The sequence below is a fragment of the Clostridium sartagoforme genome (genome assembly GCF_039521405.1).
Taxonomy (GTDB): Bacteria; Bacillota; Clostridia; order Clostridiales; family Clostridiaceae; genus Clostridium; species Clostridium sartagoforme.
The window spans coordinates 1-57,671 of the sequence record NZ_BAAACH010000033.1 but is presented as its reverse complement, the minus strand read 5'-3'; the positions used below and the strand labels follow the sequence as shown (position 1 = coordinate 57,671).

The window sequence follows — 57,671 nt, the reverse complement described above, 5'->3', positions numbered from 1 at the left end:
AACACCTACTTTAGATGATGTTAGATATAAATTAGAATCTATAATAGGGGTTAAGCAATTAAAAGAATTTTTATTAAATATAGAAAATAATTATAAGGTGCAAAAGATAAGAGAAAAGCTAGGGTTAAGGACATCAAGAATATCTTTAAATATGATATTTGCAGGAAATGCTGGTACAGGAAAAACAAACGCAGCTAGAATAACGTATGAGTATTTAAATGCTTTAGGTTTATTATCAACTGGAGTATTTATTGAAGTTAGTAAAGCCGATTTTATAACAGAAAATGTTAATGAAACCGCTAAAAGAACGAATGATATAATAAATTCAGCAATAGGTGGTGTATTATTTATTGATGAAGCATATGCCTTATGTGAAAGTGAAGATGATAAAGTCGGAAAAGAAATAGTAGATGCTTTGTTAAAAGGAATTGAAGATAATAGAAATAATTTAACTGTTATATTAGCTGGATATGAGAAGGATATGGAAGAGTTTTTAAGCTTTAACCAAGGACTTAAATCTAGATTCCCTAATATAATTCATTTTGAAGATTATAAACCTGAAGAAATGTATGAAATAGCCATGCAAATTGCTAAAGCCAAGGGATATAGAATTGCGAAAAATGTGAAGAACGATTTGATAGATCTATTTGCTAGAAATCAACTTACAGGTAAAAATGATTTAGGTAATGCAAGATTTGTTAGAAATATAATAGAAAATGCTATTATATATTCTTCAAGAAAATATTTAACCAATAATAAAAGCGAAATAGATCTTTTAGAGGGAGAAGATTTTAATTTTAAAGCTAGTGCTAAATTTGATTTAGAAGAAAAGTTAAAAGGCATAATAGGATTAGAAGATGTTAAAAATCTTTTAAGAAGTCAATATAAACTTTTAGTTGCACAAGAAAAAAGGAAATCAGTTGGAGTAAATACAGAAATAGAGCAAAATTTAAATATGGTATTTGCGGGTAATCCAGGCACAGGAAAAACTAGTATAGCCAGATTAGTTGCTCAAATGCTAAATAGCATGGGATTATTAAAAGTGGGTCAACTAGTAGAAACTGATAGATCTAGTTTTGTTGCTAATATTCCAGGAGAAACAGCTAAAAAAACAGAGGAAAAATTTAAAGAAGCTTTAGGTGGAGTATTATTTATAGATGAAGCATATACTCTTGCAAATGATAGTCTAGGAAGAGAAGCAATAGAAACACTTCTTAAATTAATTGAGGATTATTCAAGAGAAGTAATAGTTATTCTAGCTGGGTATGAGCAAGATATGGAAGAGTTTTTTGATGTAAATATAGGTCTTCGATCAAGATTTCCATTATGGACTAATTTTGAAGATTATAATCCAAATGAACTTTTAGAAATGGCTATAAGGTTAGTTGAATCAAAGGGATTTAAGTTATCAAAGAACGGCTATATAGCGTTAAAAAAGAGCTTTGTTGATATATATGAAAATTCTGATGCACAATCAGGAAATGGCAGAATGGTTAGAAATTATGTTGAGAACTTAATAAGATTTCAAAGTATAAGAATTGCAGAAGAGGACATAAGTGTCTATGAAATGAATTTAATAACATCCAAGGATATAGAAAAACTTAATACTTCTCAATATGATAATGAGTTTGACTTAGAAGAAAGATTAAAAGATTTAATTGGAAATGAGGAAGCTAAAGAGTTTTTAAGAAATCAGTATAAATTAATGAGGGTTAAAGAAAAACGCAAAAAACTAGGATTATCGACTGATATAACTAGATATATGAACATAATTTTTACTGGAGAAATTGGAACTGGAAAAAAGACAGTATTAAATATATTGTCAGAAACATTATATAGCATGGGTGTTGTAAAAGCTAAAAATATAGTAGAAATAAATAAAGAAGAGATTATAGACAATATGAAAAATGGAGTATCTTTTGAAGACATTTTAAACAAGCAAATTGGTAAAGTTGTATATATAGATTCAGCAGAATTTTTATTACAAGATACATCAAATAGGATAATTAAGGACTTAATTAAATTTATAGATAAAAATAGTAATAAAATAGTCTTAACTTTATCAGGGAAAAGTAAGAATATTAAAAAGCTTATGAAGTCAAATCCAGAGTTAAACTATAGATTCCCATCAATGTTAAACTTTGAAGATTATAAAAAAGATGATTTATTTAATATGGCATTGAGTATTTTGGAGAGCAAAAGATATATTTTAGATAACGAATCTAAAGAAACTTTAAATAAAGCTATAGTTGAGTTATATGATAATAGAAATTTAAGTTTAAGAAATGGTTTAATGATAAAACAATACCTAGATATTCTTATTAGAGAGCAAAGCATTAGGATTTGTGATCCAAAAATAAATCCTAAAGAAATGAGTATAATAATTTCAAGTGATATTATTAAAAGTAAAAATCAATTTTTATCAAAGAATATTTTTGAATAATATTTTTATAAGAAATTATAAAAAACAAAAAGCAGCAAGTATATAATTTTTATATATTGCTGCTTTTAATTTACTTAGTAGCACTTTTAATTTGAAAGTAAAAGTGACATATAATTATAATTAAAGATGATATTATATTAGATATTTAAAGGCTTAATGTTATTTAGATTTATATTAATGCATTCATTTGCTTCTAAACTTATATGACTGCCAGAATAAGGTTTTCCGTTTACCAATATTATAACCTTATCAATTCCATAATTATATGCATAAGTTAATGCTAAAGTTTTCAAAGCAGCAGATTCACTACCAGAACCAACTTTAGTTAAAATATTATAATAAGACTTTGATAAATCTACGGTTAATGTATTATTAACTTTATCTAACTTAGCTGTACGAACAGACAAATTATCACCAAAATTAAAAGAATCTTCATCAGGAGTATTTTTCAATTCATTTGTTAATGCAGTTACTAAAGCACCATCTATAACTTCAATAGGTCTATCGATATAATAAAAAACATCATCAGAGCAATTATAGTAGTAAACTCTACAATTTAATGTTTTTTTGTTTTTTGAAGAAGACTTATTGTTAGTATCGTATGAAGTTTTAGAATATGCAATTGCAGAATTATAATCTACTTTAAAATAGCCCTCAGGAAGTTCGCCTCTTAATGATGTATACAATTCATCACCAAAGTAAATAGCTACTTTATCAACACCTAAATTATATCCATAAGTTGAAAGTAATGAAGCTAACAATCCACTTTCAGTTGAAGTACCAAGAACCATTTTATTAACATATGAAGATGAAAAAACTACAGTTAGAAGTTTTTTTTCTTTATCAATTTTAGCAGAGGTAATTTCTACTTCATTAGTAAGGGTCATAAAATTCTTATTAGGAGAATAATTTTGTAATTCTTTAGTTAAAGCTTTTACTATTGCTTTATCTGTGACTTCAATTTCTTTATCAATATAATATAACTGAAGTTTTGAAGAGTCAAAATAAAATAATCTAACTTTATTATTAGTTATTGATTTATTTTCTGGAGAACCATTATTTGATTTTTCATTTTCACCAGGAGTATCTTTAGATTCTTCTTCATCCACACTATTTTGTGAATTTGGAGCTTTTGGAGGTTGATTATTATTTTTTTTACAACCAATTAATGTGAGTGAAAATATTAATGAGAATATCAATAAAAATATTCTTTTTTTCATTTAATCACTTCCTAAATTTATAATTGTTAATATATTTTATTATAATATACAATAATTATTGACAAAATAAAAAATAAATATTTATTATACAGAATAAAGATATAATAATATTCTTTAATAAATTTAATAAAAGTTTAATTTATTGTATAAATATTTCAAATATAATATAAATTAAATAATAAGTATCCTTTGAATTTTAATATTTAAATAAAAAATATATATAATTTAATAAGCTTTTTATATAATGAAGAAAGGAGATAAGATGAGAAAATTTTTCAAAATTTTAGGAATGATATTAATAGCAATAGTTTTATTAGCAGGCATATTTATATATTCTATAAGAGATAGGATATCTTTATATACTAATATATTAAAAAAATATAGTGAATTTGTTGAGGATGGAGAGAGTTTAACACAAGATACTTCTTTAAAAGCAATAGATTATATAGATTATAATAATGTTGAATATAAAAATACTAATGGAGTTCCTTTAAATTTAGATATATATTCACCAAAGAAAGATGTAAAAGGAGGATCACCTGTAATTCTTTATGTTCATGGAGGAAGCTGGGTTTATGGTGGAAAAGAAATACCACAGGCTATATCTCCATTATTAGATTCCTTTAGAGAAGAAGGGTTTACTATAATAAGCACTAGTTATGAGCTTATGAGGAACGAAGAAAATTTCAGTAAACAAATAAGTGATGTTAAGGATACGATAAGATGGATTTATAAAAATAAAGATAAGTTCGATTTTAACACAGACAGAATAGGAGTTATAGGAGCTTCTTCAGGAGCACATTTAGCTTTAATGGCAGCATATAGTGATAATAATGAATTTATTGACTCACCAGAATTAAAAGATTATCCCTGTGATATAAAATATATAATAGATTTTTTTGGACCAACAGATTTATCTACTTTAGATATTAACAATGTTCAATGGGATTTAGAGCAGATTATAAATTCTGTGGGAGAAAATAAAGATGAAATATTAAATAAATATAGTCCAATAAATTACGTGGATAAAGAAGAACCAACAACGCTTATAGTTCATAGCAAACAAGATAAAATAGTTCCATACGAAAATGCAGAATTATTATATAATAAATTAAAGTCGAATGGAAATAAGTCAGAGTTGATAACATTAGAAGGAACTAGTCATGATTTCTCTCAAATAGATATAGATGAACTTGTAGGTGTGGGAATTAAAATGTTAGAATTTATAGCTAAGAATATGTAGAAAATTAATAAAAGTATCAAATTTAATTTATACTTTTCTATATAAATGTGAAATTATATTTTCTAGATAAAACAATGCTTATCAATTTGATAAAAAACTATTTAAAGCCTCTAAAAGTCAAGAAAACTGTAGAATTAACCAAAGTGATAAAGGGTTATCAAAATGATAACCCTTTATTTTTTATACAAAAAAATATGAATAAATATGGTGAATAGCGAATAAAATCAAACAAAATCACATATAAAATTTAAAAAACACCGCTAAGATTTGGCATGGATTTTGCTTGATATATAAATGAGATTTAGAATAAAAATATTTAAAATTAAATACATTTGTAAAGATAAGGGGGAAAAGAATATGGATTTTAAAAATATCAAACTACAAGCAGAGGGATATGAAGCTCAAATGACTAAATTCTTAAGAGATTTAGTTGCTATTCCTGGAGAAAGTTGTGAAGAAAAAGGTGTTGTTGAACGTATAGCTGAAGAAATGAGAGCAGTAGGTTTTGACAAAGTGGAAATAGACCCACAAGGTAATGTATTAGGATATATGGGTACAGGGGAAACATTAATAGGTTTTGATGCTCATATTGACACAGTTGGTATAGGAAATAGAACTAATTGGAATTTTGATCCATATGAAGGCTATGAAACAGAAACTGAAATAGGTGGACGTGGTACTTCTGATCAATTAGGTGGAATTGTTTCATCTGTTTATGGTGCAAAAATAATGAAAGATTTAGGACTGTTAAATAAAAAATATACAGCATTAGTTGTTGGATCAGTTCAAGAAGAAGACTGCGATGGACTTTGCTGGGAATATATAATTAAGGAAGATAAAGTTAGACCTGAATTTGTAGTGTCTACAGAGCCAACAGATGGTGGTATATATAGAGGACAAAGAGGACGTATGGAAATACGTGTTGATGTTCAAGGAGTTTCATGTCATGGTTCTGCTCCAGAAAGAGGAGATAACGCAATTTATAAAATGGCTGAAATATTGACTAATGTTCGTGATCTTAACGAAAATGATGCAGCTGATGATAAAGAAATTAAAGGTTTAGTAAAAATGTTAGATGAAAAATATAATCCAGAATATAGAGAAGCTAACTTTTTAGGTAGAGGTACTGTTACAACTTCTGAAATTTTCTTTACTTCACCAAGCCGTTGTGCAGTTGCCGATTCATGTTCAATTTCATTAGATCGTCGTATGACTGCAGGTGAAACTTGGGAGAGCTGCTTAGAAGAAATTCGCGAACTTCCAGCTGTTAAAAAGTATAATGCAACTGTAAGTATGTATAACTATGATAGACCAAGTTATACAGGATTAGTGTATCCAATTGAATGTTATTTCCCAACTTGGGTAATTCCAGAGGATCATGTTGTAACAAAGGCAATGGAAGAAGCATATAAGGGTCTTTATGGAACAACAAGAAGTGGTGATGCTGTAACTAATGAAATGAGAAAAGCACGCCCTCTTACTGATAAATGGACATTCTCAACAAATGGTGTTTCAATAATGGGACGTAATGGAATTCCTGTAATAGGGTTTGGACCTGGTGCAGAAGCACAAGCACATGCTCCAAATGAAAAAACTTGGAAAGAAGATTTAGTAAAATGTGCTGCTGTTTATGCTGCATTACCAACAATTTATTGTGCTAATAAAGATAAATAAAAATATAATATTAAGTTAAATTTAAAAATTAAAATAAAATTAAGATAATGAAGGGTAGGAATATTAAGATGGCTTTAATGGACAAATATATTAATAAACTTAACGAATTAGATTTTTCAAAGATGCATAATGACGATTTTATGTTAACTTGGGAAAAGAGTGATGATGAATTACAAGCTGTATTTACAGTTGCAGAAGCATTAAGAACTTTAAGGGAAAACAATATTTCATCAAAGATATTTGATAGTGGTCTTGGAATATCCTTATTTAGAGATAACTCTACAAGAACAAGATTTAGCTTTGCATCAGCTTGTAACCTTTTAGGATTAGAAGTACAAGATTTAGATGAAGGAAAATCTCAAGTAGCTCATGGAGAAACAGTTAGAGAAACTGCTAACATGGTCTCATTTATGGCAGATGTTATAGGTATTAGAGATGATATGTATATCGGCAAAGGAAATACTTACATGAGAGAAGTATCAAAGGCTGTAAGAGAAGGTCATGAAGAAGGAACATTAGAACAAATTCCTACACTTGTTAATTTACAATGTGATATAGATCACCCAACTCAAGCTATGGCAGATGCTCTTCATTTAATAAACGAATTTGGTGGAGTAGAGAACTTAAAAGGAAAGAAAGTTGCTATGTCTTGGGCATATTCTCCATCATACGGTAAACCATTATCAGTTCCTCAAGGAATAATTGGATTACTAACAAGATTCGGAATGGATGTTGTTTTAGCTCATCCAGAAGGATATGAAGTAATGCCAGAAGTTGAAGAAGTAGCTAAAAAGAATGCTGAACTTTCAGGTGGATCATTTACTAAAACTAATTCAATGGAAGAAGCATTTAAAGATGCTGATATAGTGTATCCAAAGAGCTGGGCTCCATTTGTTGCTATGGAAAAAAGAACAGAATTATACGGTAATGGAGATTTTGATGGAATAAAAGCTTTAGAAAAAGAATTATTAGCACATAATGCTGAACATAAAGATTGGCAATGTACTGAAGAGTTAATGAAGACAACTAAGGATGGAAAAGCTTTATATTTACATTGCTTACCAGCAGATATTACAGGTGTTAGTTGTGAAGTTGGAGAAGTTGATGCTTCAGTGTTTGATAGATACAGAAAGCCACTATATAAAGAAGCTAGCTATAAGCCATATGCTATAGCAGCTATGATATTCTTAAGCAAAGTAAAAAATCCACAAGAAGTTTTAGCTAAGTTAGAAGCTGAAACTAAGGAAAGACAAGTTAAATAGTATAATTTAGATATTATATTTAGCATAAACACACTAATGGGCTTTTATTCAGTTTATTGAATAAGGGCCCATGCAATATAAAAATAAATCCAAATTAATAGGGAGAGAAATTATGAAAAAGAAAATAGTAATAGCATTAGGTGGGAATGCATTAGGAAATAATTTAGAAGAACAAATGGGTGCTGTTAAATCAACAGCAAGAGCTATTGTGGATTTAATTGAAGAAGGACATGATGTAGTAATATCTCATGGAAATGGGCCGCAAGTAGGAATGATAAATCTTGCTATGGATGCATTAACAAAATCAAATTATAAATACTCATCAATTCCAATGTCTGTATGTGTGGCTATGAGTCAAGGATATGTAGGATATGACTTGCAAAATGCTCTTAGAGAAGAATTATTAAATAGGAATATAGACAAATCAGTAGCAACAATTGTTACTCAAGTTGAAGTCGATAAAAATGATGAAGCCTTTAGTAATCCAACTAAGCCAATTGGAAGTTTCATGACTAAAGATGAAGCGGAGGCTCTAATTGCAAAGGGTGAAAATGTAGTTGAAGATTCAGGAAGAGGCTATAGAAGGGTTGTTGCATCACCAAGACCAAAAAGTATTATAGAAATTGATACAATTAGAAGTTTAGTAGAGTCTGGACAAGTTGTTATAGCATGTGGTGGTGGTGGAATTCCAGTAATGAAAGAAGGAAACCATTTAAGAGGTGCTAGCGCAGTTATAGATAAAGATTTTGCTAGTGCTACATTAGCTAAAGAATTAGATGCTGATTTTCTAATTATATTAACAGCTGTAGAAAAAGCAGCTATAAATTATGGAAAAGAGAATGAAAAATGGCTTGATGATGTTACAGTTGAAGAAATGACTAATTATGTAGAAGAGGGACATTTTGCTCCTGGATCAATGAAACCTAAAGTAGAGGCAGGAATAGAATTTGCATCTTCTAAAGCAGGAAGATATGCACTTATTACTTTACTTGAAAAAGCTAAAGATGGAATTTTAGGTAAGACAGGAACAAGAATAAAATAAGCTCAAGGGGGAGAAGTAATGTCTGAAAAAATTCAATGGAAAGAAAATACCATGCCAAAGAATAAAAAGGATGGTGACTTAGACTTTTTAAATATAGATGAAATAAATAAAGCAAGAAACTTTCATAAAAGTTTCCCAGAATATAGTGTGACACCATTAGTTAATTTAGAAAATTTAAGTAAGAGATTAGGGTTAAAAGGAATATATTTAAAAGATGAATCTTATAGATTTGGATTAAATGCATTTAAAGTTTTAGGTGGTTCTTATTCAATGGGAAAATATTTAGCACAAAGATTGAATAAGGATATTGCTGAGTTACCATATGAAAAACTAACATCAGAAGAAGTTAAAAATGAATTGGGAGAAATAACATTTGTAACTGCGACTGATGGAAATCACGGAAGAGGAGTTGCCTGGACTGCTAATAGATTAAAACAAAAATCAGTAGTATATATGCCAAAGGGATCTTCATTAATAAGATTAGAAAATATAAGAAAAGAAGGAGCAGAAGCTTCAATTACTGATATGAATTATGATGATGCTGTAAGACTTGCAGCAAAATATGCAGAAGAACATAACGGAGTGGTAGTCCAAGATACAGCTTGGGAAGGTTATGAAGAAATACCAGCATGGATAATGCAAGGCTATGGAACCATGGGACTTGAAGCATTAGAACAATTAAGAAATGATTATAATGTAGAAAGACCAACTCATATATTTTTACAAGCAGGAGTAGGCTCCCTTGCAGGAGGAATTCAAGGATTTTTTGCATCGGTATTTGGTGAAGATTGTCCAACAACGGTTGTAGTAGAAGCAAAAGAAGCAGCATGCTACTATGAATCAGCAATTGCAAACGATGGAAAGCCAAGAGCTGTTGGTGGAGATATGCCAACAATAATGGCTGGACTTGCATGTGGAGAAGTTAATATAACTGGATTTGAAGTTCTAAAGAATTACTCAAAAGCATTCGTTTCAGCACCAAACTATGTTGCTGCAAATGGAATGAGAGTTCTTGGCAACCCATTAAGTGGAGATAATAAAGTAATATCTGGTGAATCAGGTGCAGTTACTTTAGGGCTTGTATATGAACTAATGACAAATCCAGAATATAAGGATCTAAAGAAAACTATTGGATTAGATGAAAATTCTAGAGTACTTTTATTTAGCACTGAAGGTGATACAGATCCAGATAAGTATAGGGAAATAGTTTGGCAAGGAACATATAATAGATAAGTGCCAATATCAATACTCCTTTTCCAACCCTTAATTATAGGAAATGAAGTTATAATAAATTAATCATCATTAGATTTAAATATTAAATCTATAAAGAGTAATTCTTGTAATAAAGGAATTACTCTTTTTTATTTTATAAATATTAGATAAAAGAAATAATATTTTGAAAATACTTGAAACCTATACTTTACATAGTTATAATTAAATTGAATATATGTAAATATTTACAAATTAATATTATTATTATAGGGAAAACAATAAAATATTTAATTTGTTAGGAGGATATAAAAATGAAAATCGATAAAAGGTTTAAAAAGCTAATATCACTAAGTATTTTTTTAGCTATGCTTTTATCTTTTATGCCAGGAAAAGTTTCAATGGCTGCTGCTACAGGACTTCCAGGGAAACCAATACTCTCATCGGATCAATATGGAATTGATTATGATGGAGATTACAACATTACAATAAGCATGTATTATGGAAATAATGCAACAAAGTACAAGCTCTATGAGAGGCTTGGAATTAGTGGAGAGTACAAGGTTGTAGCCGAAGGTGAATTAACTGATAGCACTCCAGCAGTTCAATCTACAGTGGTAGAAATAAGAGGAAGAAAAGGAATTGGAATTTATAATTACTATGTAGAGTTTATAAATAGCTATGGTAGTGCACGTAGTGATAATTTAGAAGTTAGAGTTGGAAAAGATGGAAATACTAAAATAATTATTGATAACGTTGATAACGAAAGCATTAAATATCAAACTACAATGCCGCAAGGGAAAGCTAGTTATAAACTAACAAATAGAACTAATGGTAATTCGAGTTTTAGTGTTATTTCAAGTAATACATCGGTTGCTAAAGCTTCAATTGAAAATGGAAATATGTTAAATATAGAAGGTTTAACAGCAGGAAGAACAGGATTAAAAATTGTTGATAATACTACAGGAGATATAAGACAAATTGGGTTAAGGATTAAAAAGATAGATGGCTCTCTACCTGATATGCCGGATTATTTGTCTATAGGACAAGTATCAGAGGATACAGACAATGATTTAAATTTCTGGAAAGAAACAAGCAATGATGATACAAATAAGCGTACTGATATAAGATACATTTACGTTAATGGTGGACCATTTGGTGGATGGAGAAGTTGGACAACAGAAGATGGAGATAGAGTTAAGAGCTATATTAGAGAAAGCTTAAAGCTTGGAATGATTCCATTTTTTGTTTATTATAACGTACCAGATAATGGGGAAAGTTATGAGTTAGATTTAAAGCACATTAATGATAAAAGCTACATGGAGGGTTACTATAAGGATCTTAAATTCTTTTTAGATATTTGTAATGAATATGCTGGAGACGAAACAGTAGGTATGATTTTTGAGCCAGACTTCTTAGGATATATGATGCAGCAAAATAAGAAAAACCCATCAACAATAAGTTCAATAGTAGATGCTGCATACTCTTCAGGTGTACTTGTAAAGGGGAAAGATCCTGAATTCGAAAACTCAGTTAAAGGATTAGTTGAGTCCATTAACTATATAGTAAGAAAAGAATATAAAAGTTCTTACTTTGGATGGCAATTTAATATTTGGTCCTATGATAGTACAGAAATTCCTGGACAAGGATTACTTCATAAGACAGAACTTACAGGATGGGAAAATGGTAGACAATTTATAAAGCAAGTAGCTGAAGAAACAGCTAACTATTATTTATCAGCAGGAATAACATCTTATAATGCAGATTTTATTTCAATAGATAAATATGGATTAGATGGTGGTTATGAGGATAATGCAGCTACAAATCCTAAATCATCAAAGTGGCTTTGGAATGCTGATATTTGGAATAACTATTTATTATATACAAAGACGCTACATGAAGTAACAAAAAAGCCAGTTGTATTATGGCAAATACCAGTAGGACATTTAAATCATAGTGAAGAACCAAATCCGTATAATGGAGGAAAGTTTAATGATTTAACAAACAAAGTTGGAAATTACGAAGATTCAGCTCCAACGTACTTTTTTGGAGATACATTTACTCCAGGCTCTGATATTAGAAAGGAATACTTTAGTACTAACTTGGCTAATGATAGCAAGGTAAAGATTTCAGGAGATACTATAACTTGGGGAGATCATATACAAGAAACTAAAGATGCTGGTGTAGTATCGATATTATTTGGAGCAGGAGTTAATGCTAGTACTGATGCAGTAGGATCACCTGCGCCTGACAATTATTGGTGGATTACAAAAGCGCAAAGATATTTAAAAAATCCATTAAAGCTAGATGCAAACACAGGAACTATACCTAATCCAAATGATGGAAAGCCATTAAAGCCAGAGGTTGTATCAAGTTCATTATTAAGTAATGGAAACTATACAATAAGTATAAATATTCCTAGTAACTCTAAAGCTAAAGAGTATAAAATTTATGAAAATGGAAAAGTCATCAAAAGTGGAACTGTCTCAAATTTAGCACAAAGCATAAAGCAGGAAATTGTAAATAAACCAACAGGAACCTATATTTATCAAGGAGAGATAATAAATGGTACAGCCTCTAATTCAAGTGATATAATAACCGTAAAAGTTGATAATAACGCAACACCACCTATAGATATACCTTTAAAAGCTACATTATCAGTAGATAAGCCTTCAAATGAAGGAAGTTATAATTTGACTATAGTAATACCAGAAAAATCAAACGCAACATCATATAATTTATATGAAGATAATAAGATTATAAAAACTGGTGATGTAAACATAAATTCTCAAACTATAGTTGTTCTTTTTAATAATAAATCAAAAGGAACTTATACCTACAGAGTAGATTTATTTAACAAAGATGCTAGAACTAAAGGTGATATATTAACTGTAGTGTCAAATCCAATAATAAATGAAGAGGGTATAAATGTGGAATATGCAACTACTTCGGATTGGGGAAGTGGAGCAAACTTTCAAATAACTATCACTAATAATACCAATAAGGATTTAGTTAATTGGAAGCTAGATTTCAATTTTGATAAGAAAATTAATTCATTGCCAGATGCAACTTTTGTTCAAAGTGGTAATAGTTATACTGTGATTCCAAAATCATGGAATAACATTATTCCAAGGGGAGGAAAATTGACGCTTTTGGGGGCATGTGAAGGTAATGTAAATAATTTAACGATTTATAACACTAAGATTATAACACAATAAAATATAATATTTATAATTAGGGACTGTTATAGATTTTAACAGCCCCTATTAAAGTATATATTTTTACTATATTTAAATTATAATAGCTAATAGTCTATAAGATTTTTTGATATTTTACAGATTTATTTTCCTTAAGTTCATATTTAGTTCACATAAATAAAATATTATAAACATATGTAGCAAAATTTATTGTAGGAGGAAAAGTATGTTATCGTTAAAAAATATAAAAAAGTCATATGTAACAGGCGAATTTAAGCAAGTAGCATTAAATGGTGTAAGTCTAAGTTTTAGGCAAAATGAATTTGTTGCAATATTAGGTCCAAGTGGTTCAGGAAAAACCACTTGTCTAAATGTTATTGGTGGATTAGATAATTATGATAGCGGAGATTTAATTATTAATGGAAAATCTACTAGAGAATTTAAGGATTCCGATTGGGATGCATATCGTAATAATAGTATAGGCTTTGTATTTCAAAGCTATAACTTAATAAGTCATTTAAGCATTTTAGATAATGTAGAGATGGGGATGACATTAAGTGGGGTTTCATCATCTGAAAAACATAAAAAAGCTATGGAAGTCTTAGAACGTGTTGGACTTAAAGAACATGTTCATAAAAGGCCTAATCAACTTTCCGGAGGCCAAATGCAAAGAGTTGCTATTGCAAGAGCTCTTGCTAATGATCCAGATATAATATTGGCAGATGAACCTACTGGTGCATTAGATACTAAGACTAGTATTCAAATAATGGATTTGATAAAAGATATTGCAAAAGATAAGCTTGTTATTATGGTAACTCATAATCCAGAACTTGCAAAAGAATATGCAGATAGAATAGTTGAGTTTCGAGATGGAAATGTAATTTCAGATACTAATTCATTAGAAGATGAAAAAAGCAATACTTCATATAGTCTTAGAAAGACAAGTATGAGTTTCCTTACAGCATTAAAGTTATCTGGGATGAATATTAGAACTAAAAAATGGAGAACTTTCTTAACAGCATTTGCATCAAGTATTGGGATTATAGGAATAGCTTTAATTCTCTCTCTTTCAAATGGATTTGATAAGCAAATAGATATGTTTGAAACAGATACATTGTCAGGTTTTCCAATAATGATTAATCAAACAGCAACAGAAATAGATGTAAATGATATGAAATCACAAAGAAATAAAATGCTTGGTTTAGATAAAGAGGAAGGAAAATACCCAGATTCAGAAGTTATTTATCCTTACAACGCAGAAGAAAATAGACGAACACATAAAAATAATTTAACTGAAGATTATGTAAAATATATAGAAGATATAGATAAAAGTTTATTATCAGGCCTAGGATATACACGTTTAGTTAACATGAATATTTTAAAAATGGTAGATGATACTGCAACAACAATAAATACTAAAGATTTAAATTTATCTTCTTATCCAATAAGTACAGATGGAAATAAAATAGGCTATTTAGAAAAAAATTATGATTTATTATATGGAAATTATCCAGAAAAAATGAATGATTTAGTTTTAGTAGTAGATGAATATAATAAAGTTAATACAAAAGTTCTAGAGTCATTAGGAATAAATAGTGATGTAGAAGAAATTAACTTCAATAATATCGTAGGATATGAAATTAAGGCAATTTTAAATGATGATTACTACAAAAAGATTGGTAACTTTTTTACATTATCAGTTAATCCATCAGATATGAGTGAACTTTATAATAATAAAAATGCTATTTCATTAAAGATAGCAGGTGTTATAAGACTTAAAGAAGATGTAGATATTTCGTTATTATCTAATGGAATTTCATATTCAGATGATTTAAGCAAATACTTCATAGAAAAATCAAAAAGTTCAGAAGTAGTTAAAGCACAAAAAGATGCAGATTATAATGTATTTACAGGACAAAGTTTTGTAGAAGGAAATGATACTTCTAATGGAAAAGAAAGCTTATTAGCAAGTTTAGGAGCAACAGAGGTTCCCTATATGATAACTTTATATCCAAAGGATTTTACAACAAAGGATGAAGTAATATCATATTTGGATTCTTGGAATGAAGAAAAAGATAAAGATGATATGATAATATATAATGATATGGCAAGTACATTTGTAAGCTTATCAAGTGGGATTATGGATGCAATAACAATGGTTCTTATAGCATTTGCAGCAATATCATTAGTAGTATCATTAATAATGGTTGCTATAATAACTTATATCTCTGTATTAGAAAGAACAAAGGAAATAGGAGTGTTAAGGGCATTAGGAGCTAGAAAGAAGGATATAACAAGAGTATTTAATGCAGAAACATTTATAATTGGAAGTTTATCGGGTCTTCTTGGGATACTTATAGCTTGGCTTTTAACTTTCCCAACAAATCATATACTGTATAAGATAACTGATTTAGAAAACGTTGCTGTTTTGAATCCAATTCATGCAATATTATTAGTAATAATAAGTGTAACATTAACCATACTTGGAGGATTTATACCAGCTAAAATGGCATCAAAGAAAGATCCAGTTGAGGCTTTAAGAACAGAATAGATTTAAATTGCGAATATAAAGGCTACGATAAATAGATATGTTTCATAAGCTAAATAGCTACGCAAATAAGTACTAGGCTCGGAGAACTACTATGCCAAGAGTTTTGGTTAAACTCGCTGCGCTCAGACAAACTAACAACACTAAGGCATAGTAGTTCTTCCTTCACCAAGTACTTCTAGTTTTTAGCTATATGCTTATTTCACCGTCTATTTACCTCCGCCAACTTATATTAAGAATTTAAATTAATAATGAATTAAGTTATTGGTAAAAAATAATTGGTGAGGGAAATTAAAAACTTAGTTAAGTTTAGCAGACTATAATTGAGCTTGTTCCCTGTTACTTGATACCTGTTATCTTTTACCTAAGAAGCTTGCTTCGCTATTTTTTACAAATGTTTAAAAAGTCTTTCATTGTGTGAATTATTCTATAAATATCTTCTTTAGTAACCCAATAATGAGTTACAAATCTCATAAGTCCATTTTCAGCATCATTTATCTTAATATTATTTTCTAAAAAGAACTTAACTAAATTTTTAGTATCTATGCTATTATCTTTAAAACTAAAAAATACCATATTTATTTTAACATTATCAAGATTAACATTAATTTCAGGAAGCTTATTTAATTCACTTGCAAGAAGTTTAGCATTTTCATGATCTTCATTTAATCTTTTAGTCATATCATTAAGAGCAACTATTCCTGCAGCAGCAAGGAATCCAGCTTGTCTTAATCCACCACCCATAAGTTTTCTTTTTTTTCTTGCTTTAGCTATAAATTCTTTACTTCCAGCTAAAATAGAACCTACAGGAGCGCATAAACCCTTAGATAAACAAAACATAATTGAATCACAATATTTAGTAATTTCCTTTACATCAACATTTAATGAAGCTGAAGCATTAAAAACTCTTGCTCCATCTAAGTGGACAGGTAAATTATATTTTTTGGCTACAGTATAAATTTCATCCATTTCACCTAAAGATAAAACATTTCCACTAGAATGAGCATTTTCAACACATATTAGAGACGTAGAAGGAAAGTGAATATCTTCATCCTCAAAGCGAATTCTTTTTTCTATTTCATTTGTCTTTATAACTCCATTGTTGGAATCTATTGATCGTAGCTGAACGCCAGCAATTATAGAACTTGCTCCAACTTCATGAGCAATTATATGATTAGAATCAGCTAAAATAACTTCACTACCTCTTTTGCAATGAGTAAATAATGCAAGCTGATTACCAAATGTACCACTAGGAACAAAAAGAGCAGCTTCTTTTCCAATTATTTCAGCAGCAAGATTTTCAAGTTTTATAATTGTAGGATCATCTCCATAAACATCATCACCAACTTCAGCTTTAAACATGGCTTCTTTCATAAATTCAGGTTGTTTAGTAACAGTATCACTTCTTAAATCTATAAAATTCTTCAATTAAAACACCTCGTTTACATAAATTTATAACAATAATTAACACTATTATAATATAATATAAGTAAATAATAAAATTATTTTTTGCAATATAAAATTATTGATCTTTTTGTAATAAGGAGTAATTGTTATGGGATCAGAAAGAAGAAGTTTAGAAAATGTAAGAATATTTGGGATTATAGGGATACTTTTAGGCATTATAGGAAACATATCATATTATCTTAGATTTAAGGGAATTAATATTTCGTTTTTTTATAGCATTAATATTGAATCAATAAGTATAATGATGATATTTTCTATAGTAACACTAGGATTTTTTTCTATAAATAACTTAAAACTTAATTTAGAGCATGAAACACTTATAAAAATAAAAAAGAAAACAATTATATTTAAAATAATATGCATCTTATTTGCTATATACAGTATATTAATAGCTGTAATATTTAAAGATTTAATTTTAATTAGAGTAGAAATATTAACTGAAATTATTCTGATTTTAACCTATATAATTGAAAGAAAAATAATTGTTTTAAAACTTACTGATAGACAATTAAAATGGAAAAGAGACTATGATTATCCTGGAAGCTATGATAAAGAAAGTAATTTTTTTTGGAGAATTAATATGAAATTTTCTCCTCATATGAAGGTTAAATGGAAGGATAGAGTTGATAGAATAAAATGGCTAAAGCTATTAACACTGTTTTTTATAATATCAGGTCATTTTGCCAGGGAATTTTATATAGTTTTAGTAATATTTATTCCAGACATAATATATTTTTTTGAAGCAATATTTGGATTATATACAAAAACTAGTGGTATATGTACTGGTATTGTGGAAACAGTAAAAAACTCTACTAATATACCTGTATATAAAGTTTATATTACTGATTATGAAAATGAAGAAGAAATAGCCTTTAAGGTAAAAGACTATTGTTATATATCTGAAAGAGATGAAGTTGTGGTTGTTCACAGTATGATTACTAAAAGAGTAATAGAGGTTCAAGGAATAAGAATGAATTTTTTATAAAATAGTAGAAATTGCTATCATAAATTAGTTTGTGATAGCCTTTTCATTTGGGTAAGAAAATAGAAGTTAGAATTTATATATGTTATTATATAAAGTATGTGATAAATTAAAGAGATAATATCAAAGGATAGGTGAAAAAAATGAAAACTAATTATCATACACATAATTATAGATGTAATCATGCAGTAGGAACAGTAGAGGATTATATAAGAGAAGCAATAAAAGAAGGATATGATGAAATAGGAATATCAGATCATCTACCTCATCCAGGGAAGAATATAGACAACTGTAGTAGAATGACTTATGATCAATTAGAAGAATATTTTAAAGAAATAAATATTTCAAGAGAAAAATATAAAGATAAAATTTCTATTAAAAAAGCAATGGAATGTGAATATTTTGAAGATTATCACTGGTTATATAAAGAGCTTAAAGAAAAATATAATGTGGATTATTTATTATTAGGAGTGCATTTTTTCCCTTATAAAGGTGAATGGATATATGTAGGAGATATTAATTTTACTCCAGAGATATTAGAAGTTTATGTGGATCATGTAATAAAATCTATGGAAGGTTTAGATTTTGCTTATATAGCTCATCCTGATTTGTTTGGAATATCTTATAGAAACTGGGATGAACATTCAATTAAGGCATCGAGAAGAATACTAGAAGCAGCAGAAAAATTAAATATGCCAATTGAAATTAACATAAATGGAATGAAAAGAGGGAAAATTAACTATAACTTAGGAGAAAGATATTATTATCCTATAAAAGATTTTTGGATTTTATCAAAGGAATATAATGTAAAAAGAATATTAGGGGTAGATGCACATGATCCTAAAAATTTAAGAAATAGATATATAGGAGAAGAATTTGCAAAAGAGTTAAATTTGAAAATTATAGATGAAATATAAAATCAATACAAGGTGTAACAAGGGTTACCGATAAAGAAATAACTATATGATACACTTTCATTAATAAATAAGTTATAGATATTGGAGGAAAAAGCATGAGCTTATATTTAGGAAAAATTCATTATTGGTTATTTAATAAAATAGTTTGGTTTGAAGGTCTTGAAGCAGAAATAATAAATCTTGCTAAAAATGAAAATTTAAATATAGAAGAATTATCAAAAGAAATAAATAGTAAACATGGAGAAAAATTACCTAATCTTCCATTAGAAGAAATGATAGATACTTCAAATATTCATGGATGGCTTCAAAGTAAAATTCATTCAGCAGAAGGAAGACTTGCAACATGGACAGTTAAAGTTTTAGAAAAAGAAAATACAGGTACCAAGTTAGAAAATATATATATAAAGCAAGGTCTAAAAGCAGCTAAAGAAGCAAAAGAAGAAATGAAACCTTTAGATAATGCTGTAGATATATTTAATGCAGTAAATGATTATATTTTAGATGGAATGCCATGTGATAGGGTAAATGAAGTACTAGTACAAGAAGAAGATAAAGTTCTTTGGAAGAGGAGAGTTTGTGTTCATAAAAACATTTGGGATTCTGTAGGTGGAGATGTAAATTATTTTTATACTTTAAGAAACTTATGGATAAAGGCTTTTGTAAATGAAGCTAATAAGGAATTTAACTATATTTTATTAGAAAATGATGAATTTTCAATAGAAAGAGTATAGGGAGCTGAAAAAAATGAATGCAATAGAATTAATGATGGAAGAACATAAAAACATTAAACAAATGTTAAAGATAGTTAGAAAATCTTGTTTGTCTGTCTTAAAAGGTGAGGAATTGAATTATGATGATTTTTATAGAATGATACATTTCATAAAAAATTATGCAGATTCACATCATCATAAAAAAGAAGAGGTTATGCTGTTTAATAGAATGGTTGATGAAATTGGAGAAACAGCAGAAAAAGTAGTTAAATATGGAATGCTTGTAGAACATGATCTTGGAAGATTATATATATCTAGTTTAATAGAAGCATTAGAAAGTTTAAAAAGTGGGAATGAAGAAGCTAAGTTGGATGTAATAGCAAATGCAGTTTCATACACTAATCTTTTAGAAAGACATATTGATAAAGAGGATAAGGTAGTTTATAAGTTTGCGCAAAGAGGATTAAAAGAAGAAACTTTTGATTTGATCAATGAAGAATGTGTAAACTTTGAAAATGAAAATAACAATGTAAAAGATGAAAATCTAGCTATTTTAGAAGAATTAAAGATAAAATATTGCATTTAATATTTAATATAGATTAAAATTGATATATATGCTTTCAATTTTGCTATTTTAATTAAATAAGACTAATAATTGTTAATTTCATAAGACAGTAAGAATAAAGATTATTAATTGAAACATATAGAGATAGTAAATTTAAATAATACAAGGAAAGGTGATTAATATGATAACTAAGGATATGACAATAGGAGAAGTTATAAGAGTAAAAGAAAATGCACCAGAAATTTTAATGAGCTTTGGAATGGGATGTATAGGATGCCCATCAGCTCAAGCAGAATCAATAGAAGATGCTGCAATGGTACATGGATTAAACTTAGAAACTTTAATGGAAGCTTTAAATAAATAATAAAAAACTGCACTAAATTTTCTATTTAGTGCAGTTTTTTATTATTTATTATTTAATATTTCAATTGGATATATATAGGTTTGTATTTCTCTTAAGCTAAATGAAGGAATAAGCAAATTTATATATATCCAAATTTTTATGCAAAAAAATAATGATATAAAAACTACATTATGAGATATTTTAATATCACATCTTTTATATTCCAACATAATATATACTATAATTACAAAATTAATTTTAAGTATTTATAGTTTTTACGAAAGGAGAAAATATGTCCATTAACTATAAGAAATTCGTGCCACGACCAGGATTGGTAAATAAGCAAGGCCGTTTACCTGATCCATCAGAATTAGTTTGTGTAGAAGTTCCGAAGGTTTTTGACCAATGCTTAATAAAGAGATGCTTAGTATATGCTGAAGGACCAGATACTTTAACTACAGACGAAGAGTTAAGGAGCGATCCAATAGCCAATATTAAGAGATATATTTCTAGCAGGGACTTTAGAGTAAGACTATTATCAATAGATAAGATTCCTCTTAGAGGAGATCCTAATTTTAAAAAATTAGTTCTTAATTATGTAATTAGTTTTTATGCAGATTATATTGATGATAACGGAGCAACTCAAAGCGAATTCTACGAAATTAATAGAACTGACATTATTGGAAGATTCTACTGTCCAGATTCTATAGCACAAATTTCATCAAGCAGTGAAGATGATATTATGTGCGATGAATCAAATATAATTAAGCTTGAAATGGTAGCAGAAGCATTAAATGGAGAAATAACAGAAGATGAAGCTGGAAATTTAGTTTTAGATATAACTTTAGGTTACTTTATAGTAGTTAAATGTCAACTTATAGTTCAATTATTAATTCCAGCTTATGATTACTGCCCAACACCAAGAGAAGCTTGTGAAGAAGAGCCAGAAGAAGATCCATGTGAAAGATTTGAAAGAGCTCCAGTACCTAAGTTCTACCCAGATCAGAACTTAGAACCATTATTCCAAGAGTGTGATGGAACTGAAGTATAATTAAGAACAAGGTTTACCAAAGAAAAAATTATAATTTATAACAATAAAAAATTAAAGAAAAAACTATTAATACTAAATTAAAAAAAACTTTATATAAAGGGAGGATTCAATTTATGAATTCAATGTCAAAAGGTTATTATGATTCTTGTGGAAAAGATAGAAGAAAAGAAGAAGAAAAACAACAATGCCCAACTATTGTAAAATGTGGATGTCCGGGTGCAGTTACACTTCCAATAGCTGCTGCAGTAGGAACTACATTTACTCTTGCATCACTTACTTTAGATACTTCTTGTTTATGTGATCCAAATACTAAGTTAGAATTTGCAAGTAATATAGTTATTCCAGTAGCAGCATCAGGAGCATTTACTGTTCAAATATTTAAACAATGTAGAAATCAAATGACTCCAGTACCAGTTGGACCAGCATTTACTTGGGCTGAAGTAGTTGCAATAGCTAGTTCAGGAACTTTCTCATTCTTTATTTGTGATTCAGATTCTTGTAATAATGATTGTTGCACTTATACAGCAGTAGCAACAGTTACAACAGTTATAGCAGGTGGTACTATATCAATTAATAACGCTACACTTGGAGCAGTATCAACTTGCAAATCAAATGCTTGCGCAGCTAATTGCAATAGAAGAAGATGTCACTGTGAATGTGATTATTAATAAAAAATTTAAATAGTAGAAATTTTAGACTATAAAATAATATTGTAAATAAAAATGAATCCCGAAGATGTATTTCCTTCTTCGGGATTTATTACTCTTTAGAAGCTTTAAAAGTAGAAATTTATTTTAGATTAAGCATAATAAGAACTAAAAACTATTAGAGTTAATATAATGTAATAGAGTATTTAAAATAAGGTGGTAAGATGATTTATTTAGACAATGCAGCTACGTCTTTCCCAAAGCCTTCTAAGGTGTATGAAGAAGTTTTGAATTGCATGAAAAATTATTGTGCAAATCCAGGCAGGGGATCTCATAATATGGCTATTAAATCAGCTCTTAAAGTTATGGAGGCAAGAAATCTGATTTCAGAGGTATTTAATATAAAGGATCTATTAAATATAGTTTTTACAAGTAATGCAACCGAAGCTTTGAATATAGCTATTAGAGGAACCTTAAAAAAAGGAGATCATGTTATTAGCACAGTTATAGAGCATAATTCAGTTTTAAGACCTCTTAATTTAATGGCAAAGAATGGGGTGGAGGTAACACTAGTATCTTGTGATAGAGGAGGATTTATTAACCCATTAGATATAAAAGATGCTATAAAAGTCAACACAAAGGCAATAATTATCAATCATGCTTCAAATGTTTTAGGTACAGTTCAAGATATAAAGTCTATAGGGAAAATAGCTAAGAGCTATGGACTTATTTTTATAGTAGATGCATCTCAAAGTGCTGGTAGTATAAATATAGATGTAGATAAAGCTAATATAGCTTTACTTGCATTTCCAGGTCACAAAGGGCTTTTAGGACCACAAGGAACTGGAGGACTTTATATAAAAGAAGGATTATCATTAAAAAGTTTTAAAGTTGGAGGAACTGGAAGTAGTTCTAATTCAATGAAGCAACCAAATGAAATACCAGACAAGTTTGAAAGTGGAACATTAAATACTCCAGGGATAGCAGGACTTTGTGCAGGAATAGACTTTATTAAGAAAATTGGTATAAATAATATTTATAAAGAAGAAATGAGCTTACTTGAAGAACTTTTATTAGAATTGAAAAAGCTACCTTTTGTAAAGATATATGGAAGTAATACACTAGAAAATAAAGCTTCAGTACTATCTTTTAATATAGAAGGGATAGATGCTTCTATTGTTGGAGAGGAATTAAATGAAGCTAATATTGCAGTAAGAACAGGATACCATTGTGCGGCTTTAATTCACAAAGTAATTGGAACTGAGTATATGGGAACAGTTAGAGTAAGTCCAGGATATTTTAATACATCAAAAGACATAGAAGATTTAATAAAAAGCATTATTAAAATTTATAAATCAAAATAAATTATTTTAACAAGTACATATATAGTTTTATATATGTAATATGAACCTTAGGATGTGAAGTTATGGAAGATAAAAATAATTCAAGAAATATTTATTATATAAATAGTCCTAGTGATTATGATAGATATAATATTCTTGAAAAGGAACTAAAGAAAGAAGGAAGACTTGAAGATTTAAATAATATTATAAATTTGATGAGTCCTCCAAAAGACATAAGAAATATATGCCAAAATAAATATGGTAAAAAGGAAAAAATTGCAATAATAGGTGCTGGAGAAGCTGGACTTGCCGCTGCTTTCGAGCTAAAGAAAATAGGATGTGATATTACCATTTTTGAAGCTAGTAAAAGAATAGGTGGAAGAGTATATACTTATTATTTTGACAGATTAAGTAATTATTATGGAGATTTTGGAGAGATAAGTATTCCTGTTTCACATTATACTGCATGGCATTATATAAATACTTTCAATTTAAAAACAAAGGCTTTTATAAATAGTAGTCAATATTATTATTTAAGAAATGTAGGAACTTATAATAAAGAAAGGCAAGTATTGAAAAATATATATCCTAAATATAACCTTACAAAAGCTGATAAAATAAAATTAAAAGATGAAGAGTATACAAATATTTGTAATAAATATTTAAAGAAATTAACTTCAGAAGAAAAAAAAGAATTAATAGATATAAAAAAGAATTATTCTAAGAAAATTATTGCTTTAGATAAGTTAAGTTATAAAAAGGCTTACGAAGAATATGGGTTTAGTGAAGAAGCGATAAATATGATAGGTTATATTAATGGAAGTAAAGAATTTTTCAATGAAAGTTTAATAGAAGTTCTACAAAAACAATATACTTTAGATTTTAATACTAATTATACTATAGAAGGTGGAATGATAAAACTCCCATTAGCTTTATACGAAGCAATTACAGAAAAAGATTTAAAAGCTTATAAAGACATTAAAAAGAAGGATTTAGGAAATGTAAATATTAAATTAGGAAACTCTGTAGAAGGAATTTATAATACTAATGATAAAGATAAAGTTATGGTAAAACATGTAGATTTAGAAAGTAAAATAGAAGGCATAGAGGAATTTGATTATTTGATTTCAACTATACCATTCCCAAATCTTAAAAGAATCGATATTAGTGATAGCTTTAGTAATGAAAAATTAAGAGCAATAGAAGAAATAAGCTTCAAAAATTCTCAAAAGGTATATTTATATGTTAAAGAAAGATTCTGGGAAATGGGTGGAAAAAGTAAAAGAATAATTGGAGGAAAAACAATAACTGATTTACCACTATATTCAATTTATTATCCATCGGATCATATAGAATATGAAGATAAAAGTGGTGAAGTTATAAAATTAAATGGAAATCCAAAAGAATCTGGAATATTGTTAGCAAGTTATAGTACAGGAGATAAAGCAAAAGATTTTTCATTTATAGATGATGAAATAAAAATAAAAGATACTATAAAATATATAGAAAAGATTCATAATTTACCTAAAGGATATCTAGATAGTATATTACTAGATTATAAATCTTTAGTGTGGTCAGACATTCAATATATTTGGGGTTTTTCTACTTTATTTAAGCCAGAAGATAAAATACTATATTCTTATATAAGTAGATGTCCGGAAATGAATAATAAGGTATTCTTTGCGGGAGATAATGTATCTAATAAACATGGGACTCAGCAAGGAGCACTTCAAAGTGGTATGATTGCGGCCAATGATATAGCAAAAGAAATAGCAAATAAATATAGTTTTTAAATAAAAATGACCTACATCAATATTTGTAGGTCATTTTTATTATTTCGCTACCTTAAGTACTTTTATAAAAGTATAAAAAATTACTAGGTTAAAAACTACTTATTTAAGTAGAAAAAATTAAATTAATCCAATTCATCTTCACATGAACAATCAGGATCTGGGAATAATGGCTCTAAGTTTTGATCTGGATAGAACTTAGGTATTGGAGCCCTTTCAAATATTTCACATGGATCTTCTTCTGGTTCATCAATACAAGGTACTTTTGGAACTGGACAATAGTCGTAAGCTGGAATTAATAATTGAACTACAAGCTCACATTTAACAACAATATAATAACCTAAAGTAATATCTAATACTTCATTACAATGTTCATCTTTAAGTATTTCACCATTTAATGCATCTGCAACCATTTCTAGTTTGATCAAATTGTTATCACAAGGCTCGTCTTCTAAAGTAGTAGTTGCTTGAGAAATTGATTCTGGACAATAGAATTTACCTATTACATCTGTTCTGTTAATTTCGTAAAATTCGCTCTTAGTTCTGCCTTCGCAATCAATGTAGTCTGCATAGAAGGAAATCATGTAGTTTATCACTATTCTTTTAAAACATGGGTCCTTCTTTAGTGGAATTTTGTCAACATGTAGTAGAGTTATTTTAAAATCTCTACTTGAAATATACCTCTTAGGATTAGTAAGAGGGTCACTTCTTAATTCGCAATCAGTTGTATCGGTATCAGGTCCTTCACAGTAAACAAGACATCTTTTAATTAAACATTGGTCAAAGACCTTAGGAACTTCTACACAAACTAATTCAGCTGGATCAGGTAATCGGCCTTGCTTATTCACTAGTCCAGGACGAGGCACGAATTTTTTAAAGTTAATGGACATATATATCCTCCTTTATAAAATAATATATTATCATTTTAGTACTCACAATACATGATATGAAATATATAGAAAGTGGTGATATTAAAAAATAGAAATTAAGAAGTTTTTTAGCACATAAAACTGCATAATCTTTAATAATTATAAATATAATTTTATAGATATATATGTTTATTAATGACTAAATAATTAAAATAAATAGTATATTAAACAATTAAAACACTTATAGGTATATAGAGATAATTAAATAAAGTTTATAAAGGAGCGTTGAGCATGAGGGGGGTATATCCATGGCTATATGCTGATTACAAAGAAAATTTATGGAAGTTTTCTTTAAATGAAAATAAAGAATTGAACTATGGAATAATGTATAGAGAAGGAAAATGGACAAAAGAAAATATAATTGATAGTAGAGTAACTGCCTTCGGACTATTTATAGATGATAATGAAGGAATACATTTAGTATATTCCAATACTAAAGGTGAGCTACGATATTGTACAATGAAGGATAAACAATGGGTTGGTAAAATATTATATAAAGTGGAAGACACTAATTATGATATTGAAAGTATAAAAATTGAGATAATAGGACCTAGCATGCATATTTTTTATGCATTAGCTAGTAAAGATGGAAGTGACCATGGTGTACTAATGCACTGCATATGGGATGGACATAAAACTGATATAAATAATATTCAAGACATAATTTTAAAGCCTGAATTAAAGGAGTATTACTTAATTAACATAAATATTAAAGGGGAAATTTATCTATTTTATTTATCAGATGAAGGGGATGAAATATCATTAAACTACTCAATTTATCAAAATAACTCTTGGTTAGAATCCAATAGACTTTATGGAATTCAAGGAGAAGAAATACATTTTGAAGCTGAAGTAGATAAAAATAATATTCATATTTTAAATAAATATAGAGAAGATTCGATGTATTTATTAGATCACGTAATAGTAGATCTTTTAGGAGGCCTTAAGGATTTTAGGGTTTATGAAGGCAAAAAAAATATAAGGGAGCCTTTAATTTTTAATGATGGAAATAAAATTTACTCTTGTTGGATAGATAATAATGAAATATATTATTCAATTTTTACAGGAGCAAGTTGGAGTAAACCTATAAAGTACAATGTGGAAAATAGCGACAGAATAGAAAGGTATAATGGATATATTAGCGAAGGGAGAAGCGGATATATTAAAGAAAGAAAATTATATGGGACAACAGGATTAGATTTATATTTATACTTTCCAAAGGATTTTCTAGTTGGCAATGATATTCAAAGTAGTAATATAAATAGAAATAATATTAATAATGATATATATAACGAGGAGTTAGAGTTAATACGAGCAGAGCTTTATAGAGCCAAAGAAGAAAATAAGGTTCTAGAAGATAAGATAGCTCATTTAAATTTATTATTCCAAAAGAACCAGCAAGGAATAGAAAAATATCAGCAACAAGTAATTAGAGCTATGGATCAAAAGAGAAAAGCAGAAGAAAATAGTAATATTTTTTTAGAGTTGCAGAAAAAGATACAAGGAGAGTATGAAATTTTAAGTGAAAACTTAGCTGCAGTAGAAAAAGAAAAAATGGACATAAAACAATCTTTAGATGGGTATATTAATGAAATTAAATTATTAAAGGAAGAAATAAATAATTTAAGAGATATAGTTGCTATGAGAGAAGAAAAACTTCAAGAGGAATTAAACTTAAGAAAAGTATTAGAGGAACAAAATATAACAATTTCAGAAGAAAATAAATTAATAAAAAAAGAATTATCTTTATTATTAGAAGAAAATAAGAAAATTAGTACAGAACTTGAAATAGAAAGAAATCAATCTGTAATGGATAGGCTTTTAAGAAGAAGGAATTAGCTTTAAATGTAACTTATAAATAATCTTAGCATAAAATAAAATAGAATAATAAAAAATGACTAAAGGTATTGGAGAGTAATTATGAAATTAGAAGATTATGATTATATAATGGTGTTTACTTCTCATTATAGAGCACTTTATATTTATGATAGATTAAGGGTAAAAAAGATAAAAACAAAATTAGTTACAGCTCCTAATAAGATTAATATAAGTTGCACACAAGCCTTAAAGATTAAAGAAGATGATAAAGAAACAATTAAACTAGAGTTAGAAAGAAATAATATATTCCCAACTGCTGTTTTTAAAATTATAGTAGATGGAAATAAAGAAGAGTATGAATTGATAGAATAAAATAGGAGGAAAGAGGAATCCATGGTTAATGCAGTTAGTAAAAACATTTATTATGTGTCTAAGCTTGGGACAGATACGGTGTCTATTATTGATGGAGATAATTTAAGCATTATAGAGGAAGTTAAAGTTGGTCCAAGACCTTATGATATAGCTATAGATAATAAGAATAATGTGTATATTGCAACTGATAGAAATAATAAAGTTACTATTATTGATCATGCCACTAAAACTGAAAAAAGCTTATATATACCTAACAATGGACATATTAAAGTGGATTCCATCTCTCAAAGGATTTATGTTTCTAGTACAGAAGAAGTACATGTGTATAGCTTATATGATGGTGAAGAACTTGGAAGGATAAATGGATTTATTGCTGTGGATTGTATTGATTTAAATAGTGATGGTAGTAAGCTTTTTATTCTTGATATTTTTCAAAATGAAATAAAAGTTTATGATACATCATCATTAATGCTAATTAAAAAATACAATAAAATTGGAATGGCTCCAAATTATATTTTTATAGAAGATGAAGAAAGATATATTTATATATCAAACAAAAGTGCAAGTAGAGGAAAATTTACAGGCAACATACATGTAGTAGACTTAGAAAGTGATAAGATTTCATATATAGAATTTCCCTTAGGATCTAGCATTACAGATTTAGAAGGAAATTCTAATTATTTATACGCAGTTAATAATGGATTAAATAGAATAGATATTATAGATTTAAAAAAATATGAAGTTACAGAAAGTATAAAACCTACCTTAGAAGAACCTCAAAAAATAAGAATATCTTTAGATAAAAGGCTTCTTTTAGTAACAAGTAAGGATAATAAAGGAAGAGGAGCTTTAGATATAATTGATATAGAAAAACAGATAATAGTTAATACATTTAAGTTTAAAGAAAACAATTGTAATCCATATGATATAGGAGTTATAAAAGAAGAAAAAATTTTATATAATAGTCTAGAGGAAAATTTGAATGAAAACAAAGAGTCAGCGATACTAGCAAATAAAGTAATATCTACTTACAAAGAAAAAATAATATTTCAGCAGGAAACTAATGAATTGCTTTCAGAGGAGATAATAGAAGTAGAAGAAGTAATTTTCGAAAAGTGTAAAGTTGTAGAAGAAAGCAAAAGTAGAGAATTAATAGATAATAAAAGAAATTATTTGATATTTAAGTTTGAGTTTTATATTCCATATTATATAAGTTGTATTAATTCGAAAAAAGAAAAAATAATTATTAAAGGTATTTTAAATGGAAAGCAAAAAGCTGTTTTATATATTGAAGATAACAACTCTTTAGATGATTTAGATTTTATTATAAGATCATCAACTCAACTTATGATAACACCTTATATAAAAGATAGATTTATTATATTTGATGCAAGTTCAATTATAACAACATATATTATAAAAGAAGAACTTGTCTTTTTACCTGATAAATTAAAGGAGCTATGAAATGAGCAAAAAAATATATAATGATATTATAATAAAAACAAAAGATAAAGAATTATTAGAATTTTCATATGATGATGAAATTGGAGTATTTTACGAAAAAATTAATAGTAATAGAAAATCAAAAAGAAATATTATACTTAAACAGAGTTTTAAATACTTTTATGTTACAGAAGATTTCAATAGAAATGTTAACTTAATTTGTCAAGATATAACAGGCAATATTATTTTATGCATTCTAGAAGATGATACATGGAAGTTTAAAACTCTTTTTTGTATTAAATATAATCTTATAACACCAATTAATATAAAAGGATTTTTTTTGAAAAAAGATTTTAACTTTTTATTTAGCGCAGATAATGATTCTAAAAATATATATTTTAAGGATAAGTTTAATACTTCGTTAAAGAAAATTCATAGTGAAAATAATAATATAGATATAAATTATAATATTTTACAAGGAAATAACTATATTTCATTAATAATACATAGTATTTCTTTTGAAATGTATAAGTTAGTACTTAAAAGTTTTAAAAAAGATGAAAATACTTGGAGTGAAAATAAAATTATTTATATAACAAATCATCCATATGTAGATACGTCATATTGTATAACTAATAATATAGTACATTTTTTAATTGCTGTTAATGAAGAAAAAACAAAATCTATTATCTATAAAAATATTAATTTAGATAAAAATGAAAAGCTTCAAAGGGAAACTATTATATTTGAAAATGAAAATATATCTTCTTGTTTGATAATTAAATTAAAGGAAGTATTATGGGCTTTATGGATAAGTGATAATAAACTTTATGGATGTTATTCTATAAACTTTGGGGAGGATTTTTCAAAACCTTTAGTTTATAAAATTTTAAAGGAAGAAAATATAAGAAAGGTAACTTTTATTGAGAATTATGAAAATAAAGAAATTTATATTAATGAAAATAATGATTGTATAAATTTATTTCTAGAAGAAATTTTAAACAATGAGTTTTTACTTGAAATAAATTATAAAGAAATATCTTACAAGTTAAAAGAAAAAGAAGAAATCAATATATTTAACAAGGAAATAAAAAAATTAAAAGAAATTGTCAATAAGCAAAGGTCACAAATAATGAAATTAGAAGATAAGCTATATAAGGGGAGAAATCTTTAAAAATATATAAATAGTGGGATAAAGAGTAAAGTTGTTATAAAAGGGAGGGAATTAAATGGAATATAATATACTAATTGGAGGAAGTGCTGGACAAGGTCTGGATACACTAAGTGATTTCTTAGAAAAATCATTAAAAAAAGCTGGATATTACTTGTTTTCAAATAAAGATTATATGTCAAGAGTTAGGGGTGGACATAATTTTATACAAATTAGATTTGGGGAAAATAAAGTATATGCACATAAGGAAGAAATAGATTTAATACTTGCATTAGATGAAAATACAATTTTATACCATAAGGATAAATTAAATAAGGAAGGAGTAATAATAGCTGATAAAAGTATAAAGGTAGAAGATGAAAAAATCTTAAAGCTTCCACTTATAGAAACTGCTAAAACTTTAAGCTTATCAAAAGCTTTTACATCTGTAGCAGCAGGTATTATATTAAAATACTTTTCAGTCCCTATAGATAATATAGATAAATATTTTAGCAATAAGTTATCTCAGGATATAAAAGATAAAAATGTTCAGGCAGTTGAACATGGATATAATTTAATTGATTCAAAATATTCAATTAAAAGTAATGATCTATCAAAGTATATTTTAATTAATGGAAATGATGCTATTGCTTTGGGGGCCATTGCAGGAGGATTAGACTTTTATTCTGCTTACCCAATGACACCAGCAACAAGCATAATGACATATTTAGCTAAAAAGCAAGTACAAACAGGCATAGTTGTTGATCAAGCAGAGGATGAAATAGCAGCTATAAATTTTGCTATTGGAGCTTCTTATGCAGGTGCAAGGTCTATGACCGGAAGCTCAGGTGGAGGGGTTTCACTTATGGTGGAAGCATTTGGACTTGCAGGAATAACAGAAACACCAGTAGTTATAGTAGATTCACAAAGACCAGGACCAGCAACAGGGCTGCCAACAAGAACAGAGCAAAGTGATTTAAGTTTTTTATTAACAGCATCTCAAGGAGAATTTCCTAGAGCTGTAATAAGCGTTAGAAATGCAGAAGATGCTTTTTATAAGACTGTAAAAGCATTAAATTTAGCAGATAAATATCAAACAGTTGTAATATTATTAACAGATCAATATTTAGCTGATGCAAATGTAACTATTCCTAAATATGATTTAAGTAAGGTAAAAATAGAAAAATATATATCAACTGGTGAGGAATTAAAAGAAGGAGAAGAATATAAGAGATATAAAATAACTGAAAATGGAATATCACCTAGAATGATTCCAGGAAACTCTAAGCAGCAAATAGTTTTAGTTGATAGTGATGAGCATACAGAAGAATCTCACATAACAGAATCCTCAGAAATGAGAAAATCTCAAATGGATAAAAGAATGAAAAAATTAATATTGCTGAAAGAAGAAATAGAAGAACCAGAATTTATAGGAGATGAAAATGTAGAAATTTTATTGTTAGGTTTTGGCTCAACTTATGGAGCATTAAAAGATGCAGTTGTAGATTTAAATAAATTAGGAAAAAGAGCTGGAGCCTTAAGCTTTGGTGATATATATCCACTTCCACAAGAAAACCTTAAAAAATATTCAAAAAATGCTAAAGAAATTATAAATGTTGAACAAAACTTTACAGGACAGTTAGGAAAATTAATAACTCAAGAAACAGGAATATTAATGACTAAAAGTATATTAAAGTATGATGGAAGCCAAATAACAGGAAAATATATAGTAGATGAAATTAGAAAGGAGGAGTTTTAATGTTAGATTTAAATTTATATAAAAGTAATGATGAAATAGCTTGGTGCCCAGGCTGTGGAAATTTTGGAATATTAGCAGCTATAAAAGAAGCATTAGCTGAATTAGAACTAAAACCAGAAGAAATTGTTATGGTATCAGGTATAGGGCAAGCAGCTAAAACTCCTCACTATTTAAAGGCAAATGGATTTAATGGACTTCATGGAAGAGCACTTCCACCAGCACAAGCCATAAAAATGGCAAATAAAAACCTTAAGGTATTTATAAATAGTGGAGATGGTGATTCTTATGGTGAAGGTGGAAATCATTTTATCCATAATATAAGAAGAAACGTAGATATGGTACATCTTGTTCATGATAATCAAATTTATGGATTAACAAAAGGACAAGGCTCTCCAACAACTGCAAAGGGACAAGTAACTTCACTGCAATTTGAGGGCGTATATGTTGAACCTATAAATCCATTAGCAATAGCAATTAGTGCAGGAGCAACCTTTGTAGCTAGAAGCTTTTCAGGGGATAAAGAACACCTAAAATCCATGATAAAAGCAGCAGTCAATCATAAAGGATATGCACTAGTAGATATAATGCAGCCTTGCGTAGTATTCAATAAAGTAAATACTTTTAAATGGTATAAGGATAGAATATATAAATTAGATGAAAGCTATGATCCAAGCGATAAAGCGCAAGCACTTAAAAAAGTAGAAGAATTCGGTGATGAAGGAATTCCAATAGGGATATTATATAAAAATGAAACTAAAGAAACTTATCATGAAGTTCATCCAGTACTAAAAACAGGAGTAAATTTAATAGATAGGAAATGGAAGGTTGAAGATACAGAAAAACTTATTGATGAGTTTTTGTATAATTAGATAAATTAAAGTGAGGAATCTTTAACTTTCCTCACTTTTTCTATGAATTTATAAATTTATATTAACTGCTAGTTTTTTATAGAGGCTATCCTAAGCTATTTAAAAATTCATTAACTTCTAAAGCGTTTCCCCTAAATATAATCTTGTCTTTATTATTTTCTAAAGAATATTTATAAAGTGGATCGTAGTATTCCTTAAGAAAAATTTCTATCCAGTTTTTATGAGCATCCATGCTATTAGTAGATAGCTGATTATTATAAGCTAAATTAAGCTCATTTAATACTACTTTGAATCTATCTCCACCGAGTTTTTTCTTAACTCTATCCATACTGGAATATATGTAATTAAACCATTCATTTAAGCCTAGATCCTTACCAAACTTATTAACATATTCTATTTGAGAATCTATAACATATTCTTTTAAGGTATTTTCTATTCGTTCTTCTAGTGATGCTTCTAAGAACACTGTATTTCCATTATGAAAATGATCAAAGAAGTCTTGAGGAATAAAATTTTTACCTATGTTTTTACCTTCGTCTTCAAAAACAATATGGTTAAAATCCTGTTCTATGCATTTAATTAAAGCATATGCCAAATTATTTTCAAAGTTAATTTGTGTAGGCTGAGGGTTAACATGAGCGCCAAAGGATGATCCTCTATGATTAGCAATTCCTTCTAAATCTATTGAATTCTTTATTTTCCTTAAGACTATTGTTTTTCCAGAACCGGTAAATCCAGTTAAAACAATAGGGTTATAATTTTGATTTTCTTTAGCTAATGAATTAATTAGATAATTACGAAAGGCTTTATATCCCCCATCTAGTCTATAAATTTCTTTATTTAAAGCTTCTGTAATCCACTCTTGAGCAATTCTAGAACGTGAACCTCCTCTAAAGCAATATAACGCAGTAGACGGATTAGAGTTTATTAATTCAATCCAAGATTTTAATCTATCTTCTTTAGTTTTACCTGATACTAATCTATATCCAAGTTTTGTAGCTTCTTCATTTCCTTTTTCTTTATAACAAATCCCTATAATATGTCTTTCTTCATCATTTAAAATTGGTGAATTAAAAGAATTTAAAAAAGCTCCTTTTTGGTATTCAATAGGCGCTCGTACATCTATAAGTGGTATATTTTCTAGTACTATTTTTTTAAAATCATTTGTTAATGGATATTTCATATTAATCACAATCATTTCCTTTAATTTTTATATTTATAAATTATAACTATAGTTTATAATCTTTATTCAATATTATAAACTGTAGTATCAATAAAAATCATATATTTAAGTAGATAATATAAAATAATAAATAGTAGCTTATATTATACAAAAATATACTAATAATAATTATATAATAATGTAAAAATAAAATATAGTGAAAGTTTAATATAGTTATGTGATATAGTCACATAAAATTTATTTTTTATACTGTACAATAATAATATAATAAAAATACTTAATTTAATAGGAGTGAAATAATATGTTTGGTTTATTTAGTAAAAGTTCAGGAAAAGTTATAAATGTAAATGATATTGATAATTTAATTGGTAAGATAGATTTAATTGATATAAGAGAACCATATGAATATAAAAGTGGAAGCATAAAAAGTGCAAAAAATATTCCAATGGGAGATCTTGTGAATAATCCAGAAAAATATTTAAAAAAGGATAAGGAATATCATATATTATGTCAATCAGGAGGAAGAAGTTCAAATGCATGCAACAAATTAAGGAATCTTGGATTTGATGTGGTTAATGTTGCTGGTGGGGTTGGATCTTATGTTGGAAGCAAAAGAAAATAGCAGATGCTATCGCATAATGAAAAAATGAAAAAATCAAAGAATGAAAGAATTATGGAAAAAACTCCTATAGGAGTTTTTGAAATTAAGTTTTTAGTAATTTGGCACAAATTACATTATTAATTACTAATTTGGCTGCGAAGCAGCCACAGGAGGGTTTTGTATGAAGAAAAAAATATTAATAGTTGGGGGAGTAGCTGGAGGGGCTTCGGCTGCGGCAAGGCTTAGAAGATTAAGTGAAGAAGATGAAATAATAATGTTTGAAAAAGGACCCCATGTGTCATTTTCAAATTGTGCTCTGCCATATCACTTAAGTGGAGTTATTGATGAGGTAGATAAGCTTGTATTAAGTAGCCCTGAAAAGTTTAAGGCTCAATATAATATAGAAGCAAGAATAAATAGTGAAGTAATATTAATAGATAGAAAAAATAAAGAATTAGAAATAAAAAATACTCAAACAGGTGAAATTTATAGAGAAAATTATGATAAATTAATTTTATCACCAGGAGCAAAGCCAATAGTACCTAATATCCCAGGAATTGAAAAAGTTAATGTATTTACTATAAGAAATGTAGTTGATATAGATAAACTAAATAAGTTTGTTAAAGAGCTTAGTGCAAAGGAAGTAGCTGTAATTGGTGGCGGATATATAGGTGTTGAAGCTGCTGAAAATTTAAAAGAAGCTGGGTACGAAGTTTCTTTAATAGAAGCTATGGAGCAAATATTAAAACCATTTGATTATGATATGGTTCAAATATTACATAAGGAAATTTATGATAATGATGTTAATTTGATTGTTGGAGATAAAGTTTTAAGTTTTGAAAAAGATAAGGTGGTTTTAGCATCAGGCAAAAAGATTGACGCAAAGGCAGTAGTTATGGCGATAGGAGTTTCACCAGAAGTATCATTAGCAAAAGAAGCAGGATTACTTATGGGTGAAACTGGGGCCATTAAAGTTGATAAAAATTATAAAACTAATGATGATGACATTTATGCGGTAGGAGATGCAATTGAAGTATATAATGCATTAACACATTCTATGACAAAATTGTCTCTTGCAGGACCAGCATTAAAAGAAGCTAGATCAGTAGCAAATCATATAAATGGTAAAAGTGGTATAAATAATGGTTATATTGGGTCTTCAGCAATTAAAGTTTTTGATTATAATGCAGCAGCAACAGGATTAAATGAATCATTAATTAAAGTTTTAAATATGAATATAAAATATGATATTGTAAGGCTTATAACTAATGATAAGGTTGGGATAATGCCAGATGCATCACCAGTTCATTTTAAGCTTATATATGAAGTTCCTACAGGCAAGGTGTTAGGAGCTCAAGCAATAGGAAAAGGCGATGTTGCAAAAAGAGTTGATATAGTAGCAACTGTTATAAAACTTGGAGGGACTATTGAGGATTTAAAGGACTTGGAATTATGTTATGCACCACCATACAGTACAGCAAAAGATGTTGTTAACTATGCTGGATATATAGCATCAAATTTATTAAATGGAGATTTTAGGCAAGTTAACGTTGATAAGGTAAGAGAGTTGGTTGAAAGTGAAGAATATATAATAGATGTAAGAGAAATAAGGGAATATGAAAATGGACATATAAAAAGTGCTAAGAATATTCCTCTTAGTCAGCTTAGAGAAAGAGTAAATGAAATACCAAAGGATATACCAGTTTACTTACATTGCAGAACAGGTCAAAGAAGTTATAATGCAGCATTAGCATTACAAAATTTAGGATATAGAAATGTTTATAATATAACAGGAAGTTTCTTAGGGTTATCATTTTATGAATATTTTAATGATAAAGCAACAGGAAGAGAAAGCATAGTAACAGAATATAATTTTAAGTAAAAGTTAATAATGAAAATTAGTTTATTATTAATGAGGATAATAAACTAAATTAACTTTAGGGGTTGTTATGTCAATAATAAATGCTACAATTTAGGATTTACTATTGATATAACAGCCCTATAAATAGTTAGCTTTGTAGAAAATAACCTAATGTGTATTAGAATATATGCAGTATATTGAAATTAATGTTATAATTGGATTATAAGTTAACTATAAATTATTACAAGATTTTTATATTTAGTGTATGAGGGGGAAGGGAGTTTGGGTAAAAATCCATATGAACAATTTCCATTTATTATTGGAGAGGAAATAATATTAAGAAAGATTATAGATTCTGATCTTGATAATATTTTTGAAATATACAATAATGAGAAACTATTTCAATATACTCCTGTAATGTTTAAAAAGAATAAAAACACTGTTGCTAATATGATAGGACATTTTGAAAGAGATTTTTATAAAAGAAAATGTATATTTCTTGGAATCTGTTTAAAAAGTGAACCTAATAGTATTGTGGGTATAGCAGAAATGTTTGACTACTGTAATGATGTAAACATGATAACAATAGGTTATAGATTAAATGAGAAATTTTGGGCTAAAGGAATTGCTACAAAAGCTGTTAATGCAATGACGAAGTACCTATTTAATGATATTGGAATAAATAGAATACAAGCATTTGTTATGCCAGAGAATATTAAATCACAAAATGTATTACAAAGAAGTGGCTTTAGCAAAGAAGGAATAATTCGTGAAGGATATGTTTGGAAAGGTCAAGGGGTCATAGATTTGATATTATATTCTTTATTAAAAGGTGATAGTAGAAAATAAATATTTTCATATATTTTATTATTAAATGCTTATAAAATTAGGCAATAAAACAATATAGAAATGGAGAATAGAACTATGAAAAAAGTAGAAGAAAGATTTTTAGAATATATAAAAATAAATACAAAATCAGATGAAACAACTAAAGTAACTCCAAGTACAAAAGGGCAATTAGTTTTAGCTGAAAAATTATGTAATGAATTAAAAGAAGTAGGGCTAAAAGATGCAAAAATAAGTCAGCATGGATATGTATATGCAACATTAGATAAAAATAGTAATAAAGATCTACCGGTTATAGGTTTTATAGCCCATATGGATACAGCTCCAGACTATAGTGGAGAAAGTGTGAATCCTAAAATTGTAGCAAATTATGATGGGAAAGATATCAAATTAAATGATTCAGTAGTATTATCTCCTAAATTTTCACCAGAATTAAAACAGTATATAGGAAAGACTTTAATTACTACAGATGGAACTACACTCTTAGGTGCTGATGATAAAGCAGGAATTGCAGAAATTATGACTGCCATGGAGTATTTAGTAAATCATCCAGAAATTGAACATGGAACTATAAAAGTAGGATTTACACCTGATGAGGAAATTGGAGAAGGTGCAGATAATTTTGATGTTGAAGGCTTCGGAGCAGATTTCGCATATACAATGGATGGTGGAAGAGTTGGAGAGCTTGAGTATGAAAATTTTAATGCTGCTGGAGTAAAGGTCCAAATAAATGGAGTTAATGTCCACCCTGGTTATGCAAAAGGCAAGATGCTAAATTCAATAATGGTGGCAAATGAATTTATAAATAGTCTTCCTTTAGATGAAGTTCCAGAAAAAACTGATAAATACGAAGGGTTTTCACATCTTACAGATATAGAAGGTACTATTGAAAATACATCATTAAATTATATTGTAAGAGATTTCTTTACAGATTCCTTTGAAGAAAGAAAAGAAAAATTTAAGAACATAGAAAAGGAATTAAATAAAAAATATGGAGAAGGAACAGTAATTGTAAATATAAAGGATCAATATAAGAATATGAAAGAAAAAATTGAACCTGTTATGCATATAGTAGAAAATGCTAAAGAAGCAATGATAGAGGCAGGAGTAACCCCTATAGTTAGGCCAATAAGAGGTGGAACTGATGGTGCTAGACTTTCTTTTATGGGATTACCAACTCCAAATATATTTGCAGGCGGAGAAAATTTTCATGGAAAATATGAATATGTTCCAGTGGAATCAATGGAAAAGGCAGTTCAGGTTATAGTTAATATAGTTAAAAGATATGGTAAATAGCTGAGAATTAATAATGGATAATTGATAATTGATGAGAAAACTCCAAGAGTAAACTTGTCATTGTTAAGTAGTAAATAGGAAAAAACTTTTTATGCGGCATGAGACTTATATTGAATAGGACTCATGCCGTAGTTTAATTGACTGTAAAAATAGTTTATTCAATATATAGAGTTGTTATGCTAAACTATATTTGTGTAAAAAAGTGGGTTATAATTATATAGAGATTAAATTAGTTTCCAATAATGGTTAATGAAGAATAAAGTTTTATGAAATGGAGTTGTTAAATATAAGAACTACTGATTTATGTATAATAATAAAATTAATTTTGTGTATATTTATTGGATGGACAAGTATAGAAATTGACAAATTAAATTTAATAGTGGTTTCATTTATTTTAATTTATATAATTACTAGTTTTAGTAGAGAATTTTTATGTAAGAAAAATAGATATTTTTCTGAAATTTTAACTATAGTGGAAATTATACTTGCTTTCTTATTTTCATTAAAATATATGGAAATTGGGGTATTAATGCTTAGCATAAGTATTGCTGAATACCTTATTAATGAAAAGAAAAAGATACATGCTGGAGTTATTTTATCGATAATTCCAATACTCCTAATACTTAAATATGAAAACTTAAAAGAGGTAATTATAATTTTATGTATTATGCTAATTTCAATTGTAAATAATGAAGTTAAATTGAGCAAGATCGAAAATACTGAAAAGATTCAAGAAAAGCAAAGAAAATTGATATATAATCTTCAAAAAAAGTTATCAGAAGAAAGAGATACGCAAGAACAAATTCTTCACACAGCAAGGTTAGAAGAAAGAAATAAAATATCTACAAGGTTACACGATAAAATAGGCCATACTATTTCCGGAACACTACTTCAGTTAGAAGCCATTAAGATTTTATTAGAAGATGATAAGGAAAAAGGATACAGTATGTTAAATTCATGTACTCAGAATTTAAGATCTGGAATGGAAGAAATAAGAATGACATTGAGAAATATTAAACCTGCTGAAGAGGAATTGGGAATTAATAGAATAAGGAGAGTATTAGATGAAAAAATAAAGGGTACTAAAATAAAGGGAAAAGTTTCATATACAGGTGATTTAGATAAGATTAACTCTAAAACGTGGATAATTTTTATACAAGCAGTAACTGAACTTACAACTAATTCAATTAAATACTCTAAAGGAGATTTAATAAAAATAAATATAGAAATAATGAATAGGTTTATAAAGCTTGAAGTAAAAGATAATGGGATTGGCTGTAAAAAAATAAAAATGGGAATAGGACTTAGAAATATAGAGGAAAAGGTAAATACTGTTGAAGGTAAGTTTATATTGAATGGAGAAAAAGGTTTTGGAATTATAATTTTAATTCCATACACTTTATAGGAAGGAGATAAAATGAGCATAAAGTTAGTTATAGCAGATGATGATGCATTAATTAGAGAAAGCTTAAAAATAATTTTAGCAAATGATAAAGAAATTGAAGTTGTAGGAATATTTGAAAATGGGAAAGACGTGGTAAAATTTTTGTTAGATAATACTGTGGATATAGCATTAATAGATGTTAGAATGCCGCTTGTTAATGGAGTTATAGCAACATTGGAAATTTCTGAAAAAACAAATACTAAAGTAATTATTTTAACTACTTTCGATGAAGATGAATATATAAGAGATGGAATAAAAAATGGTGCTAAAGGATATTTATTAAAAAATACAAAGCCAGATAAAATAATAGAAACAATAAAGATGGTTAACCAAGGAAACTGTGTTATTCAAGATGAAATTCTAATTAAGCTTAGCAATAACTTAGGTAAAGAAAAAATAAAAGAAAGTAATATAGATGAAAGTATATTTACAGAAAGAGAATTAGAAGTTATGAAAGCAATTTCAGAAGGATTAAGTAATAAAGAAATTTCTAAAGCTTTATATATATCAGAGGGAACTGTAAAAAATTATATAACATCTATCTTTCAAAAAACAGGGTTAAGCCATAGAACTCAAATTGCAATTTATTATATAAAAGGATATGACTTTAGTCATAGCTAAAAGATGACCTTTGCTAGATTTCCTAGTAAGGGTTTTTTTATATAATGATATTAGAGATAAAGGGGAGGATGTTTATGAAAGTAATAGAAATAAAAGATTTAGTAAAAAAATATGACGATAATATAGCAGTTGACAATATTAATTTAAATATAGAAAAAGGAGAGATTTATGGAATATTAGGTCCCAATGGAGCAGGAAAAAGTACTACAATAAGTATAGTTTGTTCACTTTTACATCCTACATTTGGAGAGGTTAAAATTTTAGGAGAGAATATAAAGAAAAATGCTTTAAAGGTAAAAAAGCACTTAGGATTAGTTCCACAAAGTATTGCAGTATATAGTGATTTTACTGCATATGAAAATGTTAAGTTCTTTGGCGAATTATATGGATTAAGAGGAAGTCAACTTAAAGAGAGCATAGAAAAGGCTTTAGAATTTACAGGTCTTTTAGAAGTAAAAAATAAAAGGGCTAAAGAATTTTCAGGTGGAATGCTAAGACGATTGAATATTGCCTGCGCAATAATTCATAATCCTAAAATATTAATTATGGACGAACCAACAGTTGGAATAGATCCTCAATCAAGAAATCATATAATACAATCAGTTAAGGAATTGAATAAAAGAGGAACAACTATAGTTTATACAACTCATTATATGGAAGAAGCTGAAGCGTTATGTTCAAAGATAGCTATTATCGATAAGGGTAAAATAATAGTAGAAGGTAGTAAAGAAGAGTTAAAAGATATAGTTAGTGATAAAAGAATTTTGAATATAGGTATTAATGATATTTATAAAGTAAATATTGAAGCTTTAAAAAATATTGAAGGAGTTTTAGACATATCTATTGATAATAATAATCTTATTATAACTTCGTCTAAAGAAGTAAATAACTTAGATAAAATTATAAAAATAGTATGTGATCAAGAATTAAAAATAACAGATTTAGGATTTAATGAAGTAACTTTAGAAACTGTATTCTTATCTTTAACTGGAAAAAAATTAAGAGATTAGGAGGAAAAGAAATGATTCCTATAATTAAATCAGTAATTTTAAATTGTATAAGAGATAAAAAAGAATCTTTATTTATGATATTTTTTCCTCTATTCTTAATTTTATTAATAGGAAGTACGTTATCAGCATATTTTGATTCAAGTAATACAAGCTTTGAAGAAGTAGCGGTATATTACTTTGATGAAAGTTCTGACAAGTCAAAAGAAGTATTTAATATATTTAAAGATATAGAATTAGATAATTCGAAAATAGTTTTGAATGAAGTAAAAGATGTTGAAGAAGGAAAAAAAGAAGTAAAAGTTAATAGAAATATATTTATTCATTTAAAAGAAGATACAATAGAATTTTATTCAAATAATCAATCAACAATAAAACCATCTTTAATTTATGGAATATTAAATGGAATAGCTAGTAAATATAATGCCGCAGCAGAAGTTTATAGTATAAATCCATTAAAGGCTAATGATATTATTAAGGTTGAAGATAGTAAGGGGTTTATTGAAGATGAAAAAGTTGCTCTTAATGAAAGACCAAGTTCAATGGATTACTATGGAGTAGCAGAAATAGGACTTATGATATTCTATTTTTTAATGTTACCATTATACAATATTAAAAATGATAGAAAAAATAGTATAAAAGATAGAATAAGTTTAGCTGGAGTATCAACAAGTAAATACTATTTTGCCTCATTTTTAGGGTTTTTAATTTATTCCTTTGGAACACTAATGATAACTTATACATTAAGTAATATACTTTTTGATATAAATTATGGAGAGAATCTACTAATTGTACCTCTGGCAATGATACCATTTCTAATAATTGTAATAGGTATTGGTATTATAATTCCTATGATTTTTAAAGAAGAAGAAGTATCAGGAAGTATAATATCAAATGTAATAATACCAGTATTAACATTTTTAGGTGGAGGATATGTTGCTTTAGGTGATAATCTAGGGAGCCTTTTAGATTTTATAACAAAGATATCACCATTAAGATGGTTTAATATAAGTATATTTAGATATATTTATTCTGGAGATAATGCTACTTTAATTAGATGGCTGCAAATTGGCGGAATTAGTTTATTATTAGTTATGTTAATAATTTGGATAGTTGGAAAAAGGAGTGATAAAATAAATGAAAAATATATTAATACTAATTAAAAACAATTTAAAGGTATCTATATTAAAAAAACCGGTTGGATTTATTGTATCATTAATAGCTCCTGTTTTAATACTATTTATTATGCTAAAAATTATTAACTTTAATTCTGGATATATAAACATTGGAATTATAGATAATGATAATTCGAAAACTAGTAGCACTATATTAAATTCTATTAAGAATTATGAAGGATTTAATATAAGAGAAGTTAAAAAAGAAGATAAAAAGAACTTGTTTGCAGAAAATTCTATAAATGCAGTTATAGAAATAGATAGTAACTTTGAAGAAAATTTAATTAATGGGGATACAGACTTAGTTAAATTAACATCGGTAGAAAATGATGATATCGGAACGCTAATAAAGACTATTATAAACGAACAAATGATTAATATAAATAACATTTCAATGGCAGCAGAAGGAAATAAGGATGTATATTATAAAGCTTTAAATAATTATAGTAACGATTCTTATCTAGAGATAAAAAAAGAAAATTTAAATGATTTATATGAAGAATATACTTTTAGCCAAATTTTTGTAGGATTCATAATAATGTTCATGCTTATAAGAGGAATGACAACTTCATACAGAGTATTTAATGAAAAGGAAGAAAATGTATATACAAGAATATTCATGGCACCTATAAAAACATATGAATATTATTTGGCAGATATTATAAGTGGGTATTTATCAATATTGATGCAAGTAATATTTGGAGTTTTGGGAATAAAGTTCTTAAATATAAATGTTGGAATTAGTAGTTTTGAATTATTTATAATATTATCATTATTAGGATTAGTTTCAATTAGTCTAGGGGTATGCTGTAGGGCATTTTCTAAAAGCAAAAATGATGCATCTAATATCTTTAACTTTGCTAATATGTTAATGGTAATGGTAGGAGGAGCTTTTGTACCTATAGATTTAATGCCACCTATAATAGAAAAAATATCATATTTTACTCCTGTAAGATGGGCTATGGAATCAATAATAGCTATACAGCAAGGTTCAAATCTTACAAATATTTATAAATATTTAGGGATAATAGTATTGTTTGCAGTAGCCTTTTTTGTAGTTGGAATATATAAAACTTCTAAAGAAGAAAAAATTTTTATGATAAATTAAGGTAATAGAATATAATGAATAATTAAAGAAATAAGGTAAATTGTATAGAATTTATAAAAATATAGAGACAATAGACAGCTCTGTTTCACACAGATTTATCTATTGTCTCTTGTTCTATAAAGTATTACTCTACGTCAACATCAATTATTTCTTTTTCTTCAGAAGAAGGACTTGTTTTAATATCTTTGTTTACAAAGTTATTTAAAACATTTGATAAGTCAAGTCCAGTTAAATCCTTTAGAACCTCAAAACCATTAGCAGTTACATCAGTTACGATTTTAGCAACCTTTGATGCTCCTTGGGAACCACCGTTATCTATAACAGTCAATTTATCTATTTGTTCTAATGGACTTGCAACTTCTTTCATTACATCTGGTAACTTATTTACTACCATTTCTACTATTGCAGCTTCGCCATATTTAGCCATTGCTTCAGCCAATCTATCCTTGGCTTCAGCTTCAGCAAGCCCCTTAGCTTTAATAGCTTCAGCTTCAGCTAATCCTTTAGCTCTGATAGCTTCAGCATCAGCTTGAGCTTGTATCTTCTTAGCATCAGCTTCAGCTATAGCCCTCACTCTAATAGCCTCAGCTTCGGCTTCAGCCTGTCTAATTGCTTGTATTTTATTAGCTTCAGCAGCAACTTCAACTTCATATTTTTTAGCATCAGCAGGCTTTTTAACCTCAGCAATTAATTTCTTTTCTACAACTAAAGCCTCTTTTTCTGCAAGCTCAGCTTGTTGTTCGGCTAAAATTGCATTATTTTCAACTTCTTGTAATTTATAAGCAACGTCAGCATTAGCTTTAGCTTTATCTTGTTCAGCTCTAAATGCTTCAAGCTTTATCTTTTTATCTCTTTCACTTTGTGCGATTTCTGTTTCAGCTTCTAATTTTGCTTTTTGTCCTTCTCTTATAGCACTTGCAGTTTTAATTTCAGTATCTCTTTTTCTTTCAGCTTCAGCTATGTCAGCTTCAGATTTTGCTGCTGCTATTTGAGGTTTAGCTCTATTTTCTAAGTATCCACCTTGAGTACTTATTTTTAAGATAGTATAAGATATTAAAACTAATCCCATTGATCCTAATTCATTTCTTATATCATCTTCAATTCTTTGCTCAAATGAAGCTCTATCTTCATTTATTTGTTCAACAGTTAAAGTAGAAACAATACCTCTTAATTTTCCTTCCAATATTTGTTCTACTATAGTTCTTATTACATTAACTGTATTTTTTTCTCCACCACTACAAAATTGTTCAACAGCTTTTAAAACATTTTCATGGTCATTTTTGACTTTTACGACTGCTGTACCAACTATATTAACAAAGATACCTTGTTTAGCAGGTGCTTCATTAACATCGGTTGTCATAGAGATATTTTCTAATGAAATAGTGGAAGAAGTTTCAAGAATAGGAATCATTAATCCCCCTCTTCCAAGTAAAACTCTTTTTCTAAGACCTGTGATTACCATAGCTTTATCAGCAGGCACTCTTCTCCAGAAAGATAGAAATACTATTAGCACTACTAAAACAATAGCGATTATTGGTAATGCATTTAACAATTTTTCTAATAAATTTTCCATGATTATTTTCCCCCTTTATAAGTTTAAGCGATATGTTTATATTTTAACACAATATACAGTTTTTGGGTAATCATTATAAAAAATAGTAAGCAATATATTAATTTTGTATTTAAAGTTATACTTTCGATACATATTATGGTAAAATTTATATAAATATATTTAACCTATTGATAAAAAATGTTTAAAAACAATATAGTTTATGGTATAAGAATCTAAGGAGATTTAATTATGAAAAAAGAAATTCTTTATATTATTTTAACTATTCTTATTTCAATTAATATATGTATAGTTTTATTATTAGTAAATAAATCAAATTTATTATCTAGTTTAACTTTATACCTAGTTTGGGTAATTTCAATTTTAATAGGAATGCTAACCTTTGTTATATCAAGAAAATATAGAGTTGATAGTAAATTTGATGTAGCTATATTATGCGTAACAATTTTTTCTATTATTAATTTATTATTTACAGGTGTTATTTTAAGAATAATATTAAAGATTCATTAAATAAGTTAGTAAAAAACTCAAGTATACTAGAGCGAAGTATAAAATTATATAGTTAAAACTTTTATTGCAAAATACATACATATACTAAATATTTAATAAGGGGATAATCTTATGAATTATAAAAAAATTATAAATGAAATTAAGGGAATAGCTCTAACTATATTAGGAAGTATTATAATAGTAGCAATAGTAAATACAGAAGTGCTAGCTAGTGCTAAAGTTCAGCAAGAATCAATGGAAAATACATTATATAATGATGAAAAACTTATAGTTGATAAAGTTAGTTATAATTTTACAGCTCCAAAAAGAGAAGATATTATAATATTTTTTGATAATGATGAAAAAGGAAATATACTTGAAGAAGGATATGAATATTTGAAAGAAATAGCATCAATTTCATATAATACAGACACTAGAACAAGGCTTGTTAAAAGAGTAATTGGAATTCCAGGAGATGAAATAGATATAAAAGATGGTTATGTATATTTAAATGGAAGTATATTAGAAGAGTTATATGTTAAAGGTGAAACCTATAGCAGAGATAAAGAATTTCCTATTAAAGTGGAAGAAGATACAGTATTTGTACTTGGTGATAATAGAGAAGTAAGTAAAGATAGTAGAAACTTTGGACTTGTAAAGATAAATCAAATTGAAGGAAAAGCAATATTTAGAATATCGCCATTTAACAGATTTGGATTTATAAAATAAAGTAATCTAAGATTTATTTCACTATTAACTTTTCATTTGTAATATTAAGGAGCGTGATGTTAATTGAATACACAAATTATAATTGTCTTAGTGTTAAACTTTATAATTTCATTACTTGGAACATTGGCTTATTCAGTTAGGCTAGTAGGGGTTAGAACTGGTAAAATAGCAGTAACATTTGCAGTTTTTAATGTATTGATGCTTGTCTCTAGAACAGCAGTAACATTTCAAAGTCCTTTATTAACAAAGTTTGTAGAAAGTAATCCTAGTAGTGGGGATTTGATTAATATATTTAATTTAATAATAATAATTTCAGGTATTGCATCTATTGTGGGGGCCTTTTTAATACCAACATTTCAGCAAATGTTTAGTAAGGCAGTAAATCATTTTTCTACAGAAAGATCTATTCCTAAACTTATAATACATAGCTTTTCAAAAAATGGTGTAAAGTATATGAAAGATAGTATAGCAATTCCTGTAAAAGAAAGCTTAACTAGTATAAATTTTAAAAGGTTACCTAAGAAAATTTTGTTTTATAATTTTATATCTGTAGCTATTATTACAGCAGGAGCTTTTGCACCAATATATGCTGGCAGCATAGCTCCAGAACTTAGAATGACTTGTTTATCTTTATCACCAATAATAAATGGAACAGCAACAATACTTACATCAATTTTTATTGATCCACATTTATCTATCATGACTGATGATGTAGTGGATGGCAAATGTAGTGAAGAAGATTTTAGAGCTTGTGTTATAGCAATGGTAGGAAGTAAAGTAGTAGGTACTTTTGTAGCATTAATATTATTTGTACCAGCATCATACTTAATTGCCTTCGTAGCTAATTTTATATAACTTTTAATTTATTCTAGTTATTTTATATCCTTTATCTTCTAATAACTTTAACATGTTATCTTCACCAATGAAATGACCTGCTCCAACTGCTATTGTATGTTTTTTACCATCCTTAGTTAATTCAACTATTTTATTTACCATATTAATATTTCTATCAGTAAGCATTATTTTATAAGTTTCAGGTTCATTACTCTTCATTTCATTATTTACTTTTTCAATGAATTCAATATCTCCATTTTTATAAGCGTTAAAAAGTTTCTCAGAATTATTTACTTCTTCATTAATATTAGAATCAGAGTGAGTAGATAAATATTTTTTTAAATAATCCCAAGTGAAAGTTTTATTACCAATATCAATTTGTAAATCACATCCCTCCAACTCATTTATAACTACATCATCTCCCTTAGATTTACGGGAATTCATTTCATTAATTATTAGTAAATCTAATCCATTTCCTAGTATGCCAGCTTTGGAGTAACATAATACAGTTAATAGGCTATTTAAAGATGAAGGAGTCAAATATTTAATAGTACTTATATTAAAATTAGGACTTAATGATTTGAATATAGAAGATAATTTTTCAATTTCATCTTCAGACAAGTAATTTTCTATAGTTTCTCCATTCTTTAGATATCCAGATGATTGAACATTCTTAATAGTTTCATTTTGGGATAAATCAAGTTCCACAGATAGTACATCAGTTTCATCAATTATTTTCTTTATATTATCATTAAAAAAATTCACTTTATTATCACCAATATGAATAGTTCCAATCAAAGTAATAGTAGTATTTTCATTAGTTGCCTCCCAAATGTAACCTCTTGAAACTTCCTTTTCGGTAGCTCCATTATCGCATGATATTAATGGTATTATCAAAAAAGAAATAAGGAAAAAACAAAGTAAACTTTTAATTTTAGAAAAACTCTTCATAATAAACTCTCTCCTTCATACAAATTACTTACTATATTATACCATTTAATTACAGTTTGTGGAAAATTTTAAATATATTATATGTTGTTCATAAAACAAGATATTTTTGCAGAGATTAAGGTTTGTTTATACGTTTACATTTGGTATTATTAGCTTACAGAAAGGAAAGACATAAGAAATTATAAATAATTATTAGGGGGAGTTTTTATGAAAAAAGTTTTGGCTACAGTTATTTGTGCTTCAATGATGCTAGGAATGGTTTCATGTGGAGGAAAGACAGAAGGAGCTGATGTGAAAAAAGAGGAAACGGCTTCAAAAAATTTAGTTGTTTATTGTCCACATCCATTAGAATTTATTGATCCTATAGTTGCAGAATTTGAAAGTGAAACAGGAGTACAAGTAGATGTTGTTGCTGCTGGAACAGGAGAATTACTAAAACGTATAGAATCAGAAAAAGATAATCCTCTTGGAGATGTTATGTGGGGAGGATCATTAGGAACATTGGAACCTAAAGTTGATTTCTTTGAAGCTTATACATCTGCAAATGAAGCAGACTTAATGGATGATTGTAAAAATACAGATGGAAAGATAACAAGATTCTCAGTAATACCAAGTGTTCTTATGATAAATACGAACTTAATTGGAGATATTAAAGTAACAGGCTATGAAGATTTATTAAAACCAGAATTAAAAGGTAAAATTGCTCATGCAGATCCAGCAAAGTCATCATCATCTTTTGAACATTTAGTAAATATGCTTTATGCAATGGGAAATGGAACTCCAGAAAATGGATGGGATTATGCAGATAAATTAGCAGGAAATTTAGATGGTAAGTTACTTTCAGGATCATCAGCAGTATATAAAGGAGTTGCAGATGGAGAATATACAGTAGGATTAACTTTTGAAGAAGGTGGAGCTAAATATGTTAAGGATGGATCACCTGTTGAAATAGTTTATATGAAAGAAGGAGTTATATCTAAACCTGATGGAGTTGCAATAATAAAAGGTGCTAAAAATATGGATAATGCAAAGAAATTTATAGATTTCTTAACTAGTAAAGAAACTCAAACTATGGTTGCTTCTGAGTTAAGTAGAAGATCAGTAAGAAAAGACGTTGATCCAGCAGAAGGTTTAAAAGCAATTAAAGATATAAATATTATACAAGATGATGCAGATGTTGTTAAAGATAATAAGCAAGCATGGATAGATAAATTTAAAGAAATATTTACTAATAAGTAAGAATTAAGGGAATTAGTCTATTTATTAAATAGACTAATTCCTAAATAAAATGAGGAGGAAGCAAAATGAGCGTTTCAATTAAAGCATCAAATGTAATTAAAAAATATGGAGATAATGTAGTAATTCCTGATTTGAATTTAGATATAAGAAATGGTGAATTCTTTACTTTACTAGGTCCTTCAGGTTGTGGAAAAACAACATTTTTAAGAATGATAGCAGGTTTCAATTCAATAGAGGGCGGAGAAATAAGTTTCGAGGATAAAGTTATAAATGACATACCAGCCCATAAAAGAAATATAGGAATGGTGTTCCAAAATTATGCAATATTTCCACACTTAACAGTAAAACAAAATGTGGAATATGGATTGAAGTTAAGAAAGCTTCCTAAGGAAGAAATGGAAAAGAAAGTAGCAGATATTTTAAAAGTAGTTAAAATTGATGATTATAAGGATAGATTACCAGAAAGATTATCAGGAGGACAACAACAAAGAGTTGCATTAGCTAGAGCTATTGTAATTCATCCAAGCGTATTACTTATGGATGAACCTCTTTCTAATCTAGATGCAAAATTAAGAGTTGAGATGAGGAGTGCAATTAGAGATGTACAAAAGGAAGTTGGAATAACAACTGTTTATGTTACACATGATCAAGAAGAAGCACTTGCAATTTCAGATAGAATAGCTGTAATGAAGGATGGAATAGTCCAACATGTTGGAACTCCAGAACAAATATATACAAGACCTAAAAATATATTTGTATCTACTTTTATAGGACATTCAAATTTATTTAAAGGTATTATTGAAATAAAAGAAAATAATAAATATGTTAAATTTGAAAAGGGATATAAAGTTAAAATGACAAATTTAAAGGATGAAGTAAAGGATGGTCAAAAAGTAGTTATAGCAGTTAGACCAGAAGAGTTTATTTTATCAAATAGTGGATTAGAAACAAAAGTTAAAACAGCTACTTTCCTTGGAAGATACACAAATTATGAAATTGTATTTAATAGCAAGGAAATATTAGATGGACAAGCTTCCATTGAACTATCACAAGATATTGGAACATCAGAAAAGATTTATAGCGAAGGAGATAGCTTATATCTAGAAGTAAATCCAAAGAAGATAAATGTTTTCACAGAAGATGGAGAGGAAAATTTAATAAAAGGAAGTGAAAACTAATGAATGATAGTATAAAAAATAAATTTAAAATAAAGTTTGATTTTTGGAACGTAGTTACACTTATTATAGTACTTATATTTGCAGTATTTTTCATATATCCATTGTTTTCACTATTTATAAGTGGATTTAAGGATGCAACCACAGGAAGTTTTACTTTTGCAAACTTTACGAAATTCTTTGAAAAGAAATATTATTATAAAGCACTTATAAATTCTTTTACAGTAACTATATTTGTAACTCTATTAGCTGTATTAATAGGTTCACCATTAGCTTACTTAACTACTGCGTTTAAGATAAAGGGTAAGAAGCTAATTGAGGTTTTAATTATTATATCAATGCTATCACCACCATTTATAGGGGCTTACTCATGGGTTTTACTATGTGGAAGAAGTGGAGTAATAACTAAATTTTTTGTAGACAATCTAGGAATAACTCTTCCACCTATATACGGTTTTGCAGGAATACTTTTAGTATTTACCTTGAAATTATATCCGTTTATATATTTGTATGTTTCTGGAGCATTAAAAAAGATAGATGTATCTTTATTAGAAGCATCAGAAAGTTTAGGATGTAAACCAATAAAAAAAATAGCAACATTAATATTACCATTAATATTACCAACTTTATTGGCAGGAAGCCTATTAGTATTTATGAACGCATTAGCTGATTTTGGTACACCAATGTTAATTGGAGAAGGTTATAACGTAATGCCAGTACTTATATATTCAGAATTTATAAGTGAAGTTGGAGGACAAGCAAACTTTGCAGCTGCATTAGCAACAATAATGGTATTAATTACTTCAATCATTTTTATAGCACAAAAATATGTAGTAAATAAAAAATCTTTTACTATGAGCTCATTAAGACCAATGGTTGCAAAAGACTTAAAAGGTGTAAAAAATATTTTAGCTCATATATTTGTATATATAGTAGTGCTTTTAGCAATTGTACCTCAATTGACAGTTATATATACATCCTTCTTAAATACGAAAGGTTCAAGATTTGTAAATGAGTTTTCATTAAAAAGTTATAAAACAGTATTTAATAAATTAGGATCAGCAATAACTAACACTTATACTTATGGAATAGTTGCAATAGTCATTATAGTTATTCTTGGAATGTTTATAGCTTATATTTCAACAAGAAGAAAGAATGCTATAACATCTATAATAGATACAATAACTATGTTCCCTTATATAATTCCAGGATCAGTACTTGGTATTACTTTACTACTTGCATTTAATAAAAAGCCATTGGTATTAAGCGGAACATTTGTTATAATAATAATAGCATATGTAGTAAGAAGACTACCATACACTTTGAGGTCTAGTGCAGCAATACTTTATCAAATTAGTCCAAGCATGGAAGAAGCATCAATCAGTTTAGGATATTCTCCAGTAAAAACATTCTTTAAGGTCACAGCAGTTATGATGTTGCCTGGGGTTTTTGCAGGGGCAATTCTTAGTTGGATTACAGTAATAAATGAACTAAGTGCATCAGTTATATTATATACAGGTGGAACGAAAACCTTATCAGTTTCAATTTATACAGAAGTAATTAGAGCAAGTTATGGAACAGCAGCTGCATTATCTACAATACTAACTATAACAACAGTAATTTCACTATTAATATTCTTTAAGGTTTCTGGAAGTAAGGAAATAAGTTTATAAAATATAAAAAGCCAGTTTTACTGGCTTTTTTCTGCAATATAAGAAAAAGGTGAGAATATGGTTAAAAAGTTTAAAAAATACAGTGATGTAATTAGAAGTGCTATTATATGGTATGCTATAGTTCCAATTATAGTAGTTTCAATATGCGCATATATAATATTATTTTTTTTAGGAAATAAACTTATTTTTAAAGAAAATATTAATAATAATAAGTATGTAGCTAATTTAATGGAAGAAAATATTGATGAGTACACTTCATTAATAAAAAGTATATCAATAGATGAATATATTATTTCTGATATAAAAAATGGAGATAAATCACAGCCTATTTATGATATACTTTATAAGTTTGTAAATAAAAGAACTGTAAAAAGTAATTTTTATATATTTGACAAACAAGGAAATATGATTATGGGAAATAAAAATATAAAGCCAGATTATATACAAGAAGATAATATATTTATGTGGGGCATATTTAGTAGGATGAAACTAAGACCAAATGAAGTTATAACTATGATTAATAGAGGTCATCAAGAAAAATACAGCTATGGAATACTTACGCTAGGAAAAGCAATAAAATATGAAGATGAAATAGTAGGATATATAATTTTTGATTTATTAGATGAAGATATATTTAATCTTATTACAGGCTTTACTACAAGTGATGTAATAATAACGGATAAACATAATATTGTTGCAGCAACTAATAATAAGTATAGTGATCAGTTATATAGATTAAAAAGTGATTTTAGACAACAAAGTGGCTATATTAACTTAGAAAATAAAGACTACTATATTGAAATAACATCTATTAAAGATACGACTCTTTTTGTTTATACAATAACAAGCTTAGATTTCTTTAATAGAGCATTTTTTATAGGAGGAATATTTCTAATTATATTATTTTTAGTTATTTTTTCTTTTATGCTATTATGGTCTAAAAAGATTGCTCATAATAAGACTGTATCAATTTACGAAATAGTTAATGCAATTGAAAGTGTACAAGATGGGGATTTAGATACAAAACTTAATATTAATTCAGAAGATGAATTTGGAATAATAGCAAATGCTTATAATAATATGTTAATAGATATTAAAAATCTTATTGAAAGTAATAAAGAAGAAGTTGCACTTAGGATGCAAAGTGAAATTAAACAATTAGAAGCACAATTTAATCCTCATTTCTTATTTAATACTCTTGAAACAATAAGAATAATGATTAAATTAGATAAAAACATTGCAGGTAATATAATTATAAATTTATCATCAATATTAAGATATGGAATTAATAATGAGATACATTCAGTAAAGTTAAAAGATGACATTGAATACATAAACAATTATTTAGAGATATTAAAATATAGGTTTGGAAATAAGCTTCAATTTAATATAGAAATTGAAGAGGAAGCACTAGAGTGTGTTGTGCCTAAGCTGATCTTACAACCTATAATAGAAAATTCTATTAAATACGGTTTTGAAAAAAAAGCAATGTTAAATATAAAAATAACATCTGAAATTGAAGAAAGTAAAATTTCTATACTAATTAGAGATAATGGAATTGGAATTTCAAAAGAAAGAATGAATTATCTAAATAATATTTTAAATAAAAAAAATAATGATACAGATAGTATTGGTCTATACAATGTTCATAAAAGGATTAAGCTTATATATGGAGAAGAATATGGTATCAATATACAAAGTAATGAGGGGGAAGGGACTTTAGTAAAAATTATTTTACCTAATATATAAGGGGGAATGAAAAATGTATAAGCTTATTATCGTTGAAGATGAAGAGATAATAAGAAAAGGGCTAGTACATACTATAGATTGGTTATCTATGGGATTTACAGTTATTGCAGAAGGTGAAGATGGAGAAGATGGTCTTAGGTTAATAAATGAATATAAACCAGATCTTGTTATTACAGATATTAGAATGCCTAAAATGGATGGCTTAGAAATGCTTAGTTTAGCTAAAAAACTTAATGGTTTTGAGAGTATTATACTGACAAGCTATGGAGAATTCGAATATGCTAAAAAAGCTATATCTATGGGAGTAAGTGATTATATTTTAAAACCTATAGATGAAGAAGAATTGTTTAAATTAATTTCACAAATAAGAAAGAAAATAGATGAAATAAAGTTTTACGAGAGAATGAAAATGTGTACAAGCAATAAGGAAGAAATAGATTTTACTAATCTTAAGATTTATATAGATTCTAAAGACATAAATACTTATGTAAAATATGCAATAAACAAGATAAAAGATGGATATAATGAAAAATTAAGTATTGAGAGTTTAGCAGAAGAACTTGGAATTAGTCCAAGTTATTTAAGTAGAAAATTCAAAAATGAAACAACATATACATTTTTAGATATGCTTAATAAATACAGAGTACAAAAAGCTGTAGAAATAATGATAAAAGAAAAAGATAGATTTAGAGTATATGAAATAGCAGAAATGGTTGGATTTGGAGATTATAAACATTTTTGTGTAGTATTTAAAAAGTACACAAACTTAGCACCTAAAGATTTTGTAAGAGCTAAAAGTATAGTCATTAAATAATGGTAAAGTTTTCTTTTAAGAGTTTTTGATTTAGAAAATTTAGTATATAATGTTTATAAATAAAGGGAGGTATAAATTATGAAAAACGCAGAATATTACATAAAAAATCTAGAAATGATACCACATGTAGAAGGAGGTTACTTTAAAGAGTCATTTTTATCAGGAGATAAGGTAAAAGAAAATAAAAATCTATGGAGTAGTATATATTTTCTTTTAAGAACAGGCGAAGTATCGAATTTTCACAGGTTAAAATCTGATGAGTTATGGTATTATCATGATGGGGAAGCACTTACTATCTATATGATAAGTCCAGATGGAAATCTTATAACAAAGCAACTTGGTATAAATATAGAAGATGGAGAAGTTCCACAGGTTTTAGTACCTAAGGGTTATATATTTGGATCAGCTATGAATAATGAAGGATTCTCTTTAGTTGGATGTATGGTTGCTCCAGCATTTGAGTATGAAGAGTTTGAGTTATTTGAAAGAACATATCTTTTAAATTTATATCCAGAGCATAAAGATGTAATATTGAAACTTACAAGAAAAGAATAAAAAATTTTAGAAAGTAATAAATTTATTTTGTTTATAAAATAAATTTATTACTTTTTTTCTTATAATATATACATAAAATGTAATTATATGGTATAATGTGTCACGTAATTTAAAAATGGAGAAGATGAAAAATGAGATTTAGAAAAATGATTTATATTATTATTCCAATAATTATAATAGAAGGAGCAATCATAACTTTAAATAAATCACTAGAAAAGTTTTGCTTTGGACATAATAAAAAGAATATCTATAACAATAATTCTAAAATATCAGCAGCTAATGATAATTTTTCTTACATATATAAAAAGGGAACAAATGAAAATGGAAAAACAAATATTTGTTTTAAGTTTACTGGAATGGATACTATTTGGAGTATTATTTCTGAAAATGATGCCATGATATCTATAAATTTTAGTTCTGATATAGAATTAGGGACTTTTAAAGTGGTTTTAATAGATCCAAATAATAATATAACAAATATTCTAGAACAATCACAGGAAGGAACTGAGGTTTATAAAGTAAAAAAGGGGAATAATAGAATTAAAATTGTGGCAAAGGAAGCTAAAGGAAAGCTAAAGCTTGATATAACGCCAGAAAAAGATGGATTAGAAATAGACATAATATCTACCAATTAAAAATAATGTTATAAGAATATAGGCAATATAATAATTATTATATTGCCTATATTCTTCAGTTTGTTGAAAAACCCCCTGTTTAAAAACAGAGGGTTTTTCTATATATTAATTGTGAATAAAATT

48 protein-coding genes (1 of these 48 running past the window's edge) are annotated in these 57,671 nt (G+C 27.5%); 42 read left to right on the top strand and 6 right to left on the bottom strand.

Going from position 1 to position 57,671, the window contains the following annotated elements:
• Positions 1–2,443 carry the 3' portion of an AAA family ATPase gene (locus tag ABDZ60_RS13140; protein WP_343778658.1) on the top strand. It extends 932 nt beyond the left edge of the window, so only the last 2,443 of its 3,375 coding nucleotides appear in the window; its start codon lies beyond the left edge, outside the window; its stop codon occupies positions 2,441–2,443.
• Positions 2,444–2,580: 137 nt separating this feature from the next.
• Here the strand turns inward: ABDZ60_RS13140 and ABDZ60_RS13135 are convergent, their stop codons facing one another.
• The gene (locus ABDZ60_RS13135) at positions 2,581–3,663 is read right to left on the bottom strand and encodes a GerMN domain-containing protein (protein WP_343778656.1); all 1,083 of its coding nucleotides are present in this window, start codon (positions 3,661–3,663) and stop codon (positions 2,581–2,583) included.
• A 262-nt stretch (positions 3,664–3,925) separates the two neighbouring features.
• Here ABDZ60_RS13135 and ABDZ60_RS13130 point away from each other — a divergent pair, with 262 nt between their 5' ends.
• The 7 genes from ABDZ60_RS13130 (at position 3,926) to ABDZ60_RS13100 (ending at position 15,841) form a co-directional block, all read left to right on the top strand.
• A complete protein-coding gene (locus ABDZ60_RS13130) occupies positions 3,926–4,906 on the top strand; it encodes an alpha/beta hydrolase (RefSeq protein ID WP_047001018.1) in 981 nt (326 codons plus the stop codon).
• 357 nt (positions 4,907–5,263) lie between these two features.
• The gene (locus ABDZ60_RS13125; RefSeq protein ID WP_016207308.1) at positions 5,264–6,580 is read left to right on the top strand and encodes a YgeY family selenium metabolism-linked hydrolase; all 1,317 of its coding nucleotides are present in this window, start codon (positions 5,264–5,266) and stop codon (positions 6,578–6,580) included.
• A gap of 68 nt (positions 6,581–6,648) precedes the next feature.
• Positions 6,649–7,842, top strand: coding sequence for a knotted carbamoyltransferase YgeW (gene ygeW, locus ABDZ60_RS13120; protein ID WP_016207307.1), 1,194 nt, complete (start codon positions 6,649–6,651; stop codon positions 7,840–7,842).
• A gap of 112 nt (positions 7,843–7,954) precedes the next feature.
• On the top strand, positions 7,955–8,884 hold the full coding sequence (arcC, locus tag ABDZ60_RS13115; RefSeq protein ID WP_343778652.1) for a carbamate kinase: 930 nt from the start codon (positions 7,955–7,957) through the stop codon (positions 8,882–8,884).
• Positions 8,885–8,902: 18 nt separating this feature from the next.
• Positions 8,903–10,117: a diaminopropionate ammonia-lyase gene (gene dpaL, locus ABDZ60_RS13110; protein WP_343778650.1), complete on the top strand. Its 1,215-nt coding sequence runs from the start codon at positions 8,903–8,905 to the stop codon at positions 10,115–10,117.
• 290 nt (positions 10,118–10,407) lie between these two features.
• A complete protein-coding gene (locus ABDZ60_RS13105) occupies positions 10,408–13,311 on the top strand; it encodes a cellulose binding domain-containing protein (protein WP_343778648.1) in 2,904 nt (967 codons plus the stop codon).
• Between the two features lie 205 nt (positions 13,312–13,516).
• Positions 13,517–15,841: an ABC transporter ATP-binding protein/permease gene (locus tag ABDZ60_RS13100; RefSeq protein ID WP_343778646.1), complete on the top strand. Its 2,325-nt coding sequence runs from the start codon at positions 13,517–13,519 to the stop codon at positions 15,839–15,841.
• A gap of 378 nt (positions 15,842–16,219) precedes the next feature.
• On the opposite strand, the gene ltaE is transcribed toward ABDZ60_RS13100, so the two are convergent.
• Positions 16,220–17,266 (bottom strand): low-specificity L-threonine aldolase, encoded by a 1,047-nt coding sequence (gene ltaE / locus ABDZ60_RS13095; protein WP_343778643.1) that lies wholly within the window; start codon positions 17,264–17,266, stop codon positions 16,220–16,222.
• A 127-nt stretch (positions 17,267–17,393) separates the two neighbouring features.
• On the opposite strand from ltaE, the gene ABDZ60_RS13090 reads away from it, so the two are divergent.
• The 9 genes from ABDZ60_RS13090 to ABDZ60_RS13050 all read left to right on the top strand — a co-directional run bounded on the left by ABDZ60_RS13090 (position 17,394) and on the right by ABDZ60_RS13050 (position 25,656).
• Positions 17,394–18,290, top strand: coding sequence for a hypothetical protein (locus ABDZ60_RS13090; protein ID WP_343778640.1), 897 nt, complete (start codon positions 17,394–17,396; stop codon positions 18,288–18,290).
• A 140-nt stretch (positions 18,291–18,430) separates the two neighbouring features.
• The gene (locus tag ABDZ60_RS13085) at positions 18,431–19,204 is read left to right on the top strand and encodes a histidinol-phosphatase (RefSeq protein ID WP_343778638.1); all 774 of its coding nucleotides are present in this window, start codon (positions 18,431–18,433) and stop codon (positions 19,202–19,204) included.
• 95 nt (positions 19,205–19,299) lie between these two features.
• Positions 19,300–19,935, top strand: coding sequence for a hypothetical protein (locus ABDZ60_RS13080; protein ID WP_343778636.1), 636 nt, complete (start codon positions 19,300–19,302; stop codon positions 19,933–19,935).
• A gap of 13 nt (positions 19,936–19,948) precedes the next feature.
• Positions 19,949–20,500 (top strand): hemerythrin domain-containing protein, encoded by a 552-nt coding sequence (locus ABDZ60_RS13075; protein ID WP_343778634.1) that lies wholly within the window; start codon positions 19,949–19,951, stop codon positions 20,498–20,500.
• Positions 20,501–20,660: 160 nt separating this feature from the next.
• Positions 20,661–20,843, top strand: a complete 183-nt coding sequence (locus tag ABDZ60_RS13070; RefSeq protein WP_016207297.1) for a DUF1858 domain-containing protein — start codon at positions 20,661–20,663, stop codon at positions 20,841–20,843.
• A 271-nt stretch (positions 20,844–21,114) separates the two neighbouring features.
• Positions 21,115–21,873 (top strand): hypothetical protein, encoded by a 759-nt coding sequence (locus ABDZ60_RS13065; protein ID WP_016207296.1) that lies wholly within the window; start codon positions 21,115–21,117, stop codon positions 21,871–21,873.
• Between the two features lie 113 nt (positions 21,874–21,986).
• Positions 21,987–22,541, top strand: coding sequence for a DUF4489 domain-containing protein (locus ABDZ60_RS13060; protein WP_343778631.1), 555 nt, complete (start codon positions 21,987–21,989; stop codon positions 22,539–22,541).
• A gap of 203 nt (positions 22,542–22,744) precedes the next feature.
• Entirely contained in the window at positions 22,745–23,884 is a 1,140-nt protein-coding gene (locus ABDZ60_RS13055; RefSeq protein WP_343778629.1) for an aminotransferase class V-fold PLP-dependent enzyme, read from the top strand.
• Positions 23,885–23,946: 62 nt separating this feature from the next.
• Complete coding sequence (locus ABDZ60_RS13050) at positions 23,947–25,656, top strand: flavin monoamine oxidase family protein (RefSeq protein WP_343778627.1); 1,710 nt, start codon at positions 23,947–23,949, stop codon at positions 25,654–25,656.
• Between the two features lie 122 nt (positions 25,657–25,778).
• Here ABDZ60_RS13050 and ABDZ60_RS13045 read toward each other — a convergent pair whose 3' ends face one another.
• Entirely contained in the window at positions 25,779–26,543 is a 765-nt protein-coding gene (locus tag ABDZ60_RS13045; protein WP_343778625.1) for a hypothetical protein, read from the bottom strand.
• A gap of 270 nt (positions 26,544–26,813) precedes the next feature.
• Between ABDZ60_RS13045 and ABDZ60_RS13040 the strand changes: the two genes are divergently transcribed.
• The 6 genes from ABDZ60_RS13040 to ABDZ60_RS13015 all read left to right on the top strand — a co-directional run bounded on the left by ABDZ60_RS13040 (position 26,814) and on the right by ABDZ60_RS13015 (position 33,993).
• Positions 26,814–28,421, top strand: coding sequence for a hypothetical protein (locus ABDZ60_RS13040; protein WP_343778623.1), 1,608 nt, complete (start codon positions 26,814–26,816; stop codon positions 28,419–28,421).
• 81 nt (positions 28,422–28,502) lie between these two features.
• Positions 28,503–28,772 (top strand): putative Se/S carrier protein, encoded by a 270-nt coding sequence (locus ABDZ60_RS13035; protein WP_016207290.1) that lies wholly within the window; start codon positions 28,503–28,505, stop codon positions 28,770–28,772.
• Positions 28,773–28,793: 21 nt separating this feature from the next.
• Positions 28,794–30,236, top strand: coding sequence for a YncE family protein (locus ABDZ60_RS13030; protein ID WP_343778621.1), 1,443 nt, complete (start codon positions 28,794–28,796; stop codon positions 30,234–30,236).
• 1 nt (position 30,237) lies between these two features.
• Complete coding sequence (locus ABDZ60_RS13025; protein ID WP_343778619.1) at positions 30,238–31,389, top strand: hypothetical protein; 1,152 nt, start codon at positions 30,238–30,240, stop codon at positions 31,387–31,389.
• Between the two features lie 55 nt (positions 31,390–31,444).
• Positions 31,445–33,124, top strand: coding sequence for a 2-oxoacid:acceptor oxidoreductase subunit alpha (locus tag ABDZ60_RS13020; RefSeq protein WP_343778617.1), 1,680 nt, complete (start codon positions 31,445–31,447; stop codon positions 33,122–33,124).
• Positions 33,124–33,993, top strand: coding sequence for a 2-oxoacid:ferredoxin oxidoreductase subunit beta (locus tag ABDZ60_RS13015; protein ID WP_016207286.1), 870 nt, complete (start codon positions 33,124–33,126; stop codon positions 33,991–33,993). The genes ABDZ60_RS13020 and ABDZ60_RS13015 overlap by 1 nt, the downstream gene beginning before the upstream one ends.
• 85 nt (positions 33,994–34,078) lie before the next feature.
• Here ABDZ60_RS13015 and mnmH read toward each other — a convergent pair whose 3' ends face one another.
• Positions 34,079–35,176 (bottom strand): tRNA 2-selenouridine(34) synthase MnmH, encoded by a 1,098-nt coding sequence (gene mnmH, locus ABDZ60_RS13010; protein WP_343778718.1) that lies wholly within the window; start codon positions 35,174–35,176, stop codon positions 34,079–34,081.
• Between the two features lie 301 nt (positions 35,177–35,477).
• Between mnmH and ABDZ60_RS13005 the strand changes: the two genes are divergently transcribed.
• From ABDZ60_RS13005 to ABDZ60_RS12965, 9 genes are all read left to right on the top strand, one after another.
• Entirely contained in the window at positions 35,478–35,798 is a 321-nt protein-coding gene (locus tag ABDZ60_RS13005) for a rhodanese-like domain-containing protein (RefSeq protein ID WP_343778614.1), read from the top strand.
• A gap of 160 nt (positions 35,799–35,958) precedes the next feature.
• Entirely contained in the window at positions 35,959–37,659 is a 1,701-nt protein-coding gene (locus ABDZ60_RS13000; protein WP_343778612.1) for an FAD-dependent oxidoreductase, read from the top strand.
• 261 nt (positions 37,660–37,920) lie between these two features.
• Positions 37,921–38,487 carry a GNAT family N-acetyltransferase gene (locus ABDZ60_RS12995; protein WP_343778609.1) on the top strand — a complete coding sequence of 189 codons (567 nt, stop codon included), beginning with the start codon at positions 37,921–37,923 and terminating at the stop codon, positions 38,485–38,487.
• 60 nt (positions 38,488–38,547) lie between these two features.
• Positions 38,548–39,780, top strand: a complete 1,233-nt coding sequence (gene pepT / locus ABDZ60_RS12990) for a peptidase T (RefSeq protein WP_343778607.1) — start codon at positions 38,548–38,550, stop codon at positions 39,778–39,780.
• A gap of 271 nt (positions 39,781–40,051) precedes the next feature.
• The gene (locus tag ABDZ60_RS12985) at positions 40,052–41,185 is read left to right on the top strand and encodes a sensor histidine kinase (RefSeq protein WP_343778603.1); all 1,134 of its coding nucleotides are present in this window, start codon (positions 40,052–40,054) and stop codon (positions 41,183–41,185) included.
• Between the two features lie 12 nt (positions 41,186–41,197).
• Positions 41,198–41,845, top strand: a complete 648-nt coding sequence (locus ABDZ60_RS12980) for a response regulator transcription factor (protein ID WP_047001271.1) — start codon at positions 41,198–41,200, stop codon at positions 41,843–41,845.
• A 74-nt stretch (positions 41,846–41,919) separates the two neighbouring features.
• Positions 41,920–42,855: an ABC transporter ATP-binding protein gene (locus ABDZ60_RS12975; RefSeq protein ID WP_343778601.1), complete on the top strand. Its 936-nt coding sequence runs from the start codon at positions 41,920–41,922 to the stop codon at positions 42,853–42,855.
• A gap of 11 nt (positions 42,856–42,866) precedes the next feature.
• Positions 42,867–44,015, top strand: coding sequence for an ABC transporter permease (locus ABDZ60_RS12970; RefSeq protein ID WP_343778599.1), 1,149 nt, complete (start codon positions 42,867–42,869; stop codon positions 44,013–44,015).
• A complete protein-coding gene (locus tag ABDZ60_RS12965) occupies positions 43,990–45,135 on the top strand; it encodes an ABC transporter permease (RefSeq protein ID WP_016207270.1) in 1,146 nt (381 codons plus the stop codon). Before ABDZ60_RS12970 ends, ABDZ60_RS12965 begins: the two co-directional genes overlap by 26 nt.
• Positions 45,136–45,259: 124 nt before the next feature.
• Here the strand turns inward: ABDZ60_RS12965 and ABDZ60_RS12960 are convergent, their stop codons facing one another.
• A complete protein-coding gene (locus ABDZ60_RS12960) occupies positions 45,260–46,708 on the bottom strand; it encodes an SPFH domain-containing protein (protein WP_016207269.1) in 1,449 nt (482 codons plus the stop codon).
• Between the two features lie 228 nt (positions 46,709–46,936).
• Here ABDZ60_RS12960 and ABDZ60_RS12955 point away from each other — a divergent pair, with 228 nt between their 5' ends.
• The 3 genes from ABDZ60_RS12955 to ABDZ60_RS12945 all read left to right on the top strand — a co-directional run bounded on the left by ABDZ60_RS12955 (position 46,937) and on the right by ABDZ60_RS12945 (position 48,778).
• A complete protein-coding gene (locus tag ABDZ60_RS12955; RefSeq protein WP_047001268.1) occupies positions 46,937–47,215 on the top strand; it encodes a hypothetical protein in 279 nt (92 codons plus the stop codon).
• A 111-nt stretch (positions 47,216–47,326) separates the two neighbouring features.
• Positions 47,327–47,923 (top strand): signal peptidase I, encoded by a 597-nt coding sequence (lepB, locus tag ABDZ60_RS12950; RefSeq protein WP_047001267.1) that lies wholly within the window; start codon positions 47,327–47,329, stop codon positions 47,921–47,923.
• Positions 47,924–47,986: 63 nt separating this feature from the next.
• Positions 47,987–48,778 carry a lipid II flippase Amj family protein gene (locus ABDZ60_RS12945; RefSeq protein WP_016207267.1) on the top strand — a complete coding sequence of 264 codons (792 nt, stop codon included), beginning with the start codon at positions 47,987–47,989 and terminating at the stop codon, positions 48,776–48,778.
• 3 nt (positions 48,779–48,781) lie between these two features.
• On the opposite strand, the gene ABDZ60_RS12940 is transcribed toward ABDZ60_RS12945, so the two are convergent.
• Positions 48,782–49,708 (bottom strand): TraB/GumN family protein, encoded by a 927-nt coding sequence (locus ABDZ60_RS12940; protein ID WP_343778594.1) that lies wholly within the window; start codon positions 49,706–49,708, stop codon positions 48,782–48,784.
• 207 nt (positions 49,709–49,915) lie between these two features.
• Between ABDZ60_RS12940 and ABDZ60_RS12935 the strand changes: the two genes are divergently transcribed.
• The 7 genes from ABDZ60_RS12935 to ABDZ60_RS12905 all read left to right on the top strand — a co-directional run bounded on the left by ABDZ60_RS12935 (position 49,916) and on the right by ABDZ60_RS12905 (position 57,548).
• Positions 49,916–50,947 (top strand): extracellular solute-binding protein, encoded by a 1,032-nt coding sequence (locus ABDZ60_RS12935; protein ID WP_016207265.1) that lies wholly within the window; start codon positions 49,916–49,918, stop codon positions 50,945–50,947.
• A 65-nt stretch (positions 50,948–51,012) separates the two neighbouring features.
• Positions 51,013–52,125 carry an ABC transporter ATP-binding protein gene (locus ABDZ60_RS12930; protein WP_016207264.1) on the top strand — a complete coding sequence of 371 codons (1,113 nt, stop codon included), beginning with the start codon at positions 51,013–51,015 and terminating at the stop codon, positions 52,123–52,125.
• Positions 52,125–53,795 (top strand): ABC transporter permease, encoded by a 1,671-nt coding sequence (locus ABDZ60_RS12925; protein WP_343778591.1) that lies wholly within the window; start codon positions 52,125–52,127, stop codon positions 53,793–53,795. Before ABDZ60_RS12930 ends, ABDZ60_RS12925 begins: the two co-directional genes overlap by 1 nt.
• 57 nt (positions 53,796–53,852) lie before the next feature.
• Positions 53,853–55,544, top strand: coding sequence for a sensor histidine kinase (locus ABDZ60_RS12920; protein ID WP_343778589.1), 1,692 nt, complete (start codon positions 53,853–53,855; stop codon positions 55,542–55,544).
• 13 nt (positions 55,545–55,557) lie between these two features.
• Positions 55,558–56,358, top strand: coding sequence for a response regulator transcription factor (locus tag ABDZ60_RS12915; protein WP_016207261.1), 801 nt, complete (start codon positions 55,558–55,560; stop codon positions 56,356–56,358).
• Between the two features lie 78 nt (positions 56,359–56,436).
• On the top strand, positions 56,437–56,913 hold the full coding sequence (locus ABDZ60_RS12910; protein ID WP_016207260.1) for a cupin domain-containing protein: 477 nt from the start codon (positions 56,437–56,439) through the stop codon (positions 56,911–56,913).
• 131 nt (positions 56,914–57,044) lie between these two features.
• Positions 57,045–57,548 (top strand): hypothetical protein, encoded by a 504-nt coding sequence (locus ABDZ60_RS12905; protein ID WP_343778585.1) that lies wholly within the window; start codon positions 57,045–57,047, stop codon positions 57,546–57,548.
• Positions 57,549–57,671 lie beyond the last annotated feature (123 nt).

Bases quoted from the DNA above. Each gene is read 5' to 3' on its own strand.
- ABDZ60_RS13135 (WP_343778656.1), bottom strand. From the start codon at position 3,663: ATGAAAAAAAGAATATTTTTATTGATATTCTCATTAATATTTTCACTC.
- ABDZ60_RS13130 (WP_047001018.1), top strand. From the start codon at position 3,926: ATGAGAAAATTTTTCAAAATTTTAGGAATGATATTAATAGCAATAGTT.
- ABDZ60_RS13125 (WP_016207308.1), top strand. From the start codon at position 5,264: ATGGATTTTAAAAATATCAAACTACAAGCAGAGGGATATGAAGCTCAA.
- ygeW (WP_016207307.1), top strand. From the start codon at position 6,649: ATGGCTTTAATGGACAAATATATTAATAAACTTAACGAATTAGATTTT.
- arcC (WP_343778652.1), top strand. From the start codon at position 7,955: ATGAAAAAGAAAATAGTAATAGCATTAGGTGGGAATGCATTAGGAAAT.
- dpaL (WP_343778650.1), top strand. From the start codon at position 8,903: ATGTCTGAAAAAATTCAATGGAAAGAAAATACCATGCCAAAGAATAAA.
- ABDZ60_RS13105 (WP_343778648.1), top strand. From the start codon at position 10,408: ATGAAAATCGATAAAAGGTTTAAAAAGCTAATATCACTAAGTATTTTT.
- ABDZ60_RS13100 (WP_343778646.1), top strand. From the start codon at position 13,517: ATGTTATCGTTAAAAAATATAAAAAAGTCATATGTAACAGGCGAATTT.
- ABDZ60_RS13090 (WP_343778640.1), top strand. From the start codon at position 17,394: ATGGGATCAGAAAGAAGAAGTTTAGAAAATGTAAGAATATTTGGGATT.
- ABDZ60_RS13085 (WP_343778638.1), top strand. From the start codon at position 18,431: ATGAAAACTAATTATCATACACATAATTATAGATGTAATCATGCAGTA.
- ABDZ60_RS13080 (WP_343778636.1), top strand. From the start codon at position 19,300: ATGAGCTTATATTTAGGAAAAATTCATTATTGGTTATTTAATAAAATA.
- ABDZ60_RS13075 (WP_343778634.1), top strand. From the start codon at position 19,949: ATGAATGCAATAGAATTAATGATGGAAGAACATAAAAACATTAAACAA.
- ABDZ60_RS13070 (WP_016207297.1), top strand. From the start codon at position 20,661: ATGATAACTAAGGATATGACAATAGGAGAAGTTATAAGAGTAAAAGAA.
- ABDZ60_RS13065 (WP_016207296.1), top strand. From the start codon at position 21,115: ATGTCCATTAACTATAAGAAATTCGTGCCACGACCAGGATTGGTAAAT.
- ABDZ60_RS13060 (WP_343778631.1), top strand. From the start codon at position 21,987: ATGAATTCAATGTCAAAAGGTTATTATGATTCTTGTGGAAAAGATAGA.
- ABDZ60_RS13055 (WP_343778629.1), top strand. From the start codon at position 22,745: ATGATTTATTTAGACAATGCAGCTACGTCTTTCCCAAAGCCTTCTAAG.
- ABDZ60_RS13050 (WP_343778627.1), top strand. From the start codon at position 23,947: ATGGAAGATAAAAATAATTCAAGAAATATTTATTATATAAATAGTCCT.
- ABDZ60_RS13045 (WP_343778625.1), bottom strand. From the start codon at position 26,543: ATGTCCATTAACTTTAAAAAATTCGTGCCTCGTCCTGGACTAGTGAAT.
- ABDZ60_RS13040 (WP_343778623.1), top strand. From the start codon at position 26,814: ATGAGGGGGGTATATCCATGGCTATATGCTGATTACAAAGAAAATTTA.
- ABDZ60_RS13035 (WP_016207290.1), top strand. From the start codon at position 28,503: ATGAAATTAGAAGATTATGATTATATAATGGTGTTTACTTCTCATTAT.
- ABDZ60_RS13030 (WP_343778621.1), top strand. From the start codon at position 28,794: ATGGTTAATGCAGTTAGTAAAAACATTTATTATGTGTCTAAGCTTGGG.
- ABDZ60_RS13025 (WP_343778619.1), top strand. From the start codon at position 30,238: ATGAGCAAAAAAATATATAATGATATTATAATAAAAACAAAAGATAAA.
- ABDZ60_RS13020 (WP_343778617.1), top strand. From the start codon at position 31,445: ATGGAATATAATATACTAATTGGAGGAAGTGCTGGACAAGGTCTGGAT.
- ABDZ60_RS13015 (WP_016207286.1), top strand. From the start codon at position 33,124: ATGTTAGATTTAAATTTATATAAAAGTAATGATGAAATAGCTTGGTGC.
- mnmH (WP_343778718.1), bottom strand. From the start codon at position 35,176: ATGAAATATCCATTAACAAATGATTTTAAAAAAATAGTACTAGAAAAT.
- ABDZ60_RS13005 (WP_343778614.1), top strand. From the start codon at position 35,478: ATGTTTGGTTTATTTAGTAAAAGTTCAGGAAAAGTTATAAATGTAAAT.
- ABDZ60_RS13000 (WP_343778612.1), top strand. From the start codon at position 35,959: ATGAAGAAAAAAATATTAATAGTTGGGGGAGTAGCTGGAGGGGCTTCG.
- pepT (WP_343778607.1), top strand. From the start codon at position 38,548: ATGGAGAATAGAACTATGAAAAAAGTAGAAGAAAGATTTTTAGAATAT.
- ABDZ60_RS12985 (WP_343778603.1), top strand. From the start codon at position 40,052: ATGGAGTTGTTAAATATAAGAACTACTGATTTATGTATAATAATAAAA.
- ABDZ60_RS12980 (WP_047001271.1), top strand. From the start codon at position 41,198: ATGAGCATAAAGTTAGTTATAGCAGATGATGATGCATTAATTAGAGAA.
- ABDZ60_RS12975 (WP_343778601.1), top strand. From the start codon at position 41,920: ATGAAAGTAATAGAAATAAAAGATTTAGTAAAAAAATATGACGATAAT.
- ABDZ60_RS12970 (WP_343778599.1), top strand. From the start codon at position 42,867: ATGATTCCTATAATTAAATCAGTAATTTTAAATTGTATAAGAGATAAA.
- ABDZ60_RS12965 (WP_016207270.1), top strand. From the start codon at position 43,990: ATGAAAAATATATTAATACTAATTAAAAACAATTTAAAGGTATCTATA.
- ABDZ60_RS12960 (WP_016207269.1), bottom strand. From the start codon at position 46,708: ATGGAAAATTTATTAGAAAAATTGTTAAATGCATTACCAATAATCGCT.
- ABDZ60_RS12955 (WP_047001268.1), top strand. From the start codon at position 46,937: ATGAAAAAAGAAATTCTTTATATTATTTTAACTATTCTTATTTCAATT.
- lepB (WP_047001267.1), top strand. From the start codon at position 47,327: ATGAATTATAAAAAAATTATAAATGAAATTAAGGGAATAGCTCTAACT.
- ABDZ60_RS12940 (WP_343778594.1), bottom strand. From the start codon at position 49,708: ATGAAGAGTTTTTCTAAAATTAAAAGTTTACTTTGTTTTTTCCTTATT.
- ABDZ60_RS12935 (WP_016207265.1), top strand. From the start codon at position 49,916: ATGAAAAAAGTTTTGGCTACAGTTATTTGTGCTTCAATGATGCTAGGA.
- ABDZ60_RS12930 (WP_016207264.1), top strand. From the start codon at position 51,013: ATGAGCGTTTCAATTAAAGCATCAAATGTAATTAAAAAATATGGAGAT.
- ABDZ60_RS12925 (WP_343778591.1), top strand. From the start codon at position 52,125: ATGAATGATAGTATAAAAAATAAATTTAAAATAAAGTTTGATTTTTGG.
- ABDZ60_RS12920 (WP_343778589.1), top strand. From the start codon at position 53,853: ATGGTTAAAAAGTTTAAAAAATACAGTGATGTAATTAGAAGTGCTATT.
- ABDZ60_RS12915 (WP_016207261.1), top strand. From the start codon at position 55,558: ATGTATAAGCTTATTATCGTTGAAGATGAAGAGATAATAAGAAAAGGG.
- ABDZ60_RS12910 (WP_016207260.1), top strand. From the start codon at position 56,437: ATGAAAAACGCAGAATATTACATAAAAAATCTAGAAATGATACCACAT.
- ABDZ60_RS12905 (WP_343778585.1), top strand. From the start codon at position 57,045: ATGAGATTTAGAAAAATGATTTATATTATTATTCCAATAATTATAATA.